This window comes from Cellulosimicrobium funkei, assembly GCF_004519295.1.
GTDB lineage: Bacteria > Actinomycetota > Actinomycetes > Actinomycetales > Cellulomonadaceae > Cellulosimicrobium > Cellulosimicrobium funkei.
The window spans coordinates 113963-171633 of the sequence record NZ_SOZH01000009.1 but is presented as its reverse complement, the minus strand read 5'-3'; the positions used below and the strand labels follow the sequence as shown (position 1 = coordinate 171633).

The window sequence follows — 57671 nt, the reverse complement described above, 5'->3', positions numbered from 1 at the left end:
GAGTGCGGAGGACGCCACGCTCAGTCCCCGAGCAGGGGCTGGATCGCCGCGCACGTGTCGGCGAGGACGCCCTCGACGTCCGCGTCGGCGGTCCACAGCGCGTCGAGCTGGGCGCGCACCGTGTCCTGCAGCTTGGCGAAGTTCTGGTGCGACGGCTTCGTCACGGCGCCCTGGATGCCGTCGACGACGACCGCCTGGAGCTGCTCCTCGCTGAGCTTCGGGTTGGCGGCCCCGAGCGTCTCGGCGGTGAGCAGCGACTCGCGCGGCGGCGGGAAGTACGCGGCGAGCGTCTCGGCGTTCTCCGGGTTGGTGAACCACGCGAGGAAGTCGGCCGCGACGTCGGGGTGCTCCCCGGCCGCGAAGACGCCGATGCCGGCCTGGCCGATGACGTTCTGCTGGCCCGCCGGGCCCGCCGGGAGCGGCACGACGTCCCACCCGAACGAGTCGTCGAGCGACGACGCGCGGCTGATCTGCGTGATCGTCATGGCGGAGTCGCCCGCGAAGAAGTCGGCCGTCGTGCCGGGACCGGGCAGCGCCTTGTCGACGAACGTCGCGTCGTGGATCCACGTGAGCGCGTCGACCATCTCGGGGTCGGTGAACGTGCACTGCGTGCCGTCCTCGCTCCACGGCGTCGCGTCCCAGCCGTCCCAGATCGTCGACAGGTTCTCCCAGACCTTGTAGTCGAAGTCGCGCACCACGAGGCCCTGCTTGCCCGACGTCGCGGCGGCCGCCGCCGCGATCTCGCGGACCTGGTCGTAGGTCCAGTCGCCCGACGCGACGAGGTCGGCCGGGTTCGGCTGGCCCGCCGCGGCGACCTGGTCGGTGTTGACGAACAGCGCGAACGGCGAGTTGGAGAACGGGTAGGCGTAGAGGCCGCCGTCCTTCTCCCACAGCGCGAGCGACGAGTCGAGCAGGTCGTCGTACGCGTACCCCTCGGTCTCCTGCAGCTTCGGGCCGACGTCGACGAGCGCGCCGCTCGCCACGAACTCGGGCGCGTAGCTCTCGAGGATCCACGCGAGGTCCGGCGCGTTGCCGCCCGCGAGCTGCGTCGTGAGGGACGTCGTGTAGTCCTCGAACGGGATGGTCTCGAACGTCACGCCGGACACGAGGTCGGGGTTCTCCGCGACGTACGCGTCGGCGATCTCCTGGAACTGCGCGAGCTGCGTCTCGTCGGCCGTCCAGACGGTCATGCGCAGCTCGACCGGCTCGCTCGGGGTGCTCGGCTCGCCCGCGACGTCGTCGCCGCCGCCGGAGCACGCGGTGAGGACGAGGGCGAGCGCGACGCCGCCGGCGGCCAGGGGTGCGCCGACGAGGCGGCGGCGCGGGGCGGACCGAGGGGCCGACCGTGGGGTGAGGGGGTTCATCAGTTCTCCTTCGGACTGAGGGTGGGCGGGGGTGCCGGGCGCGGGGAGCCCGGGTCAGTAGGGGTGGGCCTCGGCGGGCCAGCGCAGCTCGACGCCCGCCCGGACGAGCTCGTCCTGGTAGTCGGCGAGGAGGTCGGCCTTCGACTGGACGGCGTGCGGCGTGCGGCCGGTCGCGAGGCAGTGGGCCGCGAGGTGGCCGGCGGCCTCGCCGACGTTCCACTCGACCGGGTGCAGGCGGTAGCAGCCGTTGGTGATGTGCGTCGTGCCGATGTTCTTGTTGGCGGCGAGCAGGTTGGTCACGCGCTGCGGCAGCAGGGCCCCGAGCGGGATCTCGAACGGCGTCGACGCCACGTCGATGTACGTGTCGCCGCCCGTCGAGGGGTGCAGGTCGATCCGGTACATGCCGACGCCGACCGAGTCGTCGTAGCGCGTCGCGCCGCGGTCGCCGCGCACGGCGTACGAGACGTCGTTCTCCGTCACCGTCGTCACGGCGCGCAGGCGGCGGGACTCGCGGTGGTAGGCCGCCTGGGCGAGGCCGTCGGCCGAGCCCATGACGTCGGGCCGCAGGCGCAGGCCCGGGAAGCCGGTCCCGCCGTCGGCGCGGGGCGCCTCGGTCTGCATCCAGTAGAGCATCGAGAGGCTGAGCTGCCGGGCGTCGGCGATCCGGGCCTCCTCCACGTCGCGCGGCACGTCGAGCACGGGCGCCAGGAAGTAGTCGATGCTCGGCCAGTTCACGAGGCACAGGTCGCTCGCGTAGTGGCCCGGCGCGAAGAGGTCGCGGGCCGCGATGCGCCGGAACGTCCAGAGGTTGCCGTCGCCGGGGTTCTTCGACTGGTCGGCGTCGACGGCGCGCGGGTCGTCGCCCGGGTTCGGGGTGAACGACCGCACGTCCATCGCGAGCGTGCGCGGGTTGGGCGCCTCCCACGACAGCATCCGGCGCCCGTTCCACGGGCCGGGGGTGTACGTGCTCCAGAAGTCGTAGCGCTCGGGGCGGTCGATCGTGTGGTCGCCGTCCACGTGCTCGACGGCGAAGCACACGCTGAGGGCCTGCACGTTGTCGGGCTGCGCCTCGTCCGGCGCGCTCGGTTCCCCGGTCTCGCGGTTCGACTCGAACCCGGTGACGTACTCGGTGCCCGTCAGCGGCAGGAGCTCGCCCGTCTCGGTCGCGTCGACGACGAACGCCGCGTGCACCGTCACGGCCGCGCCCGCGGCGTCGGCGGTGACCGGGGTGAGCGTCACGGAGGTGACGCGGTCGCCGTCGGTGGTGGCCGCCGTCGGGCGCACGCGCTCGAGCAGGCGGATGCGGCCCGCGGACCGCCACGGGGCGAGCATCTCCTCGAGCACGCCCACCGCGACGCGCGGCTCGTGGCACAGCTTGGAGACCCAGCCCGCGCCGGGGTTGAGGGCGTCCCACGTGCGCGCGGCGTCGGTGAGCGGGTACGAGCGGCGGTAGACGTCGCGGATGCCGTCGCGCAGCGCGCGGTAGCGCGCGGTCACGCCGAACCGCTCGACCCACGGGCTCTCGTCCGGCGGTACCGCCTGGGACGTGAGCTGGCCGCCGATCCACGGGTGCTCCTCGGTGAGGACGACGCGGGCGCCGCGCTCCGCCGCCGCGAGCGCGGCGGCCACGCCGCCGAGCCCGCCGCCGACGACGAGGACGTCTGCCTGGAGGTCTGCATGGGTCACGCTGGGGTTTCCGTTTCTCTGGTGCTCGGTGGTGCGGTCTGAGGTCGGTCAGGCGGGCGCGACGACGCCCGACGGCGCGGCGACGGTCTCGCCGTCGACGTCCACGCACTCGAGGAGCTGGTGGAGCTCGTCCTCCGGGACGGCGACGGCGCGCGACGCCCGGCGGTCCGAGCGGCCCGAGCCGGACTCGGCCGCGACGAGGCGGGACAGCAGCACGAGGGCGCGCGCGCCCATCTCCTCGCGCGGGATGGAGAAGCCCGACCAGCGGCGCCCGCCCGGGCGCCCGTGGTGCGGCTGGCCGAGCAGGAGCACGGAGACGTCCGCCGGCACGCGCACGCCCCGGTCCTCGAGCTCGTCGACGAGCTCCTCCGGGGAGTTCTCGGGTGCCACGACGACGGCGGTGAGCCGCTGGTCGACGATCTCGGCCGCCGTCGCGGGCACGTCGTCCAGCTCGACGAACCGGACGGTCAGGCCGTGCGCCTTCATCGTGGCGCGATAGGCGTCGACGCGGTCGAGCGTCGGCTGGTCGGTGCCGCGGGGCCCGACGTACCCGATGCGCTCGTGGCCGAGCTCGACGAGCCGCTCGACCTGGCGCGCGGTCGCCGCGACGTAGTCGGCGCCGACGTAGGGCAGGCGTCCGCCGTCGCTGCCGCGCTTGCCGATGAAGACGAAGGGGTAGTTCGTGTCGAGCAGGTGCTGGAGCTCGCCGCGGTCCTCGTGCTGGCCGAGCAGCAGGCAGCCGTCGGCGATCCCGAGGCGCTGCCAGCCGTCGCGCGTGAGGCGGCGGCGCCCGTCGACGACGCGCGCGCTCGTGAACAGCAGGATGTCGATGCCGAGCTTCTCGGCCGCGTGCTCGATCCCGACGAGGAACGGCCCGTAGAAGTCGCGACCGGAGCGCGGGAACGTCGCCTCGTAGGTGAAGACGCCGAGGATCTGGTTGCGCCCGCCCGCGAGACGCTGCGCGACGGGGTTCGCCGAGTAGCCCGTGATCCGGATCGCGTCGAGCACGCGCTGGCGCGTCTCCTCGCTGATCCGCACCCCCGCGGGCGTGGAGTCGTTCAGCACGAACGAGACCGTCGCCTGGCTGACGCCCGCCATGGCGGCGACGTCGGCCTGGGTGATGCGGTGCCTCGGCATGGATCCTCCTCGATCACGTCGTCGATGACGTGGAAGGAGTCTCGCCAGGCCGGGCCCGGCCGGTCAACGAGGTAATACGCATTATTACGCCGGGACCCGCGCGGCTCCGCGGGTGGGCGGGCGCCGGGTGATCCGCATAATGCCCCGGTCGTCGCCGTGGCCGGGCGTGCGGCGCGGGACGCACGACGGGCCCGGGGCCGCACCGTGGTGCGTCCCCGGGCCCGTCGCCCCCCTGCTCGCGCGGCGCGCTACCCGCAGGTCAGCGCGCCGTACGGCGCGGTCGTCGTCCCCTGCCCGACGCCGTCCGTCCCGACGACCTCGACCGTCGCCACCCCCGCCGCGACCGTCGTGGCCCGCGTCGCGAACGACTGGTACGCGCTGCGCCCGGGCGCGACGTCGGCCACGGTGCGCTCGCCGAACGGCGTCGCGAGCCGGACCGTCGTCGCGTCGTCGCCCGCGGGGCGCGCCGTCACGGCCACGTACGCGCGGCCCGCGAGGCACCGCGTGACGGCCTCGACCTCGACGACGGGCTCGTCGTCGTCGCACGCCGCCGCCTCCTGGGCGGTCGGCGTCCAGCGGAACCAGTCGAACGACGCGACGATCTCCGGCGGCGTCGCCGAGCCGCGCATCGCGAACGGACCGACGCCCGTCGCCCGGAGCGCCGCCACGTCCACCGTGCGACCCCACGGCGCGAACTCGACGCCGTCGACCGACACCGACGCCTGCACGGCGGTCCCGTCGCTCGTCAGGCGCAGCCAGAAGGTGTCGCCGAGGCCCGCCGGCGGGACGACCGAGTCGAAGCCGGTGTTGCGGTCCGTGCCGTTCTGGCGCCAGATGAACTCGACCCGCGGGCCGAGCGACCCGTGCACCAGGTCGAGCTTCGCGTAGTTCGCGTCGTCGCGGTACAGCAGGAGGCCGCCCTGCTGGAACCGCTCCGTCGGGGACACGGAGACGGCCGTCGTGACCTCCCACGGCCCGGCGGGCACGGCCTGGAGCGGCAGCGCGGCGCCCGCGACGCCGGTCGGGTACGCCGGGACGCGCAGCGCGCCGTCCACGAGCTCGTGCCGGGCCGTCCCCGGCCGGACCACGGTCCAGCGCGCCGGGTCGAGCGTCGTGCCGTCGAACTCGTCGGACGCCGCGCCGCTGCACCGCTCGCGCAGCGGGTCGGGGTCCTGGCCCGGCTCGGGGGGCCGCACGGCGTCGGGGTCGCGCTGCGCCCACGCGATCGTCGCGCCCAGGCGGTCGCCGGACTCGTAGAAGAGGTACGTCTCGTCGCCGTCGGTGACGATCTCCGGGGCTGCGACCCGGCCCGTGTCGTCGCCCACTCCGCTCGCGCGGTGCAGCTCCCACCGCGGGCCGACCTGCGTCATCGTCGGGTCGAGCGTGCGGGCGAACGTGATGCCCGTGGAGCCGTGGTAGATCACGTACAGCTGACCGTCCCACTCCCACAGGTTGCCGCCGGACACGTTGGTGCCGGTCGCGGCGTCGGGCACGACGAGCGGGTCCGGCCGCACGACCCAGGTCTTGCCGTCGACCGACTCGGCCAGCTTGATCCGCCGGATGTTGTCGGTCCGGTTCTGCATGTACGTCATGGCGAACCGGTAGCCGGACGACGGGTCCGGGTGCTCGACGACGCGCGCGTACGACGTCTCCGTGGTCCCCGCGCCGCCGTCGGCGTTCGTCAGGGCGACGCCCGAGTCGTCGAACGCGAGCCCGTCGGGCGACGTCGCCCAGCGCGTCGTGGAGTTCTCGCCGTGGAAGTACAGGAGCACCTGGTCCGTCGCGTCGTCCCACAGGACGTCGGGCGACGAGACGTGCGAGACGCGCTCGTAGAACGGCAGCCACTCGTCCGCGACGATCGGGTTGTGCGCGTACTCCGTCCACGGGCCCTCGAGCGAGTCGGCGTACATGACCGAGATGCCGCCCGGGGAGTCGTGCGGGGCGTAGTAGAGGTACCACTCCCCCAGCGGGTCGTCGAGGTACGCGCCCGCGTGGAAGACGCTCGGGAAGATGAACTCGTCCGTCGGGTTGTAGATCATCGACTCCTTGTCGGTGACCACGCCGCGGTACTCGAACACGGGCAGGTCGGACGCGGACGGTCCGTCGGTCGTCGCTCCGGTCGTCACCCCGGTCGTGGTGGCGGCCGTGGCCGCGGGCGGCGGTCCCGCGGCGAGGGCCGTCGCGGGGACGACCGCCCCGGCGGCGAGGACCGCCGTCAGGGTGGCGACCGCCGTCGCCACGGCGCGCGGTCTGCGGCGTGGTGCTGCTGCTCGGGTTCTCACAGGGGACCTCCGTCGGTTCCTCGCCGGCGGCGTCGTCGCCGCCGGGCGCCACGTGGAGACGTGGGCTGGTGGCAGTGTCGCCGGAGGGGCGCGGGGCAGGTCAAAGGGATGATGCGCATTATTAGCGTGCTCACGGTGCGCCGGGCCGCGACGCTAGAGTCGTCCCGACCGCACCTGAACGTCGGACATCAGACGTATTGACCGGAGGATCGCCCCGTGCCGCTCTTCGACCTGCCCCTCGCCGAGCTCGAGACCTACGCCCCCGCGCTCGACGAGCCTGCCGACCTGGACGCCTTCTGGGCGCGGACCCTCGCGGAGTCGCGCAAGGCGGGCGGGGACCTGGCTCGGTCGGTGCGGCTGGAGCGCGTGGAGACCGGCCTCGACCTGGTCGTGGTCGACGACGTGACGTTCCCCGGGTTCGCCGGCCAGCCCGTCAAGGCGTGGCTCGTGCGGCCCGCCGAGGCTGCCCGTGCCGCCACGGCCGGCGACGGCGCCCCGCTGCCCGCGGTCGTCGAGTTCCTCGGCTACGGCGGCGGTCGCGGGCTGCCCCACGAGCACCTCGCATGGGCGAACGCCGGGTACGCGCACCTCGTCGTCGACACGCGCGGGCAGGGCAGCCAGTGGGGCAGCGGCGGCGGCACGCCCGACCCGGCCGGGTCGGGGCCCGCCGTCCCGGGCGTCCTCACGCGCGGCATCGAGGACCCGCACGACCACTACTACCGCCGCGTCTTCACCGACGGCGTGCGCGCGGTCGACGCCGTGCGCTCGGTGCCCGGCGTCGACCCCGAGCGCGTCGCCGTGCACGGCGTGAGCCAGGGCGGCGGCATCGCCATCGCCGTCGCGGGCCTCGCCGACGGGCTCGTCGCGGCCCTCCCCGACGTCCCGTTCCTGTGCCACTACCGCCGCGCCGTCGAGATCACGGACCGCGACCCGTACCGCGAGCTCACGCGCTACCTCGCCGTCCACCGCGACGCGGAGGAGACCGTGTTCCGCACGCTGTCCTACCTCGACGGGGCGGTGCTCGGCCGTCGCGCCACCGCGCCGGCGCTGTTCTCCGTCGCGCTCATGGACCAGGTCTGCCCGCCGTCCACCGTCTACGCGGCGTACAACGGCTGGGGCGCGGCCGCCGGGGCGGCGCCCGGCGCCGAGCGCGCGATCGACGTCTACCGCTACAACGAGCACGAGGGCGGCCAGGGCTACCGCTTCGCCCGTCAGCTCGCCTGGCTGCGCGACCGCTAGACCGCCTGGCTGCTCGACCGCTAGACCGCCTGGCTGCTCGACGCTAGACCGCCGGGCCGCGCGACCGCGAGGTCGCGCCGCCCGGCGCGGCGCGCAACCGGCGCAGCGCGACCGCCTGGGAGCCGGCGAACAGCCCGACGTCCGCCGCGACCGCGAGGACCGCGAGCAGCACGAGGACGCCCGCCGTCGTCGCCGAGAACGCGGCGACGGCAGCGGCGGCCACGACGTTCGCGACCATGACCGTCCGCAGGGCGGCGCGCAGCGGCAGCCGCGCGGTCATCCAGACGACGGCACCCGCCCACACCACGACCGCCACCCCGAGCCCCGCGAGGACCGGTACCGGCACCCGCAGCGCGGGTGCCCACGACGGCGCGAGGGCGGCGACCACGACGCCGAGCACGAGGCAGTACGCGGCGTCGAGCCGCAGGCTGAGCAGTCCGAGCCGTTCCCCCACCATGTCGGCGAGCCTACGCGCACGCCCCTCGGGGGCGCGCCCGCTGCCGGCCGGGTGGTCAGTGCGCGACGACGCGCGCGCCCGCCGCGGGGGCCGTGGTGCACCACACGGTGTCGCACGCGTCGTTCGCCGTCCACGAGGCCGCGATCGCGAGCGCGTGCTGGCGGCTGCGGGCCAGCGCGGCGACGGTCGGGCCGGAGCCGGACACGATCGCGCCGAGCGCGCCGGCCTCCGTCGCGACGTCGATCGTCCGCTGGAGCTCGGGCCGCAGCGCGAGCGCCGGGCCCTGGAGGTCGTTGCGCAGCACCTGCCCGAGCCCGACGGCGTCGCCCGCGCGCAGGGCCTGCATGAGCGCGGTGTCCTCCGCGAGGTCCAGCTCGGCGGGCCCGCCCACGGTCTCGTCGAAGGTGCGGTAGACCTGCGCGGTCGACAGGCCCTCGGCCTGGACCGCGAACACCCAGTGGAACTCCCCGCGCGTCATCGCGGGGGTGAGCACGTCGCCGCGCCCCGTCCCGACGGCGGTGTGCCCGACGAGCCCGAACGCGACGTCGGCCCCGAGCCCCGCGGCGAGGCGGACGAGCTCGGCGCGCGGCACGCCCGCGTCCCACAGCGCGTCGCACGCGACGAGCGCGGCGGCGGCGTCGGCCGACCCGCCGGCCATGCCGCCCGCGACGGGGACCTCCTTGTGGATCTCCAGCCGCACGTCCGGGTCGAGCCCCACGTGCTCCGCGAGCGCGACGGCGGCGCGCCACGCGAGGTTCGTCTCGTCGGTCGGCACGGCGTCCGCCTGGAGGCCCGAGACGCTGAGCGAGACCCCGGAGCCCGGCGGCACCTGGTGCGCGACGACGTCCTCGCTGAGCCCGACGGCCTGGAAGATCGTCACGAGCGGGTGGTAGCCGTCGTCCTGCACCGCCCCGACGCGCAGCGAGAGGTTGACCTTGCCGGGCGCGCGCACGCGGACGGACGGGGGCGGCGCGAGGGAGATGCTCGGCGGGCGCGGGGGTGTCACGCGTCCACTGTGCCAGGTCGGCCGGTGGGTCGCTCCGCGGCGGGGGCGGCGCCGCGCGCCGGACGGTCGGCGAGGCCGACGCGGCGGACGAGCTGCTCGGCGACGCGCGCGAAGGCCGCGACGTCGAGCACCTCGCCGCGCGCCTGCGGGTCGACGTCCGCGGCCTCCAGCACCTCGGCCGCGACGCTCGCCGAGCCCGCCAGACCGGACAGCGCCGAGCGCAGCATCTTGCGGCGCTGCGCGAACGCGGCGTCCACGACGGCGAAGACCTGCTCGCGGGTCGCGGCGGTGGCAGGCGGCTCGCGGCGGTCGAGCGCGACGAGGGCCGAGTCGACGTTGGGGACGGGCCAGAACACGGAGCGCCCGATCGTGCCCGCGCGCCGCGCGTCGGCGTACCAGGCGGCCTTGACCGACGGCACGCCGTACGTGCGCGACCCGGGGGGCGCGGCGAGCCGGTCCGCGACCTCCGCCTGCACCATGACGAGCACGCGCTCGAGCGAGTCGAAGCGCTCGAGGAACGTGAGCAGCACGGGCACCGCGACGTTGTACGGGAGGTTCGCGACGAGCGCGGTGGGCGGCTCGCCGGGCAGCGACGTGACCTCGAGCGCGTCGGCGCCCACGACCTCGAGCCGGTCGCCGACGTCGGGCACGTGCGTCGCGACCGTGTCCGGGAGCTGCCGCGCGAGGACGGGGTCAATCTCGACCGCGACGACGCTCGCGCCCGCCTCGAGCAGCCCGAGGGTCAGCGAGCCGAGCCCGGGCCCGACCTCGACGACGCGCTCGCCGGGGCGGACGTCCGCCGCGCGCACGATCTTGCGGACGGTGCCGCCGTCGTGCACGAAGTTCTGGCCGAGGGTCTTGGTGGGGCGGACGCCGAGACGCCCCGCCAGGTCACGGATCTCGGCCGGACCCAGCAGGGCGCCTCGGGTATCGCTCATGGGACGCAAGCCTACCGACCCGGCGCCGACGGGCCCTCGCCGGGGACGACGAAGGGCGGGACGCCGTGCGCCCCGCCCTTCGTCGTCGTCCACCGGTCCGCCCTCAGGCGGCCGGGTGCGTGCCGTACAGGCTCAGAGGAGCCCGAGCTTGCGCGCGCACGCGGGCCACTGGCCCCAGCCCGAACGGGCCTGGAGCGCCTGGGCACGCTGCGTCTGCTCGGCCGCCGAGGCCTCCGACGGGAGGCCGGAGCCGCCCATCGCCCGCCACGTGGGGAGCGAGAACTGGTAGAGGCCGTAGTAGCCGTTACCGGTGTTCGTCGCGGGGTTGCCGCCGGACTCGCACTGCGCGAGCGCGGACCAGACCCCTGCCGGGGCCGACCCGAGGTCGGCGGCCGGGGCGGGCGCCGGGGCGGACGAACCGCCCGACGAGGAGCCGCCGCCCGACGACGAGGACGACGAGCGCTGCGGCGCCGCCGGCTTGGGCTCCGGCTTGGGGCGCTCCTTGGTGCCCTGCACGAGGATCTTGTTCACCGGCGGCGTCGTGACGCCCTCGGAGACGAGCTCGCGGGACTCCTCCACGCCGTCGACCGTCGTGACGCGGTGCACCGTCGTGTGGATGCCCTCGGCGCCCTCCTGCTTGACGACCGGGTCGAGGTCCTTGAAGCGGTCGGCGTCCTCCTCGGTGACCGTCTCGAACGGGACGGCCGCGTCGGTGGCCACCTCCTCGACCTTGACGCGCTGCACGACGAGCGAGACGGGCGCGGCGTCCGCCGCGGCCTCGGTGTCCTCGGACGTCGCGACGGCGGCCGGCTCCTCGGTGGCGGCCGCGTCGGCGGCGGGCGCCTCCTCGGCCGGGGCCGCGGCGGCCTGGGCCGCCTCGACCTGCTCGGTCTTCTCGACGTGGACGCGGTCGAGCTCGCCGAGCTGGACGCCCTGCTGGTCGAGGATCGCGTCGATGCCGATGCTGCCGTCGGGGGCGACCTTGGTCTCGCCGTCGACGACGACGTTCACGGGGCCGTCCGCGTCGAGGCGGATCGGGAGGGAGGCGCGCTCGCCGGAGCGCGACGCCACGAGGCGCACGTCGCTGCCGCGCGAGGCGAGGGTCGTGAGGGCCTCGTCCGCGTCGAGCGACGTGAGCCACACGGAGGACTGGGAGCCGTCGACCTGCACGGGCACCTCGCGCCCGTAGCGCACGACGACGTCGCCGCCGCCGCGCAGGGCGGAGTCGACGTCGGGAACGACGAGGTCGCGGTCGCCCACGGCGACGTCCTGCTCGGCGAGCAGGCCCTCGACCGAGCCGGCGAAGGTCGTGACGGTGGTGATCTGGCCGTCGACGTCGAGCTCGACGGTCTTGCGCGCCTGGCCGTAGGCGACGGCACCGGTCGCGAGGAGCACGACGGTGGTCGCGCCGGCGACGAGCGGCCAGCGGCGGCGACGGTGCGCGGTGGTGGTCGCGGGGCTCTGAGGGCTCTCCGCGAGGGTCTCGGTGGTGTCGGGGGTGATGTCGGCGCCCTCGGGGGCGCCGGCCGCGTCAGCGGTCCGGTGGAAGGGGTTCTTCACTCGGGTCCAGTCGTCGTGCGTCCCGGGCACGGAGGCTCGACGGCGCGTGGCACCACCCGTGGCCCACGGCGGACTGACGTCCTCCGCGGCGGGCGCACACGTGCGACCACGGGTCTCGAGCGGCCGATCCGGCTGCCGGCGCCACCCTCGGCACCCCTTCCCCAGGGCCCGTCGACGGCGCACCGCTCGCGTCGGTCCGGGCACGTCCTGCCGGTCCGGGTGGACCGTCGGAGCACGCCGTTCACGCGCGAGCGACGATCGACCGTAACCGATCTGTTATCGAAGTCCAACCCCTGGGGGGATACGCTGGCGAGTTCTGTCCGGATTTCGGCGTGAATGTCGTGCGCTCTCCACGAGTTCCGCACGCCGCCTCACGCGCCCTCCCCCTCCCCGTGCTCGTGCCCGTGCGCGCGCCCGGCGCGCGCGCCGCGCGCCCCGAGCCGCGCCAGGACCGTCGCGAGCTCGGGCGGGTCCAGCACGGTGACGTCCACGTCCAGGCTCAGCAGGAACCCCGCGACCTGGGCGAGCGACGTGCCCCCGGTCTCGAGCACGCACGCGTCGGGGCCGTCGTCTGCGAGGGCGCCCGCGACCGGGGAGAGCCGCTCCGCCACGACGCCCGCCGGGGCGTGCAGCCGCACCCGCACGGGACGCGCCCACGCGGCGGAGCCGACGCCCCGCACGACGTGCGCGACGGCGTCGCCGCCCGGCACGGGGCGCGGGACGAACCGCGGGCCGCCGGGCGTGCGCAGCGTCAGCCGGTCCACGCGGAAGGTGCGCCAGTCGTCCCGGTCGAGGTCGAACGCGAGCAGGTACCAGCGGCGCCCCACGTGGACGAGGCGGTGGGGCTCGACGGCGCGGGACGTCGTCGTGCCGTCGTGCGCGCGGTAGTCGAGGCGCAGCCCCGTGCGTGCGGCGACCGCCGCCGCGACGTCGGCCAGCACCTGCGCCCCGACGGCGGGACCACCGCCGGGTGCGCTCGCGACGGCGGCGCGCAGGGCGTCCGCCCGGACGCGCAGGCGGGCGGGCAGGACCGTGTCGAGCTTGACGAGCGCGCGCGCCGCGACCTCCTCGACCCCGGCGATCGACCCGGTGGCCGCGGCGCGCAGCGCGACCGCCACGACGGTCGCCTCCTCGTCGTCCAGCAGCAACGGCGGCAGCGCCGCCCCCGAGCCCAGCCGGTACCCGCCCGCGGCTCCCGGGGACGACCGCACCTCGTAGCCGAGCAGGCGCAGGCGCTCGACGTCGTTGCGCACCGTGCGGGTCGTCACGCCCAGGCGGTCGGCGAGCTCGGGCCCGGACCAGGACGCGCGCGCCGGCAGGAGCGCCAGGAGGCGCAGGAGCCGGACCGAGGTGTCGAGCACGTCCCCATCGTGCCGCACGATGCGGAACCGCACGTTCCGCAGCGGGGTCTACGGTCGACGTGTCGGCCCCGCCGGGGGCGACGGGAGGACGGGACCGGGCACCGCCCGACGACGGAGGAGACGACGATGCTGCGTGGGATGGCGACGCTCAACCTGTGGGCCGACGACCTCGAGGCCGCGGCCGCGTGGTACGCGGAGGTGCTCGGGACCGAGCCCTACTACGTGGTGCCGGGCGGGTACGTGGAGTTCCGCGTCGGCGACCGGCAGGACGAGCTGGGCATCATCGCCCGGTCGTGGTCGCCGCGCCCTCAGCCGGGCACGCCGGGCGGCGCGATCGTGAACTGGCACGTCGACGACGTGCGGGCCGCGTTCGCCCGCCTCCTCGCCCTGGGCGCGACGGAGTACGAGGGCGTCGTCGAGCGCGGGCAGGGCGAGGGCTTCGTCACCGCCTCGGTCGTGGACCCGTTCGGCAACGTCCTCGGGATCATGCAGAACCCGCACTACCTCGAGATGCTCGGGCGGTAGCGGCGCGACTGCGGAGCGGTCAGTACCAGCCCTTGGCGACGGAGTGGGACCACGCGGAGCACGGCGTGCCGTAGCGGCCCTCGATGTACCCGAGGCCCCACGTGATCTGCGTCGCCGGGTTGGTGCGCCAGTCGGAGCCCGCGCTCGCCATCTTGGAGCCGGGGAGCGCCTGCGGGATCCCGTACGCGCTCGAGCTCGGGTTGTCCGCGTCGACGCGCCAGTTGCTCTCCTTGGTCCAGAGCTTGTCGAGGCACACGAACTGGTCGTCGCCCCAGCCGCGCTGCGCGGCGAGGGAGCGGCCGACGGCGCGCGCCGAGCCCGGGTCCACCGAGACCGAGACGTCCATCGTCCCGACCTTGATGACCTCGTTCCGCGGCTCCGTCGTGACCGTGCGCGTGAGGACCGTGCGCGACACCTCGGCCCCGCCGAGCGTCTGCACCGAGTAGGTCGTGACCGCCTCGCCGACGCGACCGGACTGCACGACGACGCGGTGCCCCTGCGGGAGCGTCGGGTCCTCGCGCTCCTCCGTCTCGAACGGCAGGACCTCCGTGACCGTGTCCGCCGTGGCCGCCGCGCGGCTCACGAGCACGAGCATCCCGTCCACCGCCGCGGCGTCGAGCGGCGCGGACGTGCCGTCGCCCTCGGCCAGCACGATGCCCGCGGTCGCGAGGACCCCGCGCACCGTGGGCTCGGCCGTCGTGATGGGCATGACGGCGCCGTCCACCGCGACGTGGACCGTCTTGAGCGTGGAGACCCGGATCGGCTCGCGCCCGAGGGCCTGCGTGCGCGACACCTCGGTCACGGCGCCCTCGGCGCGCGGGCCGAGGTAGGTGAGCAGCTCGCCCACGGTGCGGGCCGTCGTCGGGATCGTCTGCACCTGGCCGTCGATCTCGACCGTGACGTCGTGGCTCGTGCGCACGACGATCGTGCCGCCGTCGCGCGCCGGGTCGGCGAGCGCGGGCTCGACGAGGTCCTGCTCGCCGACCGCGACGCCCTGGTAGTCGAGCACCGCGGCGACCGTGCGCCCGTACGCGGAGACCTGGTGCAGCTCGCCGTCCACGTCGAGCGTGACGTCCTTGTGGAGCGTGGCGAACGCGCCGGTGACCCCGACGAGGCTCGCGACGACGAGGCCCTGGGCCGCGAGGCGCTGCACGCGCCGCCGGCCGGTTCCGTCAGGTGCGAGCACGCGGGCGGTCCCTTCTGCGGGAGGACGCCCGCCGGCGAGCGCCGGGGGCGAGGTGCGGGACGTCGTCGGCGCGGGGCGCGCGACGCACGGACCCGACCGTAGCCGAAACGTGACCTGGGGCGAAACCTCGCAGCCCTCGCGCACCGGACGCGGTGCGCCCGCCCGGACGCCTCGTCGTCACCAGGAGCCGTAGACCGCGACGGAGGTCGCGGCCAGGCGCTCGCACACGTCCGCGAGCGGTCGGTCCACGACCTCCGCGACCGTACGGACCGTCGTCGGCAGGACGTACGGCGCGTTGGGCCGCCCGCGGTACGGGTGCGGCGTGAGGTACGGCGCGTCCGTCTCGACGAGGACCTGCCCGAGCGGGACGGCGCGCAGCGCGGCCCGCAGCTCGTCGTTCGCGCGGAACGTCACCGGGCCCGCGAAGGACAGGTACCAGCCCTGCTCGGCGCAGAACCGGGCCATCGCGGCGTCGCCCGAGTAGCAGTGGAAGACCGTCCGCTCGGGGGCGCCGTCGCGCGCGAGGACGTCGAGCACCTGCGCGTGGGCGTCGCGGTCGTGGATCTGGAGCGCGAGGCCGAGCTCCTTCGCGAGCGCGACGTGCGCGCGGAACGCCTCGCGCTGGACGGCCTCGCCCCGGGCACCGGTCCGGAACAGGTCCATCCCGGTCTCGCCGATCGCGCGCACGCGGTCGTTCGCGCGCGCGATCGCCGCGATCTCCGCGACCGCGTCGTCGAGCGGCACGTCGTGGTGCGGCCGCGGGTCGGGCTCGAGCCCGTCCGGGCCGACCTCCCGCACCCCACCGTGCAGCACGGCCTCGTTCGGATGGATCGCCACGGCCCCGAGCACCTTCCCCACCCCGGGGCCGAGCATGGGGTTGTCGCCCGTCACGGCCGCCGGGCGGGCAGCAACCCCATGCTCGGCAGACGCCGGTTCCCTCAGGAGGGCGTCGGTCCACCGCGCCGCCGGCAGGTCGCAGCCGACCTGCACGAGCCGGTCCACGCCGACGGCCGCCGCCCGGGCCAGGTGGTCCGCGACGGTCGGGGCAGGGGTGCCCTCGGGGAGGACGTGGGCGATCGAGTCGAGGTGCGTGTGGTTGTCCACCACCGGGACCGGCAGCGGCTCCGGGTCCGGCGGCCAGCCGCGCTCGCGCTGCTTGGCCACCGTCAGGCGTTCTCGCGCAGGCGGTCGAGCTCCTCCTCGACGATCGAGTCGTCGAGCTTGGTGAACACCGGCATCGGCTTGCCGACCGGGGTGCCGGGCACGACGGCCTTCGGCTCCCACGTCGCCAGGCCCTCGGCGCGGTAGTCGCCCGTGATGACCGGGTAGTGGCGCGAGTCGTCGTCGAGGTCGGTCACCTCGTCGATGCGCGGCTGGGCGGCGAACGTGCCCGTGCCGCCGAACGCCTCGTGCACCTGCTGCGCCGAGTGCGGCAGGAACGGGGACAGGATCGTGTTGAGGTCGCTCACGGCCTGGGTCACGGTGTGCAGCACGGTCGCGAGCCGGTCCGGGTCGGTCTTGAGCTTCCACGGCTCGGTGTCCGACACGTACTTGTTCACCTCGCCGACCGTCTTCATGGCCTCGGCGACAGCCGCGCGCTGACGGTGCGTCGCGATGAGCTCGCCCACGCGCCCGAACGCGGTCGTCGTCGTCGCGAGGACGCCCTCGTCGATCGGCTGGCGCTGCCCCGGCTCCGGGATCGCCCCGAAGTTCTTGTGCACGAGGTTCGCCGTGCGGTTCACGAGGTTGCCCCAGCCGGCCACGAGCTCGTCGTTCGTGCGGCGCTGGAAGTCGGCCCACGTGAAGTCGACGTCCTGCGTCTCCGGCCCGGCCGACGCCACGTAGTACCGGAACGCGTCCGGCTGGTAGCGGGCCAGCATGTCGCGCACGTAGATGACGACGCCGCGCGACGACGAGAACTTCTGGCCCTCGACGTTGAGGAACTCGCTCGACACGACCTCCGTCGGGAGCTGGAGGTTCCCGTAGGCCCCCGGCGCCCCGCCCTTGCTCCCCCGGCCGTCGTAGCCGAGCAGCTCGGCCGGCCAGATCTGGGAGTGGAACGTGATGTTGTCCTTGCCCATGAAGTAGTACGACCGCGCCTCCGGGTCGTTCCAGTACGCGCGCCACGCGTCCGGGTCGCCACTGCGCCGCGCCCACTCGATCGACGCCGAGAGGTACCCGATCACCGCGTCGAACCACACGTACAGGCGCTTGCTCGAGTTCTCCTCCCACCCGGGGAGCGGGACCGGGATGCCCCAGTCGATGTCGCGCGTCATGGCGCGCGGGCGCACGTCGTCGAGCAGGTTGAGCGAGAACTTCAGGACGTTCGGGCGCCACGCGGTGCGCGTGCGCAGCCAGTCCCCCAGCGCGTCGACGAACGCGGGCAGGTCGAGGAAGAAGTGGTTCGACTCGACGAACTTCGGCGTCTCGCCGTTGATGCGGCTGTGCGGGTTGATCAGGTCGATCGCGTCGAGCTGGTTGCCGCAGTTGTCGCACTGGTCGCCGCGCGCGCCGTCGTAGCCGCAGATGGGGCACGTGCCCTCGATGTAGCGGTCGGGCAGCGTGCGGCCCGTCGACGGCGAGATCGCGCCCATGGTCGTCTGCTCGACCATGTACCCGTTCTTGTGGACCGTGCGGAACATCTCCTGCACGACGGCGTAGTGGTTGCGCGTCGTGGTCCGCGTGAACAGGTCGTACGACAGGCCGAGCTGGTGCAGGTCCTCGACGATGACCCGGTTGTACCGGTCCGCGAGCTCCTGCGGGCTCACGCCCTCCTTGTCGGCCTGGACGAGGATCGGCGTGCCGTGCTCGTCGGTGCCCGAGACCATGAGGACGTCGTGACCCGCCATCCGCATGTGCCGGCTGAAGACGTCCGACGGGACACCGAAACCTGCGACGTGGCCGATGTGGCGCGGCCCGTTGGCATACGGCCACGCCACGGCCGAGAGGATGTGGGTCATGGTGCCCGATCCTAGTCGGGCAGCGCCGCGCCTCGCGGCGGCGTCCACCGCCGGGGGACGAGCGCCGCCGAGCACGGGGTTGCCGACGTTCTCAGCTCCAGGACGTCGGCAACCCCGTGCTCGGCGGAGGGAAGGCGCGTGCTCAGTACCAGTTGACGGCCTGCGAGTGCGACCACGCGCCGCACGGCGAGCCGTAGGAGCCGGCGATGTAGTCGAGGCCCCAGGCGATCTGGGTCGCGGGGTTGGTCGCCCAGTCGGCGCCCTTGCTCGCCATCTTCGAGCCGGGCAGCGACTGCGGGATGCCGTAGGCGCTCGACGTCGGGTTGTCCGCCGTCGGGTTCCAGTTGGACTCCTTGGTCCACAGCTTCTCGAGGCACGTCCACTGCGAGCCGGTCCAGCCACGCTCGGCGGCCATGGCCTGCCCGATCGTGCGCGGGTCCTTCGGGCGCTCCTTCGTGCCGGTCGTGACGACCTCGTCCACGGGAGCGGTCGTCACCTCCTGCGAGAGCTGCTCGCGCGACTCCTCGACGCCGTCCACGAGCGTGACCTCGAACGTCGTCGTGGTGACGCCGTCGGCACCCGCCTGGGTGACGGCCGACTCGTCCGTGTACTTGGCGTCGTCGGGCTGCTGCACGGTCCCGTGCGGCACGGGGGTCGTGGTCTGCTGCTGCTCGACGACGACACGCTGCACGACGAGCGACACCGCCGGCGCACCCGGCTCGGGCGCCTCGACGCGCTGGACGCTCACGCGGTCCAGGTCGCCGAGCTCGATGCCCTGCTGGTCGAGGATCGCGGGGACGCCGATGCTGCCGTCGGGCGCGACCTTCGTCTGCCCGTCGGCCACCACGTTCACCGGACCGTCGGCGTCGAGGCGCAGGCCGAGCGACGCGCGCTCGCCGGACCGCGACGCGACGAGGCGGACGTCGCCGCCGCGCTCGGCGAGGGTGTCGAGCGCCTCGTCGGCGTCGAGCGCGGTGAGCCAGACGTCGGACTGCGCGCCGTCGGTCTGGACGGTGACCTTCTTGCCGAGGCGCACCACGACGTCGTCGCCGTCGCTGAGCGCGGAGCCGGGGTCGGGAGCGACCTGGTCGCGCGCGCCGACCTCGACGCCCGCGGCGTCGAGCGCGCCACCGACGGAGCCGGCGAGCGTGCTGACGGTGGTCGTCTCGCCGTCGACGTCGATCGTCACGGTCTTGCTGGCCTCGCCGTAGGCGACGGCACCGGAGCCGACGAGCGCGACGGCGGTGGCCGCCGTGACGATCGACCAGCGGCGTCGGCGTGTGGAGCGCAGGGTCCGGGCCGCGCGGGCGGACCGACGGGTGGCGTTCTCGGGGCTCTCGGGGCTCTCGGCGGTCGGCACCGCCTCGGCCGTGGTCTGGGGGGTGTGCGCCGTGACGTCGGCCGTCTCGGGCGCGCGGGAACGGAAGGGGTTGTGCACAGTGGTCCAAGTCGTCGGGGGCTCCCGGGCACGGGGGTCGACGGCGCGCACGCGCCCGCGGGGTGCTCCGCAGCGTGGCGGGCGCACCCGGTTCGACCAGCCGATCCGGCGTCCTGCGGCCCTCGGCGCCCTGGGCGCCCGGGAGAGGCCGCGTCCCACGGCCGGCCATTACACCTGTCCCCGGTGAGCGGCTACGCGAGACACTCGACCGTAACCGATTCGTTATCGCACACCAAACCGCCTGGTCAGCTCGCGCGTCCGGCGCGCACACTCCCGGGCGCTCACCCCGCCGGCGTCACCGCGACCCGGAGCAGCCGGTCGTCGCCGTCGCGCGGCTCGCCCCGACCGTCGGTGTTGCTCGTCAGCACGTAGAGCACCGCGCTCCCGTCGTCGCCGGGCGGCGTCGCCGGGTCGACGAGGACCGCCCGCAGCCGCCCCCGGTCCGTCAGCACCGCGTGCGGCGCGCCGAACGCCGCGGCGTCGGTGCCGCCGTCGGGCGAGGCGAACGGCACGCGCCACAGCCGCTCCCCGCGCAGCCCCGCGAGGTACGCGCCCTCACGGGTCACGGCGATCCCGCTGGGCGAGGCGTCCGACGTCGGCCACGTCGCCACCGGGTCGACGAACCCGGCGGCCGCCCCGCCCGTGCCCTCGACGTCGGGCCAGCCGTAGTTCCCGCCGGGCACGACGACGTTGAGCTCGTCGAACGTGTCCTGGCCGAACTCGGACGCGAGCATCCGGCCCGTCGCGTCCCACGCGACCCCCTGGACGTTGCGGTGCCCGAGGCTCCACACCGGCGAGGCCGGGTCCGGGTTGCCCGGCGCGGGGTCGCCGTCCACCGTGACACGCAGGATCTTGCCCGCGAGCGCACCCGGGTCCTGCGCCGCACCGCGCTGCTGCGCGTCCCCCGTCGTGACGTAGAGGTGGCCGTCGGGCCCGAACGCGAGCCGTCCGCCGTCGTGCGTGGAGGCCGCAGGGACGCCCTCGACGACCGGCGTCAGGGCGGAGAGCTCGCGCCCCGCGAGCGTCCCCCGCAGCACCTCGTTGCCGTCCGGCGCGGTCCGGTACACGAACACCTCCCCCGCCGCGGCGCCGCCCGCCGGGCCCACCGCGACGCCGAGGAGCCCCGACTCGCCGCGCGCGACCGTGCCGTCGCGCAGGTCGTCCGCTCCCGGCCCGGTCACCGGCTCGACGGCGCCCGTCGCCGGGTCGACGACGACCAGCCGGCGCTCGTCGCGCAGCGAGACGAGCAGCGTGCCGTCCGCGAGCGCCGCGAGCCCCCACGGCGCCGGGAGCCCGGTCGCGACCTCCGCCACGTCGACGCGCACCTCCGGCACGACGAGCAGGCCGTCGGCGGCCGGTGCCTGCGACGAGCCCGACGCGCCGGGCGTGCCGGGGTCGGCCGGCGCGGACGTGGCGGTCGTGACCGACGGCGCGGGGGCGGGCGCGTCGTCCGGCGCCTCGCCCGAGCACGCGCCGAGCACGACGGCGAGCCCGACGGCGAGCGCGGGCCCGCCGGCCCGCGCGGGCACGGCGGGACCTCGCCGGGCGGCCCGGGTTCCGTGGTGGCGTCGCACCTGCCCATCGTCACCCGGAGCGGCGGGTCGCGCCGGGTGGGGCCGGGTGGGGCCGGGCGGGGACGACGGACCTTCGGCCCGCGCCGCCGGTCCTTCGGCGGCCACCCGGGCCGGGACGGCGAGGCATGCTGGAGGTGTCCCCGAGGTCCGGGGACGTGGGCGAGGAGGCGTGTGCACATGTCGCGGACGTACGTGGTGACGGGATCGGCATCGGGCGTGGGGGCCTGCGTGGCCGGGTTGCTGCGCGAGCGGGGCGACCGGGTCGTCGGCGTGGACCTGCGCGACGCCGAGGTCCAGGCGGACCTCAGCACCGACGAGGGTCGCGAGCGTGCGGTCGAGGAGGTGCTCGCCGCGACGGACGGCACGGTCGACGCCGTCGTCGCGTGCGCCGGGATCTCCGCGCCCGTCCCGACGACCGTCGCGGTGAACTTCTTCGGCGTCACCCGGTTCCTCACGGGCCTCCTGCCCGCGCTCGAGCGCTCGCAGGCGCCGCGCGTCGCCGTCGTGTCGTCGATGGCGACGCTCCAGCCCGTCTCCGAGGCGATCGTGGACGCGTGCCTCGCGGACGACGAGGACGAGGCTCTGCGCGTCGCCGGCACGCTCGCCGAGCAGGGCCCGCAGGTCGGGTACCTCGCCTACCCGTCGTCCAAGCGCGCGCTGTCGCGGTGGGTGCGCCGCGAGTGCGTGACGGCGGCATGGGCCGGGCGGGGCATCCCGCTCAACGCCGTCGCGCCCGGGACGGTGCTCACGCCCATGACGACCCAGCTCCTGTCGACCCCGGAGTCGGTCGCGATGGTCGACGCCGCGGTGCCGATGCCCCTCAACGGGCACCAGTCGCCCGAGTCGGTCGCGTCGCTCCTGCTGTGGCTGACCGACGCCGCGAACACGCACGTCACCGGGCAGACGATCTACGACGACGGCGGCGCCGACGCCGTGCTGCGCGGCGACGACGTGTGGACGGGGACGGTCCCTAGCCCAGCCGGGTGAGCCCGCGGCGCAGGCCCCGGACGGCCTGACCGATGCGGTGCTCGTTCTCGATGAGCGCGAACCGCACGAACTCGTCGCCGCCGGGGCCGAACCCGACGCCCGGGGACACCGCGACGTCGCACTCCTCGACGAGGTGCGTCGCGAACTCGATCGAGCCCATGTCGCGGTACGGCTCGGGGATGCGGGCCCACGCGAACATCGTCCCGCCGGGCTTGTGGATGTCCCAGCCGATGCGCTGCAGGCCGTCGTACAGGGCGTCGCGACGAGACTCGTAGACGGCCGAGATCTCCTGAGGAAACTCCGTCGCCTCGTTGAGCGTGACGGTCGCGGCGATCTGGATGGGCTGGAACGTGCCGTAGTCGAGGTAGCTCTTGAGCTTCGCGAGCGCCCCGACGACGTCGCGGCGCCCCACGAGGAACGCGACGCGCCAGCCCGCCATGGAGAACGACTTCGTCATCGAGTACAGCTCGACCGCCACCTCGCGCGCGCCCTCGCACTCCATGATCGACGGCGGCTCGAACCCGTCGAACGTCATGTCGGCGTACGCGAGGTCGTGCACGAGCACGACGTCCTTGTCCCGCGCCCAGTCGACGAGACGCTGGAGGTCCTCCTTGGTCGCCACGGTCGTCGTCGGGTTGTGCGGGAACGACAGCACGACGACGCGCGGCTTGGGCCAGCCGAGCTCCCACGCCTCGATGATGCGGTCGATGTACCCGGCGGCGTCGGTCCCGTCGCCGATGGGGACCTGGCGCGCGTCGGCGCCCGCGAAGTAGGGCCCCCAGATGTGGATCGGGTAGCTCGGGGTGGGGACGAGCGCGACGTCGCCCGGCTGCAGCAGGACCCACATGAGGTGGCTGAAGCCCTCCTTGGCGCCGATGGTCGAGATGATCTCGGTGTCCGGGTCGAGGCTCACGCCGAACCGGCGCTGGTACAGCCCGGCGACGGCCTCGCGGAGCTTCGGGATGCCGCGCGACGCGGAGTAGCGGTGGTTGCGCGAGTTCTGCGCGGCCTCGGCGAGCTTGTCGACGGCGACCTGCGGGCTCGGCAGGTCCGGGTTGCCGAACCCGAGGTCCACGACGTCGCGCCCCGCTCGGCGTGCCTCGATCTTGAGCCCGTCGATGATCGTGAAGACGTAGGGCGGCAGACCGGGGATCCGGCGGAACTCCATCGCAGTGCTCCAGCTCTGTGCGGCGCTCCCGGGCGCGGGGGTGCGCACGGGTCGCGGGTCTCGCAGGGTACGCCTGCCGCCCGACGACGTGACACCGCGTCTCGCGGTCGGCCCGCCGCCCGCGGGTCAGCCGGACCAGCCGAGGTTGCGCGCCATGCGCTCGAGCGTCGCGACCGTCCGCGCGTACTCCTCGCGGCTCACGCCCTGCGCGACGCGCTCGCGCGCGACCGACACCGCGTCGAGCAGGTCGTGGTACGCGTGGTTGCCCGCGACCGTCACGGACAGGCCCTGGTCGCCGCGCGCGACCCAGCCGCGGCGCACGAGGTCGTCGATCTCCGCCGTCACGGCGCTCGCGCCGCCCGCCCCGGCACCCGTGAAGGGTGACAGCACGCCGTCGACGCTCGTCTCCTCGCTCACGCCGTCACGGATGGTGTTGAGCACCTGCCAGTGCCGGCGCGTGAGGCCCGAGTGCTGGAACACGGCGTCGAGGTTCTCGTCGATGAGCCGGTCCACGAGCTTGAGCCAGTACCCGAGGGGTCGTCCGGCGTCCGTGCCGGAGGTCGTCGTGGGCGGTTCCTGGTGCTCGGTCATCGCTGCCTCCCGGTCGGATCACGGCTGGGCCCCACTCTCGCACCCGCGCTCCCCCGGTGCCCGCCGGGGTGGCAGAGTGGGCGCATGACCGAGAGCACCCCCGCGCCGCGCCGCGCGCTGATCGTCGTCGACGTCCAGCCCACGTTCTGCGAGGGCGGCGAGCTGGGCGTCGAGGGCGGGAACGCCGTCGCCGAGCGCATCGCCGAGCACGCGCGCGACCACCGCGACGCGTACGACCTCGTCGTGACGACCCAGGACTGGCACGTGGACCCGGGCCAGCACTGGAGCCCCGACCCGGACTTCGTCGACACGTGGCCGCCGCACGGGATCGCCGGCACCCCCAACGCCGAGCTGCACCCGGCGCTCGCCGACCTCGCGCCCGACGCCGGGGTGAAGAAGGGCGAGTACCAGGCCGCCTACTCGGGCTTCGAGGGCGTGGACGTCGCGGGCCGACCGCTCGCGGACCTGCTGCGCGACGCCGGGATCGAGGCGGTCGACGTCGTCGGCATCGCCGAGTCCCACTGCGTGCGCGCGACCGCGCTCGACGCGCACGCGCTCGGCCTCGCGACGCGGGTCCTCACCGACCTCACCGTGCCGGTGACGCCCGAGCTCGGTGCCGCCGCGCGCGAGGAGCTCGCCGCGGCGGGCGTCACGCTCGTGGCGAGCGACGCCGTCGGGCGCTGACCACCGCGGTCGCGGTCCGGGCGACCCCGCGGGACGCCCGGACCGCGCTCACCCGCGGCGCGCGTCGAGCGCGGCGGCGTACAGGTCGCGCTTGGGCACCCCGGCACCCTGGGCGACGTCCGCGACCACGTCCTTGAGCCGCTCCCCGCCGTCGACGCGCGCCAGGACGGCGGGCACGAGCTCGGCGAGCGGGACGGGCCCGCGCGGCGGCGCGCCACCGACGACGACGCAGATCTCCCCGCGCAGCTGCTCCTCGGCGGCGTGCTCCGCGAGCTCGGCGAGGGGGCCGCGCAGCACCTCCTCGTAGGTCTTGGTGAGCTCGCGCGCGACGGCGGCCGGCCGGTCCGGGCCGAACGCGCCGGCCATCGCGGCGAGCGTCTCGGCCACGCGGTGCGGTGCCTCGAAGAACACGAGCGTGCGCGGCTCGTCGACGAGCGCCGCGAGCGCACGCGAGCGGTCCCCCGCCTTGCGGGGCAGGAAGCCCTCGAAGCAGAACCGGTCCGTCGGGAGCCCCGAGAGCGCGAGAGCGGTGAGCACCGCGCTCGGCCCGGGCGCCGTCGTCACCGGGAGGCCGCGCTCGACCGCGCGGCCCACGACGCGGAAGCCCGGGTCGGACACGCTGGGCATCCCCGCGTCCGACACGACCAGCACCGTGCCGCCGCCGTCGACGACGTCGAGCAGGTCGTCGGCGCGCTCCGCCTCGTTGTGCTCGTGGAAGCTCACGACCCGCCCCCCGACCTGGACGCCGAGACGGCCCGCGAGCGCGTGCAGGCGCCGCGTGTCCTCCGCCGCGACGACGTCGGCCTCCGCGAGCAGGCGGCGCAGGCGCGGGCTCGCGTCCTCCGCGTTCCCGATGGGCGTGCCGCCGAGCACGAGGTGCCCGGCCTCCCGCCGGGTCGTGGGCGCGTCGGGGCCGGGCCCGTCGGTCGAGGAGGACATGGCTCCCAGGGTTCCACACGTGCGCGGCCCCTACGATGGCCAGCGTGTCCCAGCCGCCCGCCGACGCGACCCCCGGCCCCCGCCCCCCGGCCGACGCCACCGACGCACCGCCGACGGACGTGAGGGCGGACGACGGCGCACCGCCGACGGACGTGACGACGGACGACGGCCCCGCGCCGAGCCACCGCGAGCGGCTCCTCCTCGCGCTGCTCGGCCCGCGGCGCCTCGCGCTCGGCGCGACCGCGCACGACCGGCTGTGGGGGTGGCTCGGCGTCGCGATCGTCGCCGTCGTCGCGGCCGTGCTGCGGCTGTGGAACCTCGGCCGGCCCGGCACGCTCGTGTTCGACGAGACGTACTACGTCAAGCACGCGTGGACGCTGCTCCAGGTCGGGTACGAGGCCGACTGGCCCGAGGAGCCGAACCCGGCCTTCGAGGCCGGGGACGTGAACTCGTTCCTGCCCACGGCCGACTACGTGGTCCACCCGCCGCTGGGCAAGTGGATGATCGCGCTCGGCATGAAGGCGCTCGGCGGGGCCGAGAACCCGTGGTCGTGGCGGATCGCGTCCGCCGTCGTCGGGGTGATCGCGGTCGTGCTCGTCGCGCGCATCGCGCGCCAGCTGTTCGCCTCGACGGCGATGGGGATCGTCGCGGGCGCGCTCATGGCCGTGGACGGCGAGGCGATCGTGCACGCGCGCACCGGCCTGCTCGACAACATGCTCATGCTCTGGGTGCTCGTCGCGTTCGGGTGCCTCCTGCTCGACCGCGAGCAGGCCCGGCGACGCCTCGCGGAGCGCTGCGGGGCGATCCTCGACGCGGGCGGGCGCATCGGGCGCTACGGCCCCGGCCTCGGGTGGCGGTGGTGGCGCTTCGCCGCGGCCGTCGCGCTCGGGCTCGCGTGCGGGGTCAAGTGGTCCGGCCTGTACTTCCTCGCGGTCCTCGCCGTCGTCTCCGTGCTCTGGGACGCGACGGCGCGGCGCACCGCGGGCGTCGGGCGCTGGTGGGAGGACGCGCTCGTGCGCGACGCGATCCCGGCCGCGCTCGTCATGCTCCCCACCGCCGCGCTCACCTACGTCGCGACGTGGACGTCGTGGTTCCGCTCGCCCGGCGCCTACATGCGCCAGTGGGCCGTCGAGCACCCTGGCGAGGGCGTCCAGTGGCTGCCCCCGGCGCTGCGGTCGCTGTGGGAGTACCACCTGAAGATGTGGGACTTCCACACGGGGCTCACGTCCGAGCACACGTACGAGGCGCACCCGCTCGGCTGGATCCTCCAGTGGCGGCCCACGTCGTTCTACTGGCGCTCGTACGAGGCCGGCGAGGCGGGCTGCGAGGTCGAGCGGTGCGCGCGGGCGATCACGTCGCTCGGGAACCCCGTCCTGTGGTGGGCGGCGGCGCTCGCGATCCTCGTCGCGCTCTACGCGCTCGTGCGGCTCAAGGACTGGCGCGCGCTCGCCGTGCTCAGCGGGATCGTCGCCGGGTGGGCGCCGTGGTTCCTCTACGCCGAGCGGACGATCTTCACGTTCTACTCGATCGTGTTCCTGCCGTGGGTCGTGCTCACCCTCGTCTACGCGATCACGCTCGCGCTCGAGCGCACGGAGGGCCGGGCGGTCGCCCGGGCCCGGGTGCGCGTCGGGATCACGGTGCTGCTCACGACGATCGGCGCCGTGAGCGTGTTCTTCTACCCGATCTGGACGGCGTGGCAGGTCCCGTACTGGTTCTGGCGGATGCACATGTGGCTGCCCACGTGGATCTGACGCGCTGACCCGGAGCGCCGGCCGGGCGCCCCGGCGCGAGCCGGGCCGGCGTCACTGGTAGCTGACGAAGTCCGGGGTCGGGCTGATGCCCCAGGTCTGCTCGGGCGTGAGCATGGGCGCGTCCTCGTCGTAGAAGTTCTTCCAGCCCCAGAACAGCCCCGCCGGCGCGTCCTGGTGCAGCGTGGACCACGTGGCCGCCTTCGCGCCCTGGCCACCCTGGCCGTCGGCGTGGACGACGGTCGCGAGCTCGGGGTGGGCGGTGTCGAGGCGGGCGCGGTCGGTGATCATCGACGTCCGGAACTGGTGCAGCAGGAAGACCTTCTGCGGCAGGTCGCGCTCGCGCACGAGGCCCGCGAGGTAGTCGCCGACGGCGTTGACCTCGTCCACCCCGACGGAGCCGATCTGGGCGAGGTGCACCTGGTCGGGGCCGAGGCGCCACTCCGGGTCGAGCGCGACGCCGACGTGCGGCTGCGCGACGAGGTCCTCGTACGCGCGCACCTGCGTGAGGAAGTCCGTGCGGCCCGGCTGGAAGTCCAGCACGACGTACACCCCCGCCTCGCGCGCGGCGTCCACGTAGGGCCGCACGAGGTCGGCGGCACGCTCGTTCGAGTAGTTGCCGTCGGAGCCCGCGGACCCCGACGCGACCGTCGTGATGATCTCGAGCGTCGGCACCACGGGCTCGTCCGTGAGGCCCTGGTACCAGGCCGCGTGCTCCTGGGCGCGCGCGATCGTCGCGGCGACGTCCTGCTCGCCGAGCACGCCGAGCACCGGCGCCCCCGGCGACCCGTAGAGCGCGACGTAGCGCTTGCCGGGCAGGGCGAGCTGCCCGCCGCCGGGCAGCTCCGTGCCCGTCGCGGCCGCCTCGACGCGCCACCCGAGGTCGTCGGGGCTGCCGAACGACGCCCCGAGGCCGACGGTCGCCGTCGCCCCGGCCCCCGCGACCGCCTGGACGGCCTCGGACGTGGTGCGCGGGTCGCCGCCGGGGGCGTCGACGACCGTCGCGCCGGACGCGCGGGCCGTCGCGGCCGCCGGTCGGGCCGCGGCCCCGGCGTCGGGGTCCGTCAGCGCGAGGACGCCGGTCGACGTCTGGGCGTCGCCCGACGCCGGGAGGTCCTGGACCGCGAGGTCGGCGGCGCCCGCGAGCGACTCCTCGTCGACGGCGCCGTCGGGCGCGACGGCCGCCGGGTCGACGTGCACCGTGGTCACGTCGTCGAGGCCGGGGACGCTCGTCCCCTCCGGCGCGACGACGACCGCCTCGGCGGCGTCGAGGCGTGCCAGCTCCTCGGCGAGCGCCGCGTCGTCCCCCGCGACCAGGACGGGCGCGACGACCCGCTCGGCGAGCGCCGCGGCGACGCCGACCGCGGTCGCGTCCTCGACGGCGTCGTCCGGCACGACGACCGCGACCGGCGCGGTCGCGAAGAACGTGCGGCTCGCCGCGAGCGCGAGCGCGGCGGGGTCTTCGTCGGCGAGGGTGAGGACGCCTTCGGGCGTCGCGGCGCGGGCGCCGTCGGCCTCAGCCTCGGCGCCTGCGGCGGGCCCCGTGCTGCTCGCGGCGGGGTCCGGGTCGCCGCCCGTGCACGCGGCGAGCGCGGTCGCCAGGGCCAGCGTCGCGGCGAGCGCGGCCGCACGACGGCGCGGGCCGCTCCGGCGCGCGCGGGAGCCGGGGCGGGGGGTCGGGGAGGGAGATCCGGACGGGTCGTCGTGGCGGGCGGCGGAGAGGGTCACGAAGGCCATCGATCGATGGTCCGTCAGCGGTCGCCCGCCTCGCGACCGCAGGAAGGCTTTTCCCCGGTGACGTCCACCACCCCGCGGGCGTCGCCCGCCCGCGTCACCAGTCGACCTGCTCCGAGGGGTGGAAGGGGGTGCCCGAGCGGCGCCACGCGTGCGCCTCGCGGGCGACGCGTCGGCGGTAGTCGTCCCAGTCCTTGCGGTCGGGGGCCGTCCAGGCGACCTCCGCGACGGCGCTCAGGCGCGGCAGGAGCATCGTGAACAGCGCGTCGAGCGTGGGGATGCGCTCCGTCCAGACCGCGGCCTCCACGCCCTCGATCGAGTCGGCAGGGAGCCCGGGGACCACCTGCTCGGGCTCCCAGTCGTACGCGTCGCGGACCTCGACGAGCCCCGCCCACTCCTGCCCGAGCGGGAAGTCGGCCGTGTACTTCATGTCGAGGTAGACGCGGTTCGCGGGCGACATGATGACGCGCGCTCCCGCCCTGGCCGCGTCGACGAGGTACGTGAGGTCCATGGGGTGGGTGTCCCAGTACTGCACGAGGGTGCCCGGGCGCAGGGGCGCCTTCGCCGCCTCCTGCCACGCGACCGGCTTCTTGCCCGCCTCGAGGATCAGCCGCTCGCACAGCTCGACGAAGCGCGCGTACTCGGCGGGCTCCATCTTCAGCACCTCGTCTCCGCCGAGGTGCACGTGCTCGCCGTCGGTCGCGTGGGCGAGGTCGGTGAAGACGTCGCGCAGGAAGGGCTCGGTGGCCGGGAGGTCGAACGTCAGGCGCGAGAAGCCCACCTCGATGCCGTGGTAGGCGTCCGTGGGGACGCCGTCGGGCATGAGGTCGCCGTACACATGGGTCGCCGCGTTGATGTGGCCCGGCACGTCGATCTCCGGCACGACGCGCACGAAGCGCTCGGCCGCGTGGTCCTGCAGGGCGCGGAAGTCGGCGAGGGACAGGTGGCCGCCCGTCCCGCCGGACGTGTCGCCGCCCGAGGAGAGCTTGGCGAGCTCGGGCCGCGACGGCGACTCGATGCGCCAGCCCTGGTCGTCGGTGAGGTGCAGGTGCAGCACGTTGAGCTTGTACGCCGCCGCGACGTCGACCACGGCCCGCAACGCGTCGAGCCCGAAGAACGTGCGCGCCACGTCCACGGAGAGACCGCGCCAGGGGTAGCGCGGCGCGTCGTGCACGACGACGTGCGGCACTCGCGCGGGCGCCCCGTCACCCGACGCGACGACGAGCTGGCGCAGCGTCTGCACCGCGTGGAGCAGCCCGGCCGGCTCGGGCGCCGTGGCGGTGACGCCGGCCGCGTCGACGACGAGGCTGTAGCGCTCGGGGCTCGTGGAGCCCTCCGGCCCGGCCGCCTCGTCGACGCGCAGGACGAGCGCCGTGCGCTCCCCGTCCGCGGCGGGCACCGCGACGGCGGCGGGGTCGTCGTGCGTCGCGGTGACGCCGTCGAGGCCGGAGAGGAGCTTCGCGGCGAGGTCGGCGAGCCAGGGGGCGGCGCCGTCGAGACCGACCGCGTGGACCTCCAGGGCGGGGACGGGGACGTGTCCCTCGCCGGGCTCGACGTGCAGGGGCTGGGGGATGATCGAGACCATCAGGTACCTCGTCGTCTGGGTCTGGTCGAATCGATTCGGCTTTTGCGAGCGACACACCCTAACCCGCTCGCGCGGGACCGGCCAAGTGCCCAGAGGAGCGGATCGTCAGCGCGACGCCGCCACGTAGCGCGGGCTCGGGTCGAGCGACAGCACGCCCTCGACGTCCCCCGCCGGGTCCGCCGAACCCGTGGTCCAGCCTCCCACCACGCCCGCCGGGACGTCGTCGAGCAGCGTGCCCCACTCGCGCGCGCGGGCGCCGAACCCGGCCTGCGCCGTCGACTGCAGCACGACGGCCGCCTCGCCCGCACCCACGTCGAGCGCGGCGGCGTCGAGCACCGCCTCGGCGTCGGGCCGCTGCACGACGACGAGCTTCTGCGGCAGGCCCTGCGTGCGCACGACCTCGCCGACGGCGCCGATCGCGGCGCTGAGCTCCGCCGCGCCCACCGTGCCGGCCCGCGACTCCTCGCCCGCGCGACGGGCGTCGACCGCGAGCGCGACGCCCACGGTCGGGCGGGCGAGCAGGTCCGCGTACTCGGCGACCTGCTCGTCGAAGCTCGCGCGGCCGGGCTCCAGGCGCAGCACGACGAGCACCCCCGCGGCCGCCGCGGTGTCCACGAGCGGGACGAGCTCCTCGGCCGGGATCTCGGTCGAGTAGTCGCGGTCCGCGCCCGGGTTCGACGACGCCCGCGTGGCCGGCACCTCGAGCACCGGGACCACCACGTCGTCCGGGGCGGCCTCGGCGTACGCCGCCGCCGCCTCCTGCGCACGCTCGACGGCCTCCGTCGCCGAGCGCTCCCCCACCGCGACGAGGCCCGACGTCACGGCGTCGGCCTCCACCGCGACGTACCGGACGCCGTCGGCCAGGACGAGCTGCGAACCGCTGGGGAGCAGGTCGCCCGCCTCGGCCGACCGCAGCCGCCACGTGAGGTCGTCGGCCGTGCCGAAGCTCGCGCCGATACCGACGACGGCGAGCGCCTTCGCCGCCGAGATCGCGTCGACGACCTCGGCGGACGCCCGCGGGTCGCCCTGCGGCACCTCGAGGGGCACGGCGCCCGCGGCGCGCGCGGTCGCGATGGCGGCCGACTGCGGTCCGCCCGGCACCGCGAGGCTGCCCGGCTCCGTGAGGGCCAGGACCTCGGTCAGCGTCTCCGGCTCGCCCCGATCGGGCAGCGCGGCGCGGACCTCGTCGAGGTCGCGCTCGTCGAGCGTCCCGTCGGGAAGGAGCGCCCCGACCTCCAGCAGGACGCGCTCGACGCCGTCGACGTCGCCCAGGGTCGCGCGCGCGGGCTCCTCGCCCACGCCCTCCTGGCCGGGGGGCGCCTCCGGCTCGCCCACCTCGACGACGGCGACCGCGCCGAGCCGGCTCAGCTCCGTGCGCAGCCCGCCGTCCGAGATGGCGCCACCCACGAGCAGCACGGGCGCGGCCAGCTCGACGGCGGCCGCGGCCGCGGTCGCGCGCGCGGCCTCGTCGTCCGCCGCGGCGAGCACGACGACCGGCGCGTTGGTGAAGAACGCCTGGCTGCTCGTCAGCGCGAGCTCCGCCGGCTCGGTCGAGCCGAGCACGAGCACCCCGTCGCTCGGCTCGGCGGCGCGGGCGACGAGCCCGGTCTCGCCCGCGGACGGCCCGTCGGCCTCCGCCGTCTCCGCGGCGCAGCCGCCCAGCGCCACGACGGCACCGAGCGAGAGGACGACGGGGAGGGCGACAGGGACGAATCGGACCTTCCGAGTGTTCACGCCCCCATCATCGCGCACCTGGCGCGGCTCGCCGACCGAGGGATGTGAGGGACTCGTGACGGTCGGACCGACCCGCCGCGGGGTCGCGTGACCCCCACCACCCGCGCCGCCCGCCGAGCGCGCCGCGGAACCACAGGGCGGGCGGCGCCCCCGACCGGCATACTGGACGGGCCCTGACCGAACGCCGAGGAGATCGCATGTCGACCCCCGACCAGCCCGACCAGAACCCGCAGCAGCCCGGCGGGACGCCGTCCGGCCCGCCCGCCTACGGGGCGCCGCAGCCCGGCGAGCCGCAGCAGCCGCCGCAGGCCCCGCAGTACGGCGCCCCTCAGGCCCCGCAGTACGGCGCACCGCAGGCGCCCCAGTACGGCGCACCGCAGGCGGGCGCCCCGTCGTACTCCGCCCCGGGCCAGGACCCGGGCAAGACGATGGGGATCGTCGGTCTCGTGCTGTCGTTCCTCGGCTGCCTCTCGATCGTCGGCCTGATCCTCAGCATCGTGGCCTTCAACAAGTCCAAGAAGGCCGGCTACAAGAACGGCCTCGCGCTCGCCGGCATCATCGTCGGTGCGATCGTGCTCGTCCTGACGATCATCGGCTCGATCGTGTTCTTCAGCACCGTCGGCGCCGTGACGCAGGAGGTCCTCGACGCGTGCTCCGGCGTGCCGTCGGGGACGGTCGTCGAGGTGCGTGGCGAGCCCGTCACCTGCCCCTGACCTCGCCGCGGCGACGCCGCTCCGCGAAGGCCCTCACCGGCTCGGTGGGGGCCTTCGCCGTGTTCGGGCGGGGACGGAGCGCCGACCTGCGGTCAGAGGGCGTCCGCGGCGCAGCGGAATCCGAGGTGGGTCGTCGCGCTGTCGTCGGACTGCGCGGACCGGGCCGCGGGTCGGTAGCGGCGGCAGTACTCGGGCGCGCACAGGTACGAGCCGCCTTTCGTCACGCGCAGGACCTCCGGCGACGTCGTGGGGGCCAGCAGGTTCGGTCGCCCACCGGCGTCCGGCCCGCGCGTGCCCGGGACGACGTGGCGCGGCGTGAACGTGTCCGCCGTCCACTCCCACGTGTTCCCGACGAGGTCCACGAGCCCGTACCCGTTCGGGTCGTACGAGCCGACGGGCGACGTCCCGCCCCACCCCTCGTCGAGGTACGGGAACCGGCCCTGCCACGTGTTCGCCATCGGACGCCCGCCCGGGGCGAGCTCGTCGCCCCACGCGTACTCCGCGTCATGGAGACCGCCCCGTGCGGCGCGCTCCCACTCGGCCTCGGTGGGCAGACGACGTCCCGCCCACCCCGCGTAGGCCGAGGCGTCCTCGAACGCGACGAGCACGACCGGGTGGTCCGGCCGGTCGTCCACGTCGGAGCCCGGCCCCTGCGGCGCGTGCCACGACGCCCCGGGCTGCCACCGCCACCACTGCCGCCAGTCGCGCAGGTCGACCGGTCCGGCCGTCGGGGTGAACACGAGCCCCCCGGGCACCAGGTCCGCCGGGTCGGCACCCGGGAAGTCGGCCGGGTCGAGCGGGCGCTCCGCGACCGTCACGTAGCCGGTGTCCGCGACGAACGCCGCGAACTGCGCGTTCGTCACCGCGTGCCGCTCCAGGAGGAAGGGCTCGACCTGCCGCTCGTGGGCCGGACCCTCCTCCGGGTAGTGCCGGTCCGAGCCCATGCGGAACGTCCCGCCGGGGACCGGGACCAGCTCGGTGAGGGTCACGTCGCCAGGATAGGTCTGCCGCACCGCCCGAGCGCGCAGGCTCGGCACCGCCTCCAGGACTTCGACGTCGGGGCGGAAGGACGGTCGCCGGCATCGCGGGAAAGTCCCGGGACAAGACGAGACCCTCGCCGTCTCAGGTCGTCGACCTGGTCTGGCGAGGGTCTCTCCGGTGGAGCTAGGGGGATTCGAACCCCCGACCTTCTCATTGCGAACGAGACGCGCTACCAACTGCGCCATAGCCCCTCAAGCGAGGAACAGATTAGCACCCCGAGGGCGGGGTCTCGCAAACCGGCCGCCCCCAGGGGGTCTACTGTCCTGCCGCCCGACGGCGCGCCAGGATCTCGTTGAGGTCGAGGCCGAGCGTCTCCGTGGAGGGCTTGCGCTCGTCGCCCGCGGCCGGGGCCGGGGCGCCGGACCGGGCGTCGGCGGCCACCACCACGGGCTCGACGCGGACCGAGACCGTGGGCGAGACGACGTCGTCGTCCGTGAGCGGGGCGGGCTCGCGGCGGGGCGCCGTGGGCTTCATCGTGTACGTCGGTGGGGGCACCGGCACGGGGTCCCACGCGCGGCCTGTCGGGACGTGCTCCGCGTCGACGGCCTCGACGGTCGGGGCGGTCTGGGCAGCGGTGCCCGGCTCGTCGGCCGCTGGGGCGGGCTCCTCGGACGCGGGACCCTCGGTCGCGCCGGACGCGGTGACCCGCTCGCAGGACGACGCGGCGGGCGCGCCGGCGTCGGCCGACGCCGCGGCGTTCGCCCGCGCGAGGTCCTGCGGCGTGACGCGCGGGATCATCTGTGTGCTCACCTGCGACCCGTGGACGGCGCGTCCGGTGACGCGCGGACGCGCGCCCCGGGGTGCGGGCGGTGCGCCGAGCACGGCGCCGCGCGCCGCGCGGGCCGCGGCACGACGCTCGGCCAGCCACGCGGCGTCGGACCGCTGGGCGGCGAGCACGGCACGGCGGCCGAGCACGAGCACGAGGCCGAGGAACGCCGTCGGGACCACGCCCGCCCACCACGGGACGAGCCCGAGCGCGACGACGACCCACACCCCGACGGTCGCGAGGAGCAGCACGACCGTGAGCGCGAGACGACGGCGCGCCGCGGCGGCGCGCCGCTCGAGGAGCTCGAGGCGGGACTGCTCGGAGGCCGGCTGACGGCGCGGCGGTGCCCCGCGCGAGGGTGACGCGCTGACGGTGCTCCCCATGGCGTGCGTTCCCTCCTCGTCGTGCGTCCGGCCCTCGGACCGGCTCTGCGTCCCGGCTGCCCCGAGCAGGGGGCGCCCTCCGGCTCCGGCGGGACCGGAGGCGATCGCCGCGACGGTCGTGACGCCGTCGAGCCGGGCGTCCCAGCGGTCGAACCCCCCGCCGCCCGGGCCGGCGACGGCCAGGACGCGCAGGGAGCCGGAGAAGCGGTCGTCCGTGCGCGCGTCCAGCAGCTGCTGCCGGTGACGCACCCGGTGCGGGACGTAGAAGCCGACCCACAGCAGGAACACCGCGAGCGCGACGATCCCCGAGGCCGATTCCACATCACGACCGTAGGCGAGGCCCGCGGTCACGCTCCGCACGCGCCCCGGCGTGTCGGGCGGCTCAGATGCTCTCGCGGCGTGTCGCCTGCCAGCGCGCGAGGAGGCCGTCCGGGACCTCCTCGCTCGTGACGGCGAACGTCCGGTGGTCGCGCCACTCCCCCTGGATGTGCAGGTAGCGCTCGCGGACCCCCTCGTCGCGCAGCCCCAGCTTCTCCACGACGCGCAGGCTCGGGCCGTTCTCCGGGCGGATGTTGATCTCGATCCGGTGCAGCCCGAGGATCGTGAAGCAGTAGTCCGTGGCCATCGCGACGGCGGTCGGGATGACGCCGCGGCCCGCGACGTGCTCGCTCACCCAGTAGCCGATGCTCGCGCCGCACAGCGAGCCGTACGTGATGGACGACACGGTGAGCTGGCCGACGAGCTCGTCGTCCAGCTCGACGGCGAACGGCAGGGAGGACCCCGCGCGCGCCTGCGCCGAGAGGACCCGGACGTACTCCGCGAACGTGGGCGGCCCGCCCGGTGTGCCGGGGCGCGGCGACGTGCCCTCCCACCGCTCCAGCCAGTCCGCGTTGCGCGCGCGCAGCCGCATCCAGGCGTTCGCGTCCCGGCGCCGCAGCGGACGCAGGACCACGGACCCGCCCAGGGTGTCGTCCCGCAGCGTCACGGGCCACGGCTTGGCGACGGTCCAGCCGCGCGCGATCTTGTGGGTCATGCGGCGGTGTACCGTCCTCGGCCTGTCGGTGGGCTTGGCGACGAGGACCGGCGGTGCGCCCGGCCCTCGGTGCACAGGGTGACACCACCGGGCGCCCGCGCGCCACCGACCGGTGACGCGGGCACCCGATGGTGTCCCCGTGCTCAGTCCCGCACTCGGACCCGTCCTCAGCCCAGCGTGACGACGACCTTCGCCTCCGTGCCCGCGGGCAGCGCCGGGATCGGGGTCGCCGGGTCGTGCTCGACGCCGTCGACCGTCACCGAGCGCACGCCCTTCGACACGTGGTCCGGGTTGCGGACCTCGATGTCGTAGACGGCGCCGCGCCACTCGCGACGCACCTCGAACCCGTCCCAGTCCTTCGGGATCGACGGGTCGACGACCAGGCCGTCGAGCGCGAGGCGGACGCCGAGCACGTACTTCGTCACGGCGGTGTACATCCAGCCGGCCGTGCCGGTGAGCCACGGGTTCTGCGCCTTGCCGAACCACTCGTGGTCGCGGCCGTAGAGGAACTGGACGTACGCGTACGGCTCCGCCCCGCGGACCTCGATGTTGTCGTTCTGGTGGTACGGCAGGATCGCGTCGTAGAACTGCACCGCCTCGTCGCCGCGGCCCAGCATCGCCTCGGCGATGATCGGCCACGCGTTCGGGTGGGAGAAGATCGCGGCGTTCTCCTTGATGCCCGGGTACACGCGCGTCACGAAGCCGACCGTGTCGTCGACCTTCGTGAACGCCGGCCAGTTGAGGTGGTTGCCGTACTCGGAACCCAGGAGCTCGCGCACCGCGTCCATCGACGCCTCGCCGCGCTCCTGGCTCGTGATGCCCGCGATGACGGGCCAGGCCTGGTGCTCGAGGAAGATCTTGCCCTCGTCGTTCTGCGCCGAGCCGATCTTCACGCCGTCGCGCGTGTAGCCGCGGATCCACCAGCGCCCGTCCCACAGCTGCGCGTCCGCGACCTTCGCGATGCGCTCGCGCTCCGCCGTGAACCGCACGACGTCTGCCTCGGCGCGCTCGTCGCCCGCTGCCGCGAGCGGCTCCGCGACCTCGAGGAACGCGCCGATCGCCCACGCGTGGAGGAACGTCACGAGCGACGTCTCGCCGCCGCCGAGGTTGAGGCAGTCGTTCCAGTCGGCGCGCAGGCCGAGCGCGACGCCGTTCTGGCCCACCTGCTCGGCGGAGAACTCGAGCGCGCGGACGAGGTGGTCGTAGACGGTCGCGGGCGTGCCCTCGGCGAACGGGATCTCCAGGTCGAGGAACGCGCGGTCGCCCGTCTCCTTGACGTACTCCACGACCGACGCCACGAGCCACAGGTGGTCGTCGGAGCACGTGTCCTCGAGGCCGTGGATGAGGTCCTTCGGGTCGACCGTCGGGACGATCGTCGGCGACGGGACGTCGGGCAGCTTCTCCGCGTCGGGGTCGAACGCCTTGGGGTCGAACAGGTGCAGGCCGTAGCCGGCCTCCGTCTGGGCCCGCAGGAGCTCGACGATGCGCTGCCGCGTCTTCGTCGGGTTCGAGTGGATGACGCTCATGACGTCCTGCGCCGTGTCGCGGTAGCCGAGCCCGGCGCGCCCGCCCACCTCGACGAAGGACGCGAACCGCGACCACACGACGCACGTCTCCGCCTGGAGCAGCGTCCACGCGTTGATCATCGTGTTCATGCCCTCGTGGGGCGTGCGGATGCGCAGCTTGTCCTGCTTGGCGCGCCAGTAGTCGCGCAGGCGCTCGCGCTCGTGGTCGACGGCCGCGACGTCCGAGTACTTCGCCTGGATCGCGCGCCCGGCCGCGTCGCGCGAGCCGTAGCCGAGCATGAAGACGAGGCGCTTGGTCTCGCCCGGCGCGAGCGTCACCTTGTGCAGCAGCGCGCCGCAGTGGTTCTGCGTCGTCGCGCTCGCGTTCGAGCCCTCGCCCCGCTCGATCGCGACCGGGTTGCTCTCGGTGCGGTACGGGCCGATGAAGCTGTCGCGCAGCGAGTCGTACGACGACGGCGTCTCGCTCGACGCGAAGTAGTGGTACGTCCAGGGCTCGTAGTAGAAGTCGTACTCGATGATCCCGTCCTCGTACGAGGAGCCGGACGCGTAGAGCGACATCTGCAGGTTCTGGTTGTCGATCGTGATCGTGTGGAACGAGAACTCCACGTACGACCCGACGGTGAGCTCGCGCACCTCGTCCGTCGTGTTGGTGACGCGCACGTCCCACAGCTCGACGTCGTCGTCGAGCGGGATGAAGACCGTCTGCTCCGCGTCGATGCCCTTGTACTCGGAGCGGAAGGTCGTGTAGCTCAGGCCGTGGCGCGTGGTCCAGCGCCCCGCGCCGCCGGCCGGGTCGAGCTCCTCGTCCGGCCCGACGAACGGCTTGCCGACCGGCTGCCAGGACACCGACCAGTAGTCGCCGTCCGCGTCGTCGCGCAGGTAGACGTAGTGACCGGGGCGGTCGAGCGGCACCCCGTTCTGGCGGAAGCGCGAGATGCGCCCGTACTGCGAGCTCTTGTAGTACGAGTACCCGCCGCCGTGGTGCGACAGGACCGTGCACATGTCCCGGGTGCCGAGGTAGTTCGTCCACGAGACGGGGACGTCGGGGCGCTCGACGACGTACTCGTCGTGCGCGGTGTCGAAGTGGCCGTAGCGCATCGTTGCTCTGGTTCCTGTCCTGGGGTGGGGCTGGGGGCTGGGTGCGGCGGGGTGCCGGGTGGGGGCGCGGGCGTCAGACGCCGGCGGTGACGAACCCCTGCAGCCACTCGAGGAGCTCGGCGGCCTTCTCGGGGGTGTCCGCCTCGACGAACATGCGCAGGACGGGCTCGGTCCCGGAGAACCGCAGGAGCGCCCAGTTGTCGTTCTCGAGGAGGATCTTGGTGCCGTCGAGGTGGGAGACCGAGACGACCGGGTACGGCCCGACGTGCGTGAGGGGCTGCGCCTCGAGCCGGCGCGGCACCTCGACGCGCATCTCCGGGGTGGCCGGCACGCCCGCCTCGAGCGTGTACAGGCGGCCGGTGATCTCGTAGAGCATCGCGCGCAGCTCGGAGATCCGCTTGCCCGTGCGCGCCAGCATCTCGGCCACGAGGGCGCACGCGAAGATGCCGTCCTTGCCGAGGATCCACCCGCGGATCGTCAGGCCACCCGACGACTCGCCGCCGAGCACGGCGCCGATCTCCGCCATGCCCGCGGTGACGTGCTTGAACCCGACCTTGACCTCGCGCGACTCCTCGCCGAAGTGCGCCGCGAGCCGGTCGAGCAGGTGCGTCGTCGCGAGGTTGCGCACCACGCCGCCCTTCTCCCCGCGGACCTCGTGCAGGTACCAGTACAGGAGGAGGAGCAGGTCGTTCGTCGAGATGTACTCGCCCGTCTCGTCGACGATCCCGATGCGGTCCGAGTCGCCGTCCGTCGCCATGCCGAGGTCGTAGCGGCCGCCGCCCTGCTGGATCATCGTCACGAGCGTGCTGAGGCGCTGGAGGTCCGGTGCCGGCGCGACGCCGCCGAACAGCGGGTTGTGCGCCGCGTGGATGAACTCCGACCGCACGCGCATGTCGGACAGGATGGTGCCGAGCGTGAGCTGGCTCGTGCCGTACATCGGGTCCACGACGACCTGCAGGTCCGAGCCGCGCACGGCCTCGACGTCGATGATCCGCTCGATCGCGTCGACGTACGGGTCCGTGAGCGACCGGTCGACGACGACGCCCGTGCGGCGGGCCACGTCGATGTCGAGCGTGATGACGTCGTCGACCGACAGCGCGTTCGCCTCGTCCTGGTAGCGGTCCGTCTCGTCGTCGAGCGGGAGCGAGCCGTCCTGGCGGAACACCTTCATGCCGTTCCACTCGGGCGGGTTGTGGCTCGAGGTGACGATGATGCCGTAGGCCGCCCCGAGGTAGGGCGCGGCGAAGGTCACGAGCGGGGTCGGCACGTCGTCGGGCAGGAGGGTCACCGCGATGTTGTTGCCCGCGAAGACCTCGGCCGCGGCGATGGCCGACTCGCGCGAGAGGAAGCGGCGGTCGCCGCCGATCACGACGCCCTTCCCGTCCAGCCCGCGGCGGATCGTCTCGTTCGCGATGGCCTGGCACAGCCGGCGCACGTTGGCGAGCGTGTAGCCCTCGCCGATGACCGCGCGCCAGCCGCCGGTGCCGAACACGATCTTCGTGTCCGTGTTCTTCTTCGGCACGAACAGGCGCTTGAGGACGATGTCCGCCGCCTGGGCGAGCTCGTCCGGGGTGTTGATGCCGCGGACCTCGTCCACGTCGACGATGCGGTACGACGAGATGCGCTTGCCCGCCCCGATGACGCGGCGCGCGAGCTCGGTCAGCCGGTGCTCGCCGTCGGCCGCCATGCGCTCCAGCTCGCCGAACAGCAGGCGGGGCGCCGCGACGTACGCACCCACGTTGATCTCGGTGGCCGGCTCGGGCGTGGCGTCCGCGACCTCGGACGACTCGAGGATCGCCGCGATCTCGCCCCCGGCGCGGACCACGCGCCCGTAGCCGTCCGGGTCGTCGACGACGGCGGAGAGCAGCGACAGGTCCGCGCCCGTGAGGGTGTGGCGCGTCAGCAGCCCGAGGAGCGACTCGGAGCGCAGCAGCGGCGTGTCCGCGTAGGCGACGAGGACCGGCTCGTCGACGCCCGGCCCGAGCACCGACGCGATCGCCTCGCGCGCCGCGAGGACCGCGTCGCCCGTGCCGAGCGGCGACTCCTGCTCCACGTAGACGACGTCCTCGCCGAGCAGCTCGCGCACGGTCGGGTCGTCGGGCGACACGACCACGACGATGCGGCCCGCGTCGACGACGCGGCGGACGTTCGCGACCGCCAGCTCGACGACCGTCGCGCCGCCCAAGGGCCGCGACAGGAGCTCGCGCGACGCGTCGTCGTGGCCCGCGGCCAGCACGACGGCGGCACGACCGGTCCTCGGGTGGGCGCTCCCTCGTGGGGCGGTCTCGGTGGGGTTCGCGGTCGTCGCGGTCATGGCGTCCTCACTGTCGGCACCTCTGTCGGACGGCGACCCATTTGTCAGGAGTCCGAACTACTGGCTTCCTCCGATCATAGGCACCACGGACGCGTCCGCGGAACCCGCTCCGGGACTCCGGGGCCGAAGGTCACCCGCGCGGCGTCGGCGCGGACGCGCGCGCCGGGTGACAATAGGGACATGAGTGGCCCGGTCCAGCCATACCCCCTGCACGGAAGCATCGAAGCCGAGGACGCGAAGGAGATCCTCCGCAAGGCCATCCGCACGCATCGCCAGGCGCGGTCCGAGCGGCTCCGCAAGGAAGCGGACGCCGCCATCGCCGACGTCGTCGAGACCATCCCCGAGGTCGCCGCCGCCACGTGCGTCGCGACCTACGCCGCGCGCCCCGGCGAGCCCGGCACGTCGGCGATGCTCGAGCGCCTCGCCGCGCGCGGCGTCCGCCTGCTGCTCCCCGTGCTCGGCGCGGGGCTCCAGCGGGACTGGGCCGTCTACGACGGCCCCGCCGACCTGCAGGTCCGGGCGCCCGGGCGGCCGCCCGAGCCCGGCACCCCGACCCTGGGTCCGGAGGCGATCGCCGAGGCCGACGTCGTCGTCGCGCCCGCGCTCGCCGTCGACTCGCGCGGCGTCCGGCTCGGCCAGGGCGGCGGGTGGTACGACCGCGCGCTCGAGCACGTGCGTCCCGGCACCAAGGTCGTGGCCGTCGTGTTCCCGGAGGAGGTCTACGACGCGAGCGACCGACCGCTGCCGGTCGAGCCGCACGACCGCACGGTCGACGCCGTCGCGACGCCCCTCGGCTGGCGCTGGCTGCCGTAGCAGGCTGCGCCGTCCGCCACCGCGCCGTCCGCCACCGCGCCCGCGCACGGGGCGGACGCGCCTGCGGCTCCGCTACGGCACGAGGGTGAGCTCGTCCTTGCTCGCCTCGGCGACCGCCTCCGTGGAGAACGGCCACGCGTACGTCTCGCCGCGGGCCCAGGTCTTCAGCTGGTCTGCGTAGTGCTTCGACGCCGGGTGCCCCGAGGTGCCCGTGACGGTCACCCACGTCGAGCGGTCGAGGTCGCCGAGGTCGACGACCATGCGCATCGACGGCCCGGCCGTCACGTCGAACGACCCGGACGCGGCGTCCCACGCGGTCGCGTTGACGATCGACGAGCCACCGGGCATGCCGACCGGGGTGGGGTTGACGAAGTCGCGCACCGGCCCCGGGATCGACTCGCCGCCCAGCACGGGGTGCTCGAGAGCGAGCACGTGGATCTTGCCCCACGCCCAGTCCGACGGCTGCTTGCTCTGCTCGACGGTGAGGTCGAGGCGCGCGGAGACGAGCGCCTGCGTGAGCACCTCGTCGCGCGTCTCGACCACGCTGACCGTCTGGCGGTCGTCCCAGAACGGGTCGGTCGGGTTCTCCAGGAGGTTCTGCACGACGGCGAGCCAGCGGCTGCCGCCACCCGGACGCGCCGACTCGGGCAGGTCGTCCCAGAAGGTGAGCTGGAGCAGGTTCCGCCACACGGCGGCGAAGTACGCCGCCGCGGCGGAGTCGGTGTCGGTCCGGTAGTCCCAGTCCGCGAGGAGCTGCTGGCCCTCGGCCGCGAAGTCGTCGTCGATCTCCTGCTCGAGCAGGGGCTGCACGAGCACCTCGGCGTACGGGCTGCGGTCGTCGACCTGGACCTCGTTCATCGTGTCGACGTCCACGGTGCGCCCGGCCGAGATCTCGGCCTCCAGGAGCTCGCGGATGCGCTGCGAACGGTAGCCGTAGTCCCAGTCGGTCGTGAGGAACGGCGCGACGCCGTCCGGCAGCACGGCCTGGTTGGCGGCGACGATGAAGCCCTCGGCCGGGTCCACGACGCGCGGCATCTGCTCGCTGGGGACGTAGCCCTGCCAGTCGTAGCGCTCGTCGGACCCATCGCGCGGCCACGTGCCGTCGGAGGGCACCTCGGCGTCGGGGACCGCCTGGCGCACGGGGATCTTCCCCGGCGCCTGGTAGCCGATGTGGCCGTCCGCGGTCGCGAAGACGATGTTCTGGGCCGGCACCTCGAAGAGTGCGGCGGCCGCCTGCATATCCTCGGCGTCCTGCGCGAGGTTGAACGCGAAGACGGCGTCGGCGGTGCGGCCCGGCTCGAGCGCGGTCCACTGGAGCGCGACGGCGTACTCCCCCAGCCGCGTGTCCAGCGCGGGCGTGTCGACGGCCGCGTCCGTCGCCGGGATCGCCTCGGAGACGATCGGCCCGTGGAGCGTCGAGCGGACCTCGATCTCGATGTCGTCGCCCCCGGCGACGCGCAGCGTCTCGGTGCGGGTCTCCAGCGGGACCCACTCGTCGCCGCGCAGGTAGGTGTCGTCGCGCACGCGCTCGACGAAGAAGTCGGTGACGTCGGCGCCCATGTTCGTCAGGCCCCAGGCGAGCTGGGCGTTGTGCCCGATGACCACGCCGGGGAAGCCGGCGAACGAGAAGCCCGCGACGTCGAACCCGCACGCCGGGGAGACCTCGTTGCAGTGGAGCCCCACCTGCGCCCAGATGCCGGGCGCCCCGAGGGCGAGGTGCGGGTCGTTCGCGAGGATCGGCTTGCCCGACGCCGTGTGCTCGCCGGAGACGACCCACGAGTTCGAGCCGGTGCCCTCGCCGCGCCCGATGAGCACGGGGACGGCGCCGAGCGCGCGGTCCGCTGCCTGGAGCGCGGCCTGGAGGTGGTCCGAGCCGTACTCGGCGCGGGCCTGCGGGCCCAGCTCGAGCGCGACCTCCTGCGGGTTCTCGAGCTCGCCGGGGTCGAGGATCGGCGCGTTGAGCCCGGACGGGTAGGCAGGGAACAGCTCCGCGACGCGTACCGTGTCCTGGAGCGTGCCGTAGGCCAGCGCGCGGTCGAGCTCGTCGTCGTAGTTGCCGCGCAGGTCCCAGGCCATCGCCTTGAGCCACGCGAGCGAGTCGACCGGGTCCCAGGGCTCGGGCTCGGCGACGTCGACCTGCAGCCCGAGCACCGTGTACTCGAGCGCGATCTCCGACGGGCTGCGGTCCTCCAGGTAGGCGTTGACGCCCTCCGCGTACGCCTGGAGGTACGCCTTGGTCTCGGGAGAGACGACGTCCCACTCCTCCTCCGCGACCTGGCGCCAGCCGAACGTGCGCGTCACGGTGTCGGCGGCGATCGCGTCCGGGTTGTCGCCGACGAGCTCGGCGAGCCGCCCCGACGTGACGTGCCGGCGGTAGTCCATCTCGAAGAAGCGGTCCTGCGCCTGGACGTAGCCCTGGGCGCGGAAGAGGTCCTCGGGGGTGTCGGCGTAGATCTGCGGCACGCCCTGGGCGTCGCGCAGCACGGTCACCTCGCTGCCGAGGCCGGGCACGGAGATCTCGCCGGACGCCTGCGGGAGCGGGCGCCGGACGGTGACCACGACGAACGCGGCACCCGCGACGAGCGCGACGACGAGCAGCGCCGCCACGCCGATCAGGACGCGCCGGCGCACGGACCGGCGACGGCGCCGCGGCGGGGCCGCGGCCTCGCCCGGGGTCGCGGGGTCGGCACCGGTGGCGGGGTCACCGGCGGGGGCCTCGGCGGGTTCGTGCGCAGACACGGATGCGAGACTACCCCGGCCCTGCCCGGGCGCCGGTCCGCGTATGATTAGCACTCGGAAGTTTCGAGTGCCAGGCGGTGTTGACACCGTCGACCAGGCCGAGACCGTCCCGATCCCGACCCGCCGGTGGCCGCCTCGACGGCCGTCTCGTGAACGAGGAGAACCCGTGCCCACCTACGCCTACAGCTGCACCGCCTGCGGTCACGCCTTCGACATCCACCAGTCGTTCAGCGACGACGCCCTCACGGTGTGCCCCGAGTGCTCGGGCCGCCTGCGCAAGGTGTTCTCCTCCGTGGGCGTGACGTTCAAGGGCTCCGGCTTCTACCGCACGGACTCGCGGTCCGGCGGGAAGACGTCGACGGCGCCCGCCGCCTCGACGTCCAGCGCGTCGTCGTCCTCGTCGTCGTCGGCGGGGTCGCCCTCGTCGTCGGGCGGCACGGGCTCGGGCGGCGCGTCGAGCAGCTCTGCCGCGTCGTCCTGACCTGACGCGGCGCCACCGGGTCGCTCGCCCCTGACGCGCCCGAGCTCCGGCGTCGGCGCCGCACCGGTGCGCGGCCGACCACAGCGGGCCGGTCGGCTCACGGTGGGCGGGCCGCGCGCCGCGTCGTCCACAGACCGCCGCGCACCGCGGCCACCGGCTCGCCGCGCGCGGCTACGGTCGCGCCATGCCTCGCTCCTCCCGCCCGCCCGGCCCGTCAGCCCACCCCGGCCGCGCCGCCGCCCGGCGGCGGCTGCTGCACACCCTGTGGTGGCGGTCCCGGTTCGTGGTCGCGGCGCTGTGCTGCGGGCTCGCGGCGTCGGTCGTCGTCGGTGCGCTGCGGCCCCCGCCCCCGCCGACGGCTCCCGCCGTCGTGACGGCCCGCGCCGTGCCGCCCGGCACCACGCTCGCGGCACCCGACGTGCGGGTGGACCACGTCGCGGCCTCCCTCCTGCCCGCCGGGGCGCCGACTCGGCCCGATGACGTCGTCGGGCGCCGCGCGACCGTCGCCCTTCCGGAGGGCACCCTCCTCCAGGACGGCCTCGTCGCCGGAGGAGAGCTCGCCGCCGGTGCGCCCGCCGGGACCGTGGTCGCGCCCGTCCGGCTCGACCCGGGCGTCGCCGCGCTCCTCGGGCCGGGCGACCGCGTCGACCTGCTGGCCGCGGGCGACCCCGCGCTCGCCCCGGCACCCACGGAACCCGCGGAGACGGAGTCCGCTCCCCCGGACGACCCGTACCTGGCCCGCGCCGCGGTCGTCGTGCCGGCACCCGAGCCCGACGACGGCGGCGGCCTGCTCGGCAGCGGCGGGTCGGGCTCCGACGTCGTGACGCTCGTCGCGGTGCTCCCCGAGGAGGCCGTCCGGCTGGCGGCGCGGGCCGGCCACGCCCCGGTCACGGCCGTCCTGGTCCCGTGACGGCACCACGAGACCGCCGACCCGCCGGGCGAAGCCGTTGCCGGTCGCCGCGCCCGTTGGCAGGATCGCGCGTGCACGTGTGGTGGCGCCGCCGCCACGCGTGCCCGTCGACAGGAGAGGGAAGCAGCACATGAAGGGCGTGTTCCAAGGGTTCAAGGAGTTCGTGCTCCGCGGCAACGCGATCGACCTGGCGGTCGGCGTCGTCATCGGGGCCGCGTTCTCCGGGGTCGTCACGGCGATCGTCGAGGACTTCATCAACCCCCTCATCGGGGCGATCTTCGGCAAGCCCGACCTCACCGGCCTGTGGGACATCACGCTGCGCGCGGGGAACGAGGCGAAGGACATCCCGCCCTCCGTCATCTCCGTCGGCGGAGTCCTCAACGCGATCCTCCAGTTCCTCATCATCGCCGTCGCCCTCTACTTCGTCATCGTCCTGCCGATGAACAAGCTCGCGGAGCGACGCAAGAAGGACGAGGAGCCCGAGCCCGAGGCACCGGCCGAGGACGTGCGCGTGCTCCAGGAGATCCGCGACCTCCTCGCCGCCCAGGCCGGCAGCGGCCCCGGCACGGCGCCCGGCGGGACCGCGCCCGGAGGGCCGACGCCCGGCGGGCCGACGCCCCCGCAGCACCTCTGACGCCGCTCAGCCGGTCGCCCGGCGAGCCGTCAGTGGCGCCCGTAGTGGGGCGGCACGTCGCCCAGCAGGCGGTCGTCGTTCTCGCCCGGCGCGCCGCGGCGGGGGGCTGACTCGTCGCCCCAGCCCTCGGCCCGCTCGTCGGCGCTCGTGCCGGGCACCACCGTGCTCTCGGTCCCCCGCCGCACGGCCCGCCGGGGACGCCGACGGCGCCCGGTGTCGGTCTCGGGCTCCGGCTCGGGCTCGGGCTCTGGCTCTGGCTCTGGCTCGGGACGGTCGCGCGCGTCGTCGGGCAGGTGCCGCGGGTCGGGGCTCGGGTCGGCGGTCGTGCTCACGCGTCCCATGGTCCCACCGGCGGGCTACAGGTCCTCGTCGCCGTGCTGCTCGTCGTCGTCGATCACCGGCACGACGACGATCCGGTCGCCCCCGCCCGTCTGCGCGACGCCGCCCGTCTCCGGGAGCCGCGCGTCGCGCACGGCCTGCACGACCCGCCGGATGCGCTCGGCCTCCTTGGCGGGGTCGAGGAACGCGGCGGCGGACCAGACCTGCGCGACCGTCCAGCCGATCCGCTCGAGCCGCTCGGCGACCTGCCGGTCGCGCACGCGGACGCTGCGCTCGGCGACGTAGGCCGCGTCGTCGGTGAGCACGGCGACGAGGAGCTCGCCGGGCAGGTCCGGGTGGCCGACGACGAGCGGGATGCGGTCGCCGTCGCCGATGCCGTAGTCGGTCTCGACGACGAGCCCCGCGCGCCAGAGCCGCTCGGCGAGGTCCAGGACGAGCCGGTCGGGGCTGCCGCCGAGGTCGACGCCGTTGCCCAGCGTGACCTGGTCGGCGGCGCCGCTGCGCTGCTCGGCCAGGTCGAGCACCTCGGCGAGCAGCCGGGCGCCCGCGCCGCGCAGGCGCTCGGGGTCGAGGTCGCCCGCCGTGAAGCACGAGACGACGTGGAGACGCCGGCGCGTCGCCCCGACGGCGTCGAGCAGCATGGCCTCGGCGCCCGGGGTGTTGAGGATGCCGAACCGGTGCAGCACGCGGCCGTGCGGCGTCTTCCCGAAGCCGACGGACAGCACGATCGTGTCGCGCACGAGCCCGGCGACGCCGGAGACGTCCGCGACGACGACCGGTTCCGCGCGGGCGCCGGAGAAGAACCCGGCGAGCGCCGGGTTCTGCCGGACCTCGACGAGGAGCGCGTCGCGGATGCGGTCGGCGTGCAGGGGCGTGACGGTGACGATCGCGAGGGACTCGTCCGGCCGGGTGAGCGCGTGCTCGATCGCGACCTCGACGACGCGGTCGACCTCGGCCTGCGTGCTCTCGACCGCGCCGGACGCCGTGTCGGGCATCCCGGCGCCGTCGACGACGTCGAGCTGGACGAGGACCTCCGCGCGCGGCAGCGGCGACGGGCGCAGGACGCCCGCGTAGCCGTGCTCGGCGAGGAACGAGGTGACGAACGGGTCGCGTCGCGAGCCGTCGGCGAGCAGCGCGACCGTCGGCAGGAGCTCGGCGAGCTCGCGCACGGTGTCCGTGGACGCCGCCCGCGGGTCGCCGACGGCGACGACCTGACGCCCGCGCGCGAGCGCCGACAGCACGAGCTCGACGGGCGTGTGCTCGATGGCGTCGAGCACCACGAGGTCGACGGTGCGGGTCGCCGGCACGAGGTGCGGGACGAGCGTCGGGGTGGCGACGAGCACGGGCCGCAGCCGGCGCAGCACGGCGGGGTGCTGCTCCGCCGTCTCGCGCAGGCTCACGAGCCGCCCCTCGAGCAGCTCGGTGAAGAGGGCCTCCGCCTCGTCGCGGTGCTCACGCATCGCGGTCCCGAGGTGGTCGCGGACCGCCGCCCGGACGGGCGCCGCGAGGGACGCGACGTGCGCGCGGTCGAGCTCGCGGAACCGGCGCGCGAGCGCGTCGAGGCCCGCGCCGTCCTGCCCGGCGAGCGCCTGGTCCTGCGCGAGGATCTGCTCGAACACCGAGCTCCACCAGGCGAGCTCCAGCTCGGGGCCCACCTCGTCGGGCTCGACGCGGCGTGCCGCGAGGTCGGTGAGGAGCTCGCCGAGGCCGAGATCGGTGAGCCGGTGCTGGATCGCGGTCCGCGCCGGGAGCGCGTCGAGCGCGGCGGCGTCCTCGGCGAGCGCGTCGAGGCGGGCGGCGAGCGCGTCGAGCGGCGTGTCGAGCAGCCCGCCGCCCGCGGGCGTGCCCGCGAGCACCGGCTCGAGCTCCTCGGCGTCGATGCGGACGGCCTCGTGCGTGTCCTCGATGGCCGACAGCCCCTCCGGCAGCACGGGCCAGCCGCCACGGGGGCACTGCTCCTGCCAGACGGCGCGCTGCGCCTGGACCTCGACGAGCGCGGCGTGCAGGTCGGGCACGCGGACGCCCGGCCGCACCATGTCGCGCGCCTGACGGCGCAGCCGGCGACGCGCGAACCAGCCCATCTCGATCCCGTGCTGCTCGCGCCACTGCTTCGTCGCGGTCGCCTCCACCATGTCCTGCGCGGTGCGCTCGAAGATGAGCGGCTGGAACACGTCGAGCGTGCCCCGCATCCCGCCGAGCATGGTGAGCTGGTCGCCCCACTGGCGGAGCGTCGTCGCGGTCGTGAGCCCGGTGCGCTCCGCGACCTGCTCGACCTGCGCGCGCAGCTGCGGGAGCGTGTGGGCACGCAGCCGCTCCACGCGCACGAGGGCGTCGTGCGCCTCCTGCGGCGTGGTGAGCGCCGCGCCGTACCAGGGGGTCGACGTCGCGCGCGCCGTGAAGGCGCCGAGCATCGCGGCCTCGCGCAGCTCTGCGGCGACCCGCTCGCGCTGCGGCCCGACGGCGAGCACGACCTCGGTCGTGAGCCGCACCCGCGTGTCCGGCGCCGGGCGCTCGGCGGTCAGCCGCGCGAGAGCCTGGAGCGCGTCGTACGCCGACACGCCCCACGGGTCGCGGACGAGGTGCAGCGCCTCGATGTACCCGGCGAGCCGGGCGCGCGCGCCGAGCAGGGCGTCGCGCGTGCGCACGAGGTCGTCGTCCTCGACCGGCTCCGGCTCCGTCGCCATCGCGGCGAGCAGGCGGTGCGAGGCGGTCTCGCGCCACGTCGGCTCGGGCGCGACGTCGAGCGCGAGCCCGCCGAGGCCCAGCGCGTCGAGGCGGGCCAGCAGCGCGTCGGCGGCGCGGCGGTGGCCGGGGACGTAGAGGACGTGGCGTCCCGACGCCGCAGCCTCCGCGACGACGGCGGCGAGCGTGCCGGCGACGTCGGACCCGGTGGGGGCGTCGACGAACAGGTGCGAGCCGCTCGCGAGGACGTCGACGACGTGCCGCTGGGACGGGTCGAGGTCGCCCGCGCCGCGCTCGAGCACGGGGTCGGCGTCGCCGACGCGCGGTGCCGGGAGGTCGGCCCGCAGCGCGGCGGCGGACCGCTCGTCCCCGGCGAGCGCGGCGACGACCTCGTGCCGCTCGAGCGCGGGGGCGAGCTCGTCGAGGTCGTCGACCAGCACCTGGCCCGGGTGCACGAACGTGCCGACGAGGACCCGGTGGGTGAGGTCGAAGTCGTCGAGGACCGCCTGCCCGAGGGCCACGATCCGCCGGGTCGCGTCGCCCGGGTCGAAGCCCGCGCCGGTGAACGTGGACCGCGCCAGGGTCACGGGGTCGAGGAGCGCTCCGTGCGCACGGAGCGTGCGCGCGAGGAGCGGGTTGATCTCGGCGGTGGGCTCGAGCGTCAGCTCGTAGTCCGTCTCGCCGTCGCCGCGGGGCGTGACGGTGAGGGGGCGCAGCAGGACGGGCGCGCGCACCGTCCGGGGCGCGAGCTCCTCGTCGAGGCCCGCCACGCCGTCGGACCGGTCGCCGGGGTGCGCGAGCGGGGCGTCCTCGGCGTCGGGGGCCGTCACCGTGGGCTCGACGTCCGCCGGGCCGCTCGCGTCGCCGTCGGCCGGCACCACCGTGGGCGCGCGGCCGGCGACGCGGGCGAGCGCCGCGACGTCGTCCTCGGCGAGGGGCGCCGTCGGGCTCTGGGTCCAGGTCGCCACGCCGATCGCGAGGTACGTCGGGGCGACGCCGTAGCGCTGCGCGTGCTCGGCGGCCCGGACGACGACGGCGCGCGCCCGCCGGCGGGCGGCGGGCAGGGAGCCCCCCTCCCGGAAGAGGTTGGACAACCGGGTCGGCCGCCCCGCGAAGAGCTGGGCGATGCCGGACGGGTGTGCGGCGGTGAGGTCGACGACGGCGTCGCCCAGGAGGGACACGTCGGCGAGCGACGAGCCTCCGGCGAGCTCGACGAGCCCGGCGCGCCAGCGGGCGACCGCCTCCTCGACGAGGTCGGACGTCGTCGGCTCGGGCACGAGCACCGGGCGCGACGACGTCACGTCGGCGGCCTCGGCGTCGGGCCGGTCTGTCCCGCCGGGAGGGGTCGAGGGCAGCCGAGCAGGATCGGCCACGCTCCGGGCGGCTGAGCTGGTGCGGGCTGCGGCATTCACCCTCCGACGCTAACCGTCCGCCTCGCGCCGCTCGACGCGGCGCGCCGGGGAGGACGCGACCCGCTGCGCCGCACGGCGCCGGGCCGCGACCACACCCGGGCGCGGGGCGCAGCGAGAACGACGAACGGCCCCGAATCACGAGAATTCGTGTTCCGAGGCCGTCGTTTCCGAGCGATTCCGAGATGTTCTCCCGGAGAAGTGTGAAACAGCGCGCACCGCGCAGGGGGCAGGCGATGCGCGCTGTCGAGAACTATCTTGCACGGCACGCAGCCCAGGCGTCAACACGGCTCGGGGCGCTGGACGCACGACCACCCGGCGAGCCGCACAAACGCCTGAGAACGACCTGGACGGGCGTCCACCAGGAGGCGCGGCATTCCGCGGGTGCCGGGCCACCCGGGCCGCCGTCTCGGCGTGCGGTGCGGATCACATCACGCCCTGCTGGGCGGCCACCGCACGGTCACGACGACCCTCGGCAGGATACGGCCCTCCCCCGCGGTGCGGCACGCGAGGAGCGCCCTGCGACCCTGCGGGTGCGGCGTCCGACGACCTGACCGGCGGCGTCACAGGATCTTCCCGGTTCCTCTGAGGGCCGGGCACGGCCCCCGTGAGCGAGGTCCACACGGACGTCCTACCGTGGAAGGACGCCCGTGGCCCGACGCCGGTCCCTGGCGCGCGGCCGTCACGGCCGGTGGCGGCGGGCGGACCAGCCCGCCGACGACCGGAAACCAGCACCACGTGACCACGCCCTCCGAGAACCCCCGCCTCGACCGCGACGCCCCGCGCGTCCCGCGCGACGAGCCCGGCCCCGACGCCGGACACCCCGCGGGACGCACCACCGCGGAGCCGGCTCCCGAGAAGGAGCGTGAGGCCCCGGCCCGCCTCTCGCTCACCCAGGTCGTCGCGAGCGCGCTCGCCGCGGTGAGCACCACCGTGCTCCTGTCCTACTTCGGGACCGCCGGGACGATCATCGGCGCCGGCATCGCCAGCGCGCTGACCGTCGTCGCGAACTACGTCTACACACGCTCGATCCAGAAGACGCGCGAGCAGCTCGTGCCCGTCGTCGGCAAGGTCGTGCAGGCCACCGCGGGCACGGGCACCACGCGTACCCGCACCACCACGGCGGTCGCGTCGGTGCCCCGCGGGGCCGTCGAGCCCGACGCGCGGGCGGACACCGTCGAGACGGCGGTGGCCACCGCAGTCGGGTCGGGCGGGACCGGCGACGAGGCGGCCCAGGCGGGCGAGGCGGACGACCCCGCGGGTGGCCCGAACCGCTGGCTGCGGCTCGTGGACCGGTACGGGCGCGGCCGCGTGCTCACCGTGACGGCGCTCGCGCTGTTCGTGGCCGTCATGGGCGTGGTCCTCGTGGTCGAGCTCGTCATCGGCAAGCCCCTCGCGGACGCCGTCCGCGGCGTCGAGGGATCGGGGACGACGATCAGCCGCGAGCGCACCCCGAGCACCGAGGACCCGGCGACGCCGGCGCCCAGCGCGCCCTCGCAGGACCCGGCGACCGTCCCGACGCCGGGCCCGAGCCCGTCGCCGTCGACGACGCCGTCCGACGAGCCGTCCACGACCCCCGCTCCTGCACCGGAGCCGACGGTGGATCCCACACCCGAGCCGCCGACGCCGGAGACGCCCGCGCCGACGCCCTCGCCCGGCCCGGGCGAGGGGACCGGAGGCACCGGGGGTACCGGCGGCGGTGCCGAGTCCGAGGCGGAGACCGGCGCGGGCGACGGGAGCACCGGGACCGCGCCGACGCCGTCGACACCCGGCACCGGGCACGTCCCGGCACCCGCGTCGGCCTAGCCGACCCAGGCAGCCGGACGGCGGCCGCGCGCGAGAGAGCCCCGCAGTCCCGTCCAGGAGTGCGGGGCTCTGCCGTCTGCGGCGCCTACCGGAGGATCGCGTCGATGCGCTCGGCGCAGTCCCCACCGGCGCGTCCCGCCTCGTCGACGACGACGGACGCGAGCTCGCGCAGGCGGACGTTCTTGTCGTTCGAGACCTGCTTGAGGCGAGCGAACGCCTCGTCGCCGCTCACGCCGTGCATGGCGATGAGGATGCCCTTCGCCTGCTCGATCGGGCCGCGGCCCTCGGCGGCCGCGGTGATGTCCCGGCGTGCACGCTCCTGCGCGCGCCCCGCGACCGTCGCCGTGATGTCGACGAAGTAGCCGAGCAGCTCGACGACCTCGCCGGACTCGCGGTCGCGGCGCCCCTGCCCCACGAGGACGACGTACCGCTCGACGCCGTGGGCGTCCATGATGCGGTGCACGCTCGAGAACGGCTCACCCGTGGTCGCGGCGCGGTCGAGGACCGCCCGCACGTGCTCACGGTCGTCGGGGTGCTTGTGCGCCAGGACGAGCTCGGTGGTCGGCACCACGTCGCCCGGCTCGAACCCGTGGACCCGGTACGTCTCAGCCGACCACCACCAGGTGCCGGTACCCAGGTCGAGGCGATACTGGCCGATCTTCTGACCCGCCCCGCGGGTCAACGAATGGTCGATGGCATGGTCGTCCACGGACATGTTGGTGCTCCGTCTTCTCCAGAGGATGAGGAGCCAGGTCCAGACTCAACCCTTCGACCGTACTCCCGAACAGGAGAAGGCGACAGGTGGCGAGCACGGGGAAACGGTTCTTAGGGTGTCCTTGCGGCCGAGGTGCCGCAGGGGGCACCGGCCCGTGAAGAAGTCCGCAGCCGGTGCACCTCTGGCTCGCCTGGCGCTCCGGGTGGGAACGGACCGTGGGGCGACACAGGTCTCCGGGACCCGGAGAACGCACGCGACCGACCTGACCTCGCGGCCCGAGACACCGTGCTGTCTACGCTGAGCGGATGGACCACGCGAGGGACGAGGGGCCCTTCTTCCACGGGACGAAGGCCGACCTGCAGGCGGGCGACCTGCTGACCGCGGGCTTCCGGTCGAACTACCGGCCCGAGATCGTCATGAACCACGTCTACTTCACCGCGCTCGTCGGCGGAGCCGCGCTCGCCGCCGAGCTCGCGGCCGGGGACGCCGCACCACGCGTCTACGAGGTCGAGCCGACCGGCCCGTTCGAGGACGACCCGAACGTCACCGACAAGAAGTTCCCGGGCAACCCCACGCGGTCCTACCGGAGCAGCGCACCCCTGCGGGTGGTCCGCGAGGTCGCCGAGTGGCCGCGGCTCAGCCCCGAGGAGCTCGCGAGCTGGCGCGCGCGCCTCGCGGCCCTGCGGACCGAGGAGCGCGGCGAGATCATCAACTAACGGCTCGGGGTCAGGGCGTGCGTCGGTGCCGAGCCGCGCCGTCGCGCCGCGGACGCCGGACGGGGCTTTGCCCGAGGCTGGGGCCCGAGGCGACGCCACGACGCTGACCGATCCGCTCTCCTTCCACTCCTGGGACCACTCCGCCCCACTCGCCCTTGCCGTTCAGAACTAGTTCTGAAATCATGGCGGGCATGAGTGCCTCCACTGTCGAGCAGCGCGTGAAGTTCTCCGACCTCTCGCGCGACAGCAAGGCCGTCGCCGCGGCAGCCGACCGCGGCCCGGTGACCATCACGCGCCGTGACGGCGACGAGCTCGTCCTCATGCGCAAGGCCGAGGCCGACGCAGACCGCGCCGGGCTCGCCCTCGCCGCGCAGATCGTCGCTGTCGCCGTCTCGGACTGGCCCAGCTCGTTCGCGGCCCGTCTTCGCGAGCCGTTCCCGTGGATGATCTTCCTCTCGGACGCCGAGCAGGAGGCGTTCACCGACGATCTGGTCCGCACCGCTCGCGCGTGCGCATCCGTTGCGCAGTTCGAACCGTTGTCGACGGTCATCCATGCATGGATGTCGACGGCGCAGGCCAAGGCAGCCGGCTGGGACCGTACCGAATACGTGTGGCTCGACGAGCAGGTCGAGGTCGAGCGCCCCGACGGCGGCGAGTGATCGTGCCCAAGGACGTCCAGGTCGAGCGGCCGACGAAACGCACCGAGCACCGACTGGTCTTCGCCACCCAGCAGGCGCAGAAGGGCGGGCGCGACCTTCGCGCCACCAAGCTCAACGCACTGGCCGATGCCTGGGACGCCCTGACGCGCGACCCGGTCCGCAACGACCCGACCTGCCACCCGCTGAAGGGCAACCGGGCGCCCCGGGCACGGTCCACGTGCTCGACGTGCACACGCACCACCCGAACGCCACGAAGTGCCCGCACCGCCACGCGCTCCGGGCCTCGGTGCGGGAGTATCAGACTCGCCAGACTCTGGACGGTGGTCCTGCTCGGTGCGCCTGGCCAGATTCGAACTGGCGACACCCGCTTTAGGAGAGCGGTGCTCTATCCCCTGAGCTACAGGCGCGTGGCCCCGGGTCAGGGCCGCAGCACAGCCTAGCCGTCACGGGCGCCCGGACGCGAAGCGCACCGGCGGCCCCGGCCCCGGGGACGCGCGAGGATGGGTCGATGTCCGCTCACGCCCCGGCCCAGCCCGTCCCGTCCGCCCCTGACTCCCGCACGACCGCGCCCCGCCGGATCGTCCTCGACTGCGACCCCGGCCACGACGACGCGATCGCGATGCTCCTCGCGCACGGGAGCCCCGCCGTCGAGCTGGTCGCGGTGACGACGGTCGCCGGGAACCAGACGCTCGAGAAGGTGACGCGGAACGCGCTCGCCGTCGCGGAGCTCGCCGGGATCGACGTCCCGGTCGCGGCCGGGTGCGACCGTCCGCTCGTCCGGCCCCGGATCGTCGCGCCGGACATCCACGGCGACTCGGGCATGGACGGGCCGGTGCTGCCCGCCCCGCGCCGCGCCGTCGACGACCGGCACGCGGTGGACCTCATCATCGAGACGGTCCTGGCGGCCGAGCCGGGCGAGATCACGCTCGTCCCGACGGGCCCGCTGACGAACGTCGCGATGGCCGCGCGCAAGGAGCCGCGGATCGTGCCGCGCGTCCGCGAGGTCGTCCTCATGGGCGGCGGGTACCACGTGGGCAACCGGACGCCGGTCGCGGAGTTCAACGTCCTCGCGGACCCGGAGGCGGCGCACGTCGTGCTCACCGAGGCGTGGCCGGTGACGATGGTGGGTCTCGACCTGACGCACCAGGCCGTCGCGACGGCGGACGTGCGCGACGGGATCGCCGCGCTCGGCACCGCCCCGGCCCGGTTCGTCGGCGAGCTGCTGGACTTCTACGGCACGACGTACCGCACGGCGCAGGGCTTCCCCTCCCCGCCCGTGCACGACCCGTGCGCGGTCGCGTACGTCGTCGACCCGTCGGTCATGACGACGCGCCGCGCGCCGCTGGACGTCGAGCTGCACGGCGGGCTGACGACCGGCATGACGGTCGCCGACCTGCGCGGCGACGAGCCCGGCCCGGAGGAGTGCCGCACGCAGGTCGCGGTCACCCTCGACCACGGCCGGTTCTGGGACCTCGTGCTGGACGCCCTGCGCCGCGTCGGCGACCCCGCCTGACCGCTGGGTGCGTGATCTGGTCGCGCTCCGACCGGGCGAGCGCGACGGATTCACGCACTCAGCGAGGGGGGCGGGCGTGGGTGACGACGCGGTAGCGCAGTCCGGTGGACGACGTCGCCCAGTCACCCGCGTGCACGGACCACCCGGCGGGGACCTCGGGGGCGAACGTGTCGCCGTCGACGACGGTGTCGATCTCGGTGACCACGCACCGGTCCGCCTCGGCGACGGTCGCGGCGTAGAGCTGGGCGCCGCCCATGACCCACACCTCGTCGGAGCCGCTGGTCCGGGCCGCGGTGCGCGCGGCCGCGAGCGCCGCGTCGACCGACCCGGCCACGCGCACGGGCGCGCCGCCGTCGTCGGCGGGGCGGCCGCCGTCGGGCACCCACGCCTCCTGGCGCGTGACGACGACGTTGAGGCGCCCCGGCAGGGGCCGGAACCGCGGCGGGAGCGAGTCCCACGTGCGGCGGCCCATGACCACGGGGTGGCCCGACGTGACGCGCCGGAAGTGCGCGAGGTCCTCGGGCAGGTGCCACGGCATGGTGCCGCCCGCGCCGATGACGGGCCGCCCGGCGGCGTCGCGCGCCTGGGCCCAGATCAGTCCGAGCATCAGACCGCGATCGGTGCCTTGATCGTCGGGTGGTGCTGGTACCCGACGACCTCGATGTCCTCGTACTCGTAGGCGTCGATCGAGTCGCGGGGCGCGAGGCGCAGCGTCGGGTACGGGTACGGCTCGCGCGTGAGCTGCTCGCGCACCTGCTCGACGTGGTTGTCGTAGATGTGCACGTCGCCGCCGGTCCACACGAAGTCGCCGACCTCGAGGCCGGTCTGCGCGGCGACCATGTGGACGAGCAGCGCGTACGACGCGATGTTGAACGGGACCCCGAGGAAGAGGTCCGCCGAGCGCTGGTAGAGCTGGCACGACAGCTTCCCGTCGGCCACGTAGAACTGGAAGAACGCGTGGCACGGCGGCAGCGCCATGTCCTCGATCTCCCCGACGTTCCACGCGGAGACGATGTGCCGCCGCGAGTCGGGGTTCGCCTTGATCTGCTCGATCACCTGCGCGACCTGGTCGACGTGGCGGCCGTCCGGCGTCGGCCACGAGCGCCACTGCACGCCGTAGACGGGGCCGAGCTCCCCGTCGGCGTCGGCCCACTCGTCCCAGATGCGCACGCCGCGCTCCTGGAGCCAGCGCACGTTCGAGTCGCCGCGCAGGAACCACAGCAGCTCGTACGCGACGGACTTGAGGTGCACGCGCTTCGTCGTGATCAGGGGGAAGCCCTGCGACAGGTCGAAGCGGAGCTGGCGGCCGAACACGCTGCGCGTGCCCGTCCCCGTGCGGTCGCCCTTGGGCGTCCCGTGCGCCAGGACGTCGCGCAGGAGGTCCTCGTACGGGGTGGGCACGGGCCCGGGCGCGCTGCCCGACGGCGCGGGCTCGGCGGTGCGCACGGGTGCGGTCGGAACGTCGGTTGCGTCGAGGGCCACGCCCGCCAGTCTAGGC

General features: G+C 74.9%; 46 protein-coding genes and 2 tRNA genes (1 of these 48 cut by a window edge). 14 read left to right on the top strand and 34 right to left on the bottom strand.

Annotation, left to right across the window (positions count from 1 at the left end; all coding sequences use genetic code 11):
* The 5 genes from E1O70_RS15805 to E1O70_RS15785 all read right to left on the bottom strand — a co-directional run.
* A protein-coding gene (locus E1O70_RS15805) for a carbohydrate ABC transporter permease (protein ID WP_228485059.1) crosses the window boundary here: on the bottom strand, nucleotides 1-18 show its start. Its footprint begins 870 nt before the window's first position; 18 of the gene's 888 nt are visible here — the first part of the coding sequence; it begins with the start codon at nucleotides 16-18; the stop codon falls past the left edge of the window.
* Between the two features lie 2 nt (nucleotides 19-20).
* Nucleotides 21-1364 (bottom strand): ABC transporter substrate-binding protein, encoded by a 1344-nt coding sequence (locus E1O70_RS15800; RefSeq protein WP_061268083.1) that lies wholly within the window; start codon nucleotides 1362-1364, stop codon nucleotides 21-23.
* A 54-nt stretch (nucleotides 1365-1418) separates the two neighbouring features.
* A complete protein-coding gene (locus tag E1O70_RS15795; protein ID WP_061268082.1) occupies nucleotides 1419-3050 on the bottom strand; it encodes an FAD-dependent oxidoreductase in 1632 nt (543 codons plus the stop codon).
* A 48-nt stretch (nucleotides 3051-3098) separates the two neighbouring features.
* Entirely contained in the window at nucleotides 3099-4187 is a 1089-nt protein-coding gene (locus tag E1O70_RS15790; protein ID WP_061268081.1) for a LacI family DNA-binding transcriptional regulator, read from the bottom strand.
* Nucleotides 4188-4435: 248 nt separating this feature from the next.
* Nucleotides 4436-6427: a beta-xylosidase family glycoside hydrolase gene (locus E1O70_RS15785; RefSeq protein WP_061268080.1), complete on the bottom strand. Its 1992-nt coding sequence runs from the start codon at nucleotides 6425-6427 to the stop codon at nucleotides 4436-4438.
* A gap of 258 nt (nucleotides 6428-6685) precedes the next feature.
* Here E1O70_RS15785 and E1O70_RS15780 point away from each other — a divergent pair, with 258 nt between their 5' ends.
* Nucleotides 6686-7708 (top strand): acetylxylan esterase, encoded by a 1023-nt coding sequence (locus tag E1O70_RS15780; RefSeq protein ID WP_061268079.1) that lies wholly within the window; start codon nucleotides 6686-6688, stop codon nucleotides 7706-7708.
* A gap of 43 nt (nucleotides 7709-7751) precedes the next feature.
* On the opposite strand, the gene E1O70_RS15775 is transcribed toward E1O70_RS15780, so the two are convergent.
* The 5 genes from E1O70_RS15775 to E1O70_RS15755 form a co-directional block, all read right to left on the bottom strand.
* The gene (locus tag E1O70_RS15775) at nucleotides 7752-8165 is read right to left on the bottom strand and encodes a hypothetical protein (protein ID WP_061268078.1); all 414 of its coding nucleotides are present in this window, start codon (nucleotides 8163-8165) and stop codon (nucleotides 7752-7754) included.
* Nucleotides 8166-8220: 55 nt separating this feature from the next.
* Nucleotides 8221-9171, bottom strand: coding sequence for a 4-(cytidine 5'-diphospho)-2-C-methyl-D-erythritol kinase (locus tag E1O70_RS15770; RefSeq protein ID WP_081600140.1), 951 nt, complete (start codon nucleotides 9169-9171; stop codon nucleotides 8221-8223).
* Complete coding sequence (gene rsmA, locus E1O70_RS15765) at nucleotides 9168-10109, bottom strand: 16S rRNA (adenine(1518)-N(6)/adenine(1519)-N(6))-dimethyltransferase RsmA (RefSeq protein WP_061268077.1); 942 nt, start codon at nucleotides 10107-10109, stop codon at nucleotides 9168-9170. The genes E1O70_RS15770 and rsmA overlap by 4 nt, the downstream gene beginning before the upstream one ends.
* Before the next feature lie 132 nt (nucleotides 10110-10241).
* Nucleotides 10242-11699 (bottom strand): resuscitation-promoting factor, encoded by a 1458-nt coding sequence (locus E1O70_RS20615; protein WP_276321422.1) that lies wholly within the window; start codon nucleotides 11697-11699, stop codon nucleotides 10242-10244.
* Between the two features lie 341 nt (nucleotides 11700-12040).
* Complete coding sequence (locus E1O70_RS15755) at nucleotides 12041-13030, bottom strand: helix-turn-helix transcriptional regulator (protein WP_061268097.1); 990 nt, start codon at nucleotides 13028-13030, stop codon at nucleotides 12041-12043.
* 126 nt (nucleotides 13031-13156) lie between these two features.
* Between E1O70_RS15755 and E1O70_RS15750 the strand changes: the two genes are divergently transcribed.
* Nucleotides 13157-13555: a VOC family protein gene (locus tag E1O70_RS15750; protein WP_031316669.1), complete on the top strand. Its 399-nt coding sequence runs from the start codon at nucleotides 13157-13159 to the stop codon at nucleotides 13553-13555.
* Nucleotides 13556-13574: 19 nt separating this feature from the next.
* Here the strand turns inward: E1O70_RS15750 and E1O70_RS15745 are convergent, their stop codons facing one another.
* The 5 genes from E1O70_RS15745 to E1O70_RS15725 form a co-directional block, all read right to left on the bottom strand.
* The gene (locus E1O70_RS15745; protein ID WP_031316670.1) at nucleotides 13575-14741 is read right to left on the bottom strand and encodes an aggregation-promoting factor C-terminal-like domain-containing protein; all 1167 of its coding nucleotides are present in this window, start codon (nucleotides 14739-14741) and stop codon (nucleotides 13575-13577) included.
* Nucleotides 14742-14918: 177 nt separating this feature from the next.
* Nucleotides 14919-15905 carry a TatD family hydrolase gene (locus tag E1O70_RS15740; RefSeq protein WP_061268076.1) on the bottom strand — a complete coding sequence of 329 codons (987 nt, stop codon included), beginning with the start codon at nucleotides 15903-15905 and terminating at the stop codon, nucleotides 14919-14921.
* Between the two features lie 2 nt (nucleotides 15906-15907).
* Complete coding sequence (metG, locus tag E1O70_RS15735) at nucleotides 15908-17701, bottom strand: methionine--tRNA ligase (RefSeq protein ID WP_061268075.1); 1794 nt, start codon at nucleotides 17699-17701, stop codon at nucleotides 15908-15910.
* Nucleotides 17702-17843: 142 nt separating this feature from the next.
* Nucleotides 17844-19139 (bottom strand): aggregation-promoting factor C-terminal-like domain-containing protein, encoded by a 1296-nt coding sequence (locus E1O70_RS15730; protein ID WP_240696732.1) that lies wholly within the window; start codon nucleotides 19137-19139, stop codon nucleotides 17844-17846.
* 281 nt (nucleotides 19140-19420) lie between these two features.
* The gene (locus E1O70_RS15725; RefSeq protein WP_061268074.1) at nucleotides 19421-20668 is read right to left on the bottom strand and encodes a PQQ-dependent sugar dehydrogenase; all 1248 of its coding nucleotides are present in this window, start codon (nucleotides 20666-20668) and stop codon (nucleotides 19421-19423) included.
* Nucleotides 20669-20890: 222 nt separating this feature from the next.
* Here E1O70_RS15725 and E1O70_RS15720 point away from each other — a divergent pair, with 222 nt between their 5' ends.
* Nucleotides 20891-21700 (top strand): SDR family oxidoreductase, encoded by an 810-nt coding sequence (locus E1O70_RS15720; RefSeq protein WP_061268073.1) that lies wholly within the window; start codon nucleotides 20891-20893, stop codon nucleotides 21698-21700.
* Here E1O70_RS15720 and E1O70_RS15715 read toward each other — a convergent pair.
* Together E1O70_RS15715 and E1O70_RS15710 are read right to left on the bottom strand one after the other, a co-directional pair.
* Nucleotides 21684-22868 carry an aminotransferase class I/II-fold pyridoxal phosphate-dependent enzyme gene (locus E1O70_RS15715; protein WP_061268072.1) on the bottom strand — a complete coding sequence of 395 codons (1185 nt, stop codon included), beginning with the start codon at nucleotides 22866-22868 and terminating at the stop codon, nucleotides 21684-21686. The genes E1O70_RS15720 and E1O70_RS15715 overlap by 17 nt on opposite strands.
* A 126-nt stretch (nucleotides 22869-22994) precedes the next feature.
* Nucleotides 22995-23459: a MarR family winged helix-turn-helix transcriptional regulator gene (locus tag E1O70_RS15710; protein ID WP_051028253.1), complete on the bottom strand. Its 465-nt coding sequence runs from the start codon at nucleotides 23457-23459 to the stop codon at nucleotides 22995-22997.
* Between the two features lie 84 nt (nucleotides 23460-23543).
* Here E1O70_RS15710 and E1O70_RS15705 point away from each other — a divergent pair, with 84 nt between their 5' ends.
* A complete protein-coding gene (locus tag E1O70_RS15705) occupies nucleotides 23544-24143 on the top strand; it encodes an isochorismatase family protein (RefSeq protein WP_043656105.1) in 600 nt (199 codons plus the stop codon).
* 48 nt (nucleotides 24144-24191) lie between these two features.
* Here E1O70_RS15705 and rsmI read toward each other — a convergent pair whose 3' ends face one another.
* Nucleotides 24192-25082, bottom strand: coding sequence for a 16S rRNA (cytidine(1402)-2'-O)-methyltransferase (rsmI, locus tag E1O70_RS15700; protein WP_061268071.1), 891 nt, complete (start codon nucleotides 25080-25082; stop codon nucleotides 24192-24194).
* A 35-nt stretch (nucleotides 25083-25117) separates the two neighbouring features.
* Between rsmI and E1O70_RS15695 the strand changes: the two genes are divergently transcribed.
* Nucleotides 25118-26833 carry a dolichyl-phosphate-mannose--protein mannosyltransferase gene (locus E1O70_RS15695; protein WP_082774535.1) on the top strand — a complete coding sequence of 572 codons (1716 nt, stop codon included), beginning with the start codon at nucleotides 25118-25120 and terminating at the stop codon, nucleotides 26831-26833.
* Nucleotides 26834-26884: 51 nt separating this feature from the next.
* Here the strand turns inward: E1O70_RS15695 and E1O70_RS19965 are convergent, their stop codons facing one another.
* The 3 genes from E1O70_RS19965 to E1O70_RS15680 all read right to left on the bottom strand — a co-directional run bounded on the left by E1O70_RS19965 (nucleotide 26885) and on the right by E1O70_RS15680 (nucleotide 31883).
* Complete coding sequence (locus E1O70_RS19965; RefSeq protein ID WP_082774534.1) at nucleotides 26885-28567, bottom strand: hypothetical protein; 1683 nt, start codon at nucleotides 28565-28567, stop codon at nucleotides 26885-26887.
* Between the two features lie 94 nt (nucleotides 28568-28661).
* Nucleotides 28662-30149: a family 20 glycosylhydrolase gene (locus tag E1O70_RS15685; RefSeq protein WP_061268070.1), complete on the bottom strand. Its 1488-nt coding sequence runs from the start codon at nucleotides 30147-30149 to the stop codon at nucleotides 28662-28664.
* A gap of 105 nt (nucleotides 30150-30254) precedes the next feature.
* Nucleotides 30255-31883, bottom strand: coding sequence for a hypothetical protein (locus E1O70_RS15680; protein ID WP_061268069.1), 1629 nt, complete (start codon nucleotides 31881-31883; stop codon nucleotides 30255-30257).
* 197 nt (nucleotides 31884-32080) lie between these two features.
* On the opposite strand from E1O70_RS15680, the gene E1O70_RS20175 reads away from it, so the two are divergent.
* Nucleotides 32081-32596, top strand: coding sequence for a DUF4190 domain-containing protein (locus E1O70_RS20175; RefSeq protein ID WP_051028544.1), 516 nt, complete (start codon nucleotides 32081-32083; stop codon nucleotides 32594-32596).
* A 92-nt stretch (nucleotides 32597-32688) separates the two neighbouring features.
* Here the strand turns inward: E1O70_RS20175 and E1O70_RS15670 are convergent, their stop codons facing one another.
* From E1O70_RS15670 to E1O70_RS15645, 6 genes are all read right to left on the bottom strand, one after another.
* Nucleotides 32689-33585 (bottom strand): formylglycine-generating enzyme family protein, encoded by an 897-nt coding sequence (locus tag E1O70_RS15670; RefSeq protein WP_128957433.1) that lies wholly within the window; start codon nucleotides 33583-33585, stop codon nucleotides 32689-32691.
* A gap of 170 nt (nucleotides 33586-33755) precedes the next feature.
* Nucleotides 33756-33828 (bottom strand) — tRNA-Ala (locus E1O70_RS15665).
* Between the two features lie 64 nt (nucleotides 33829-33892).
* A complete protein-coding gene (locus E1O70_RS15660; protein ID WP_061268068.1) occupies nucleotides 33893-35107 on the bottom strand; it encodes a hypothetical protein in 1215 nt (404 codons plus the stop codon).
* A 61-nt stretch (nucleotides 35108-35168) separates the two neighbouring features.
* Nucleotides 35169-35819, bottom strand: a complete 651-nt coding sequence (locus tag E1O70_RS15655) for a GNAT family N-acetyltransferase (protein ID WP_043657664.1) — start codon at nucleotides 35817-35819, stop codon at nucleotides 35169-35171.
* Nucleotides 35820-35986: 167 nt separating this feature from the next.
* Nucleotides 35987-38443, bottom strand: a complete 2457-nt coding sequence (locus tag E1O70_RS15650; RefSeq protein WP_061268067.1) for a glycoside hydrolase family 94 protein — start codon at nucleotides 38441-38443, stop codon at nucleotides 35987-35989.
* A 73-nt stretch (nucleotides 38444-38516) separates the two neighbouring features.
* A complete protein-coding gene (locus E1O70_RS15645) occupies nucleotides 38517-40757 on the bottom strand; it encodes an NTP transferase domain-containing protein (protein ID WP_061268066.1) in 2241 nt (746 codons plus the stop codon).
* A gap of 180 nt (nucleotides 40758-40937) precedes the next feature.
* Between E1O70_RS15645 and E1O70_RS15640 the strand changes: the two genes are divergently transcribed.
* Nucleotides 40938-41570 (top strand): 5-formyltetrahydrofolate cyclo-ligase, encoded by a 633-nt coding sequence (locus E1O70_RS15640; protein WP_034654285.1) that lies wholly within the window; start codon nucleotides 40938-40940, stop codon nucleotides 41568-41570.
* A gap of 72 nt (nucleotides 41571-41642) precedes the next feature.
* Here E1O70_RS15640 and E1O70_RS15635 read toward each other — a convergent pair whose 3' ends face one another.
* Nucleotides 41643-44201, bottom strand: a complete 2559-nt coding sequence (locus E1O70_RS15635) for a penicillin acylase family protein (protein ID WP_061268092.1) — start codon at nucleotides 44199-44201, stop codon at nucleotides 41643-41645.
* A 274-nt stretch (nucleotides 44202-44475) separates the two neighbouring features.
* Between E1O70_RS15635 and E1O70_RS15630 the strand changes: the two genes are divergently transcribed.
* From E1O70_RS15630 to mscL, 3 genes are all read left to right on the top strand, one after another.
* Nucleotides 44476-44790, top strand: a complete 315-nt coding sequence (locus E1O70_RS15630; protein ID WP_082774532.1) for an FmdB family zinc ribbon protein — start codon at nucleotides 44476-44478, stop codon at nucleotides 44788-44790.
* A gap of 184 nt (nucleotides 44791-44974) precedes the next feature.
* Nucleotides 44975-45700: an SAF domain-containing protein gene (locus tag E1O70_RS15625; RefSeq protein WP_082774531.1), complete on the top strand. Its 726-nt coding sequence runs from the start codon at nucleotides 44975-44977 to the stop codon at nucleotides 45698-45700.
* A 130-nt stretch (nucleotides 45701-45830) separates the two neighbouring features.
* The gene (gene mscL, locus E1O70_RS15620) at nucleotides 45831-46334 is read left to right on the top strand and encodes a large conductance mechanosensitive channel protein MscL (protein WP_061268063.1); all 504 of its coding nucleotides are present in this window, start codon (nucleotides 45831-45833) and stop codon (nucleotides 46332-46334) included.
* Nucleotides 46335-46363: 29 nt separating this feature from the next.
* On the opposite strand, the gene E1O70_RS20170 is transcribed toward mscL, so the two are convergent.
* Entirely contained in the window at nucleotides 46364-46666 is a 303-nt protein-coding gene (locus tag E1O70_RS20170; RefSeq protein ID WP_061268062.1) for a hypothetical protein, read from the bottom strand.
* Nucleotides 46667-46690: 24 nt separating this feature from the next.
* Nucleotides 46691-50728, bottom strand: a complete 4038-nt coding sequence (locus E1O70_RS15610) for a hypothetical protein (RefSeq protein ID WP_240696731.1) — start codon at nucleotides 50726-50728, stop codon at nucleotides 46691-46693.
* Between the two features lie 774 nt (nucleotides 50729-51502).
* Here E1O70_RS15610 and E1O70_RS15605 point away from each other — a divergent pair.
* Nucleotides 51503-52570, top strand: a complete 1068-nt coding sequence (locus tag E1O70_RS15605) for a hypothetical protein (protein WP_128957431.1) — start codon at nucleotides 51503-51505, stop codon at nucleotides 52568-52570.
* An 85-nt stretch (nucleotides 52571-52655) separates the two neighbouring features.
* On the opposite strand, the gene E1O70_RS15600 is transcribed toward E1O70_RS15605, so the two are convergent.
* On the bottom strand, nucleotides 52656-53279 hold the full coding sequence (locus E1O70_RS15600) for a PAS and ANTAR domain-containing protein (RefSeq protein WP_240696730.1): 624 nt from the start codon (nucleotides 53277-53279) through the stop codon (nucleotides 52656-52658).
* A gap of 311 nt (nucleotides 53280-53590) precedes the next feature.
* Between E1O70_RS15600 and arr the strand changes: the two genes are divergently transcribed.
* Together arr and E1O70_RS15590 are read left to right on the top strand one after the other, a co-directional pair.
* Complete coding sequence (arr, locus tag E1O70_RS15595) at nucleotides 53591-54001, top strand: NAD(+)--rifampin ADP-ribosyltransferase (protein ID WP_061268058.1); 411 nt, start codon at nucleotides 53591-53593, stop codon at nucleotides 53999-54001.
* A 191-nt stretch (nucleotides 54002-54192) separates the two neighbouring features.
* Nucleotides 54193-54660 carry a type II toxin-antitoxin system Phd/YefM family antitoxin gene (locus E1O70_RS15590; protein WP_128957430.1) on the top strand — a complete coding sequence of 156 codons (468 nt, stop codon included), beginning with the start codon at nucleotides 54193-54195 and terminating at the stop codon, nucleotides 54658-54660.
* A gap of 334 nt (nucleotides 54661-54994) precedes the next feature.
* Here E1O70_RS15590 and E1O70_RS15585 read toward each other — a convergent pair.
* A tRNA-Arg gene (locus E1O70_RS15585) sits at nucleotides 54995-55067 on the bottom strand.
* 101 nt (nucleotides 55068-55168) lie between these two features.
* On the opposite strand from E1O70_RS15585, the gene uriH reads away from it, so the two are divergent.
* Nucleotides 55169-56173 (top strand): uridine-preferring nucleoside hydrolase UriH, encoded by a 1005-nt coding sequence (gene uriH / locus E1O70_RS15580; RefSeq protein WP_082774530.1) that lies wholly within the window; start codon nucleotides 55169-55171, stop codon nucleotides 56171-56173.
* Between the two features lie 58 nt (nucleotides 56174-56231).
* Here uriH and E1O70_RS15575 read toward each other — a convergent pair whose 3' ends face one another.
* Together E1O70_RS15575 and E1O70_RS15570 are read right to left on the bottom strand one after the other, a co-directional pair.
* Nucleotides 56232-56780, bottom strand: coding sequence for a dihydrofolate reductase (locus E1O70_RS15575; RefSeq protein WP_167496899.1), 549 nt, complete (start codon nucleotides 56778-56780; stop codon nucleotides 56232-56234).
* Nucleotides 56780-57574 (bottom strand): thymidylate synthase, encoded by a 795-nt coding sequence (locus E1O70_RS15570; protein WP_128957458.1) that lies wholly within the window; start codon nucleotides 57572-57574, stop codon nucleotides 56780-56782. The genes E1O70_RS15575 and E1O70_RS15570 overlap by 1 nt, the downstream gene beginning before the upstream one ends.
* Between the last annotated feature and the right edge of the window lie 97 nt (nucleotides 57575-57671).

What these genes read in the sequence shown, in the direction of transcription:
- E1O70_RS15800 (WP_061268083.1), bottom strand. Translation starts at nt 1,364, where the DNA reads ATGAACCCCCTCACCCCACGGTCGGCCCCTCGGTCCGCCCCGCGCCGC.
- E1O70_RS15790 (WP_061268081.1), bottom strand. Translation starts at nt 4,187, where the DNA reads ATGCCGAGGCACCGCATCACCCAGGCCGACGTCGCCGCCATGGCGGGC.
- E1O70_RS15775 (WP_061268078.1), bottom strand. Translation starts at nt 8,165, where the DNA reads ATGGTGGGGGAACGGCTCGGACTGCTCAGCCTGCGGCTCGACGCCGCG.
- rsmA (WP_061268077.1), bottom strand. Translation starts at nt 10,109, where the DNA reads ATGAGCGATACCCGAGGCGCCCTGCTGGGTCCGGCCGAGATCCGTGAC.
- E1O70_RS15750 (WP_031316669.1), top strand. Translation starts at nt 13,157, where the DNA reads ATGCTGCGTGGGATGGCGACGCTCAACCTGTGGGCCGACGACCTCGAG.
- metG (WP_061268075.1), bottom strand. Translation starts at nt 17,701, where the DNA reads ATGACCCACATCCTCTCGGCCGTGGCGTGGCCGTATGCCAACGGGCCG.
- E1O70_RS15720 (WP_061268073.1), top strand. Translation starts at nt 20,891, where the DNA reads ATGTCGCGGACGTACGTGGTGACGGGATCGGCATCGGGCGTGGGGGCC.
- E1O70_RS15715 (WP_061268072.1), bottom strand. Translation starts at nt 22,868, where the DNA reads ATGGAGTTCCGCCGGATCCCCGGTCTGCCGCCCTACGTCTTCACGATC.
- E1O70_RS15710 (WP_051028253.1), bottom strand. Translation starts at nt 23,459, where the DNA reads ATGACCGAGCACCAGGAACCGCCCACGACGACCTCCGGCACGGACGCC.
- E1O70_RS15705 (WP_043656105.1), top strand. Translation starts at nt 23,544, where the DNA reads ATGACCGAGAGCACCCCCGCGCCGCGCCGCGCGCTGATCGTCGTCGAC.
- rsmI (WP_061268071.1), bottom strand. Translation starts at nt 25,082, where the DNA reads ATGTCCTCCTCGACCGACGGGCCCGGCCCCGACGCGCCCACGACCCGG.
- E1O70_RS15695 (WP_082774535.1), top strand. Translation starts at nt 25,118, where the DNA reads ATGGCCAGCGTGTCCCAGCCGCCCGCCGACGCGACCCCCGGCCCCCGC.
- E1O70_RS19965 (WP_082774534.1), bottom strand. Translation starts at nt 28,567, where the DNA reads ATGGCCTTCGTGACCCTCTCCGCCGCCCGCCACGACGACCCGTCCGGA.
- E1O70_RS15685 (WP_061268070.1), bottom strand. Translation starts at nt 30,149, where the DNA reads ATGGTCTCGATCATCCCCCAGCCCCTGCACGTCGAGCCCGGCGAGGGA.
- E1O70_RS20175 (WP_051028544.1), top strand. Translation starts at nt 32,081, where the DNA reads ATGTCGACCCCCGACCAGCCCGACCAGAACCCGCAGCAGCCCGGCGGG.
- E1O70_RS15655 (WP_043657664.1), bottom strand. Translation starts at nt 35,819, where the DNA reads ATGACCCACAAGATCGCGCGCGGCTGGACCGTCGCCAAGCCGTGGCCC.
- E1O70_RS15650 (WP_061268067.1), bottom strand. Translation starts at nt 38,443, where the DNA reads ATGCGCTACGGCCACTTCGACACCGCGCACGACGAGTACGTCGTCGAG.
- E1O70_RS15645 (WP_061268066.1), bottom strand. Translation starts at nt 40,757, where the DNA reads ATGACCGCGACGACCGCGAACCCCACCGAGACCGCCCCACGAGGGAGC.
- E1O70_RS15640 (WP_034654285.1), top strand. Translation starts at nt 40,938, where the DNA reads ATGAGTGGCCCGGTCCAGCCATACCCCCTGCACGGAAGCATCGAAGCC.
- E1O70_RS15625 (WP_082774531.1), top strand. Translation starts at nt 44,975, where the DNA reads ATGCCTCGCTCCTCCCGCCCGCCCGGCCCGTCAGCCCACCCCGGCCGC.
- mscL (WP_061268063.1), top strand. Translation starts at nt 45,831, where the DNA reads ATGAAGGGCGTGTTCCAAGGGTTCAAGGAGTTCGTGCTCCGCGGCAAC.
- arr (WP_061268058.1), top strand. Translation starts at nt 53,591, where the DNA reads ATGGACCACGCGAGGGACGAGGGGCCCTTCTTCCACGGGACGAAGGCC.
- E1O70_RS15590 (WP_128957430.1), top strand. Translation starts at nt 54,193, where the DNA reads ATGAGTGCCTCCACTGTCGAGCAGCGCGTGAAGTTCTCCGACCTCTCG.
- uriH (WP_082774530.1), top strand. Translation starts at nt 55,169, where the DNA reads ATGTCCGCTCACGCCCCGGCCCAGCCCGTCCCGTCCGCCCCTGACTCC.
- E1O70_RS15575 (WP_167496899.1), bottom strand. Translation starts at nt 56,780, where the DNA reads ATGCTCGGACTGATCTGGGCCCAGGCGCGCGACGCCGCCGGGCGGCCC.